The organism is Tatumella sp. UCD-D_suzukii, assembly GCF_000611875.2.
Taxonomy (GTDB): domain Bacteria; phylum Pseudomonadota; class Gammaproteobacteria; order Enterobacterales; family Enterobacteriaceae; genus Tatumella; species Tatumella ptyseos.
In genome coordinates, this window is sequence record NZ_JFJX01000054.1 from 1 (window position 1) to 57671 (window position 57671).

A 57671-nucleotide genomic window follows, 5' to 3' on the forward strand; every position below is an offset into this window, starting at 1 on the left:
TTTTCCATTCACACAGCTTTCTTAAAATGCTCCCTATTGCCCTTCGCCGCTCTCCATAAAAGACCTGCCTTCGGTACTTAGGTGCGAAAACTATGTGATATTTACAGTTCCATCGGGTATGCGCTAAGCTCTTTTCGTCCCTCATTGGGACCCCCTTTTGATTTCCTGTTGAACCTTTGCAGTTGCCAGACCGCAAGGTGTTTTAACAAATCAAAAGGGGTTTTTATATACGGCCCAAAGCTGAAAGCTTTACGGAACCCCCAGCCTAGCTGGGGGTTTTCTGGATACAACAAAAAAAAACCTCACCCGTCAGGTGAGGCTTTCTGAGACATCAGTACGGCGACGGCTTAGTCATCCAGGAAGCTGCGCAGAACTTCTGAGCGGCTTGGGTGACGCAGTTTACGCAGTGCTTTCGCTTCGATCTGACGGATACGTTCACGGGTAACATCAAACTGTTTACCCACTTCTTCCAGGGTATGGTCAGTGTTCATATCAATACCGAAACGCATACGCAGAACTTTTGCTTCACGGGCAGTCAGTCCGGCCAGAACATCATGGGTTGCTGAACGCAGGCTCTCAGAGGTTGCAGAGTCCAGTGGCAGTTCCAGCGTGGTATCTTCGATAAAGTCGCCCAGATGTGAATCTTCATCATCCCCGATCGGTGTTTCCATCGAAATCGGCTCTTTAGCGATTTTTAATACCTTACGGATCTTATCTTCCGGCATCAGCATACGCTCAGCCAGTTCTTCCGGAGAAGGCTCACGACCCATTTCCTGCAACATCTGACGCGAAATACGGTTCAGTTTGTTGATGGTTTCAATCATGTGCACCGGAATACGGATAGTCCTTGCCTGGTCTGCAATCGAACGGGTGATTGCCTGACGGATCCACCAGGTTGCATAGGTAGAGAATTTATAACCGCGACGGTATTCAAACTTATCAACGGCTTTCATCAGACCGATGTTACCTTCCTGAATCAGATCCAGGAACTGCAGACCACGGTTGGTGTATTTCTTAGCAATGGAGATCACCAGACGCAGGTTCGCTTCAACCATCTCTTTTTTCGCACGGCGGGCTTTCGCTTCACCGATGGACATACGACGGTTAATGTCTTTTACCTGCTCAATCGTCAGGCCGGTCTCTTCTTCAATCTGTGCCAGTTTCTGCAGGCCACGGGAAACATCTTCCTGAACTTCCTGCAGTTTTTCGGACCATGGTTTCTTCAGGGCCAGAGCCGCTTTGAACCAGGTATCGTTCGTCTCGTTACCGGTGAATAACGTGATGAAGTTCTTCTTCGGCATCTTGCAGATTTCAACACACAGTCGCATGATGGCGCGTTCCTGACCACGGACACGATCCATCATTTCGCGCATATTGTTGACCAGATAATCAAACTGTTTAGGCACTAAGCGGAACTGCTTAAAGACCTCTGACAGGTTCTGGATTTCGACAATAGCGTCAGCATGGCTGCGGCTTTTGCTTTTGATGACGTTACGGGTGACTTCATACTGAGCACGTAATTCAGTAAATTTCTCGCGCGCCAGTTCAGGATCGATAGAGTTATCGTCATCTGAATTGTCGTCGTCGTCTTCTTCGTCTTCATCATCGTCACGATCTTCTTCTGAAAGTTCAGACCCGACGTGTGTTGCTGTCGGTGCCAGATCTTCTTCAGCATTCGGATCGACAAACCCGGTAATGATATCGGAAAGACGGGTTTCACCGGCTTCAACTTTGTCGTACTGCTCAAGCAGGTAGGTGATTGCTTCCGGATATTCTGCGACGGAGCACTGAACCTGGTTAATACCATCTTCAATGCGCTTAGCAATGTCGATTTCGCCTTCACGGGTCAGCAGTTCTACTGTCCCCATCTCGCGCATATACATGCGGACCGGGTCTGTCGTCCGGCCAATTTCGGATTCTACGCTGGATAATACCTGCGCAGCGGCTTCTGCTGCATCTTCATCAGTATCCGAACTGTTTTCATTCAGCATCAGATCATCAGCATCCGGGGCTTCTTCCACCACCTGGATGCCCATGTCGTTGATCATCTGAATGATGTCTTCAATCTGATCGGAGTCGACAATATCTTCCGGCAGATGGTCATTGACCTCAGCATAGGTCAGATAGCCTTGCTCCTTACCACGGGTGACAAGTAGCTTCAGCTGTGACTGCGGGTTTTGCTCCATAAGACGGTATCCACACTTCTGTTAATGAGATTGGTGTTGGCCGGGGCTAACCGGCAATAACAGTAAAGGCGTTCAATAGCTGCGGCCTTCATCGCAGCAATGGGCATCTGCCCTCAGTAATCGGCAATTAAGCCGCGAGTAATCTTTTTGTCATCTTTCAGGTTTCAGTATAGAAGAACCTGGCAGAGTCTGTGGTCTCTGATGATTTTTTCATCAGTATTTACATTCGTAATCGCACACCCGCGTGCAGCGAATGTGCTAATGACTATTTTTTCGCTAATGCGGTCAGCAGCGACTGTAGTTCCCGCCGTTCTTCACTGTTCAGTCCGCGGGTACGATCATAGGCAATTAACTGCTCAAGGCGTTGTTCCAGTGCCGAGTCATAGAGACTTGCCAGTGAATCGCTGAAGACGGCTTCAACTTCTTCATCCACTATCATGTGGTTCCAGATAGCCAGAGTTTCAAGGGACTGGCCGGTTTTTGTATCGCGATAGCTTTCCAGCAACTGAGCGGTTGTCATACCCGGTTGCTCATTGCAACGTTGTACCAGTTCAGCGAACAGGGGGAGGCCGGCAATGCCTGTCTCCATCAATCCGTCAAGTGAGGGTACCTGCGCGGCAAGTTCAGGATGCTGCAATAGCAGGGCAACCAGTACCCGCATGGTCGTCTTTTTCATCACCGGGCCCGCAGGGGCGGCTTTATTCTCAGCCTGTGCCGGTAACAGCTTCTCCAGCTGCCGGTCATCCAGAATACCCAGTTTATTCCCTAGTACCTGACGCAGATAAATTCGCAAGGTTTCGCCAGGGATTTGACTAATCAGCGGCAGTGCCAGTGTGCTCAGTCTCGCTTTCCCTTCACGGCTGCTTAAATTGGTCTGCGGCAGTAAACTTTCAAATAAAAAGTCTGACAACGGCACGGCCTGAACCATACGCTGCTCAAAAGCCTGTTTACCTTCTTTACGTACCAGTGTATCCGGGTCTTCCCCGTCCGGCAGGAACATAAAGCGCAGCTCCCGTCCGTCGGTCATATAGGGCAGGGCGGTTTCTAAGGCCCGCCATGCTGCATCCCGGCCCGCCCGGTCTCCGTCGTAGCAACAGATCACGGTATCGGTATTTCTGAATAATAACTGGATATGTTCGCTGGTGGTTGAGGTACCTAACGAGGCAACGGCATAATCGATGCCAAACTGTGCCAGCGCAACCACATCCATATACCCTTCAACGACCAGCAGCTTTTCTGGCTGCGGATGCTGACGGGTGACTTCATAAAGGCCGTATAACTGGCGTCCTTTATGGAAAATCGGTGTTTCAGGTGAGTTCAGGTATTTAGGGGTATCATTCCCCAGCACCCGTCCCCCGAAACCAATGACTCTGCCGCGTTTGTCGCGGATAGGGAACATGATCCTGTCACGGAAACGGTCGTAACTCCGGCCATTATCATTGGTGATGAGCATTCCGGCCTCAGTCAGGGAGTGTTTATCCTCCAGCTGTTTTCCGAAACGCTTCAGGGCATTGTCCCAGCCCGGCGGAGCATAACCTATTGAAAAATGGTCGATGACCTGCTGGCTTAACCCCCGGCTTTGAATATACTGGCGTGCGGGTTCGGCCTGTTGTCCGGTGAGCGATGTCTGATAGAAGCTGTTCAGGCCATCCATCAGTTGATAAAGACTCTGACGCTGATGGCGTTCCAGGGGGCTATCGCCGCTGCCACTTTCATAAGGGACTTCCAGTCCGTTCATGGTGGCGAGTTCTTCGATGGTTTCCACGAATTCCAGACGGTCGAAATTCATCAGAAAGTCGATAGCATTACCATGGGCACCACAGCCAAAACAGTGGTAAAACTGTTTGTCGCCGTTAACGGTAAAGGACGGTGTTTTTTCGTTATGGAAAGGGCAACAGGCGTGATAATTTTTGCCTTGCTTTTTTAACTTTACACGGGCATCGATCAGATCCACGATATCTGTGCGCGCAAGCAAGTCATTGATAAATATACGCGGTATTTTCCCAGCCATAGACTCCGGATCTTTAGCTCATAAACGGCAACAAGCCGCGCTTCCTTTCGGAAAGCACGGCCTTTCACTTAACTCAGTCTGCGCATAACACGCAAGGGAGCGGACTCCCTAAGAAATTAGTACAGACGAGTACGGCGTGCGTTTTCGCGAGCCAGTTTCTTGGCATGACGCTTAACAGCAGATGCTTTAGCGCGTTTGCGTTCAGTCGTTGGTTTTTCATAAAACTCACGACGACGCACTTCAGCCAGAACGCCTGCTTTTTCGCATGAACGTTTGAAGCGACGCAGTGCAACGTCGAAAGGCTCGTTTTCACGTACTTTGATTACCGGCATGTAACTCTCACCTCGATAAAATTCGGTTTTTGCAGCTGGCTGCAGCGCCAGCTTATTTCAAAATGGTGCAGTATTTTACTCCAGCGTAGGCTGACTTGTAAAGCACCATGAACAATTTCAAACCAACGAGCACTCTGCGCTGCGGCTGCCGGTTTTTTCAGACCGCGAAGTATAGCCTATTCTTTGGCCGGTAAAAAATGTTTTTAATGAAATCGTGCAGCGTAGGTCTGAATTACCACCTGTGGTACACTCCTGCAGCGAAATCAGAGGTGAGTGTGATGCGAGTTTTGGGTATAGAAACGTCTTGCGATGAAACCGGAATTGCAATTTATGACGATGAATCCGGTCTGCTGGCTAACCAGTTGTATAGTCAGGTAAGTTTACATGCGGATTACGGCGGTGTTGTGCCGGAACTGGCCTCACGGGACCATGTGCGTAAAACCGTGCCCTTAATCCAGGCGGCCCTGGCAGAAGCAGGCCTGACCCCGAAAGATATTGATGCGGTCGCTTATACCGCCGGTCCCGGACTGGTCGGCGCTCTGATGGTCGGGGCGACGGTCGGACGTTCGCTGGCGTTTGCCTGGCAGGTTCCGGCTATCCCGGTTCATCACATGGAAGGCCATCTGCTGGCTCCTATGCTGGAAGATAACCCACCGGAATTTCCGTTCGTTGCGTTACTGGTTTCCGGGGGACATACCCAGCTTATCAGTGTGACCGGCATCGGTGAGTATCAGTTACTGGGCGAGTCCATTGATGATGCTGCCGGTGAAGCGTTTGATAAAACGGCGAAGCTGCTGGGCCTGGATTATCCGGGCGGACCGCTGTTATCTAAAATGGCGATGCAGGGCGTGGCCGGTCGTTTTACCTTTCCGCGGCCGATGACGGATCGCCCCGGACTGGATTTCAGCTTTTCCGGTCTGAAAACCTTCGCGGCGAATACCATTCGTAACAATGACGATGATGAACAGACGCGTGCGGACATTGCCAGAGCCTTTGAGGATGCCGTGGTTGATACGCTGATGATTAAGTGCAAAAGAGCGCTGCAGCAGACCGGCTTCCGGCGGCTGGTGATTGCCGGCGGAGTCAGCGCCAATCGTACTTTACGGACACGTATGGCGGAGATGATGCAGCAGCTGGGGGGCGAGGTATTCTATGCCCGTCCGGCTTTCTGTACCGATAATGGTGCCATGATCGCCTATGCCGGGATGGTGCGTTTTAAAGGCGGAACCGAAAGTGATTTGGGGATAACGGTCCGTCCCCGCTGGCCATTATCAGAACTGCCCCCGCTGAACGATTAAAAAACGGTCAGCCGTTCTGAGGGCGGGTATGCCCGGAGGTCAGGGCTGAGTTATTCTGACTTCCGGCGTTTGCCTCTGCGTTTCCAGAGTCTGGGTTCCAGGCCGCGCCACAGGCGCTGAATATTATCATGGTGGCGCAGCAGGATAAGACAGGACAGCATGGATACCGGAAAGGTGAACTGCGGTTTAAACCACCACACATAGAAAGGTGCAATCAGCGCACTGATAATCGCTCCCAGCGACGAGTACCCGCTGAGCAGGACGGTCAGCAGCCATGTCCCCATCATCAGCCCCGTCAGATCCCAGCCAATAGGTGCGATTGCACCCAGCGCGGTGGCAACGCCTTTACCGCCCCGAAAATGAAAAAATAACGGATAGATGTGTCCCAGACAGGCTGCGATGGCCGTGAGACCTAAAAAGAACGGGGATACGTGCAGGGCATAGGCCAGCCAGACCGGTAACATTCCTTTTAAAACATCAAATAGCAATACCGCGACCGCAGCGAGTTTGCCGCCGAAGCGCAGAATATTCGTCGCACCCGGATTACCGGAACCTTGTGTCCTGGGGTCAGGGTATCCGCATATTTTACACAGCAGTATTGCTCCGGAAACGGAGCCACAAAGATAGGCAAAAAGGATCATTCCTGCGGCAATTACTGTCATAATACCCTCTATACCCTGTCCGTTATCCTGGTCGCTGACAGAGGATAATACGCATAAAGTGTCGGAAGTGGTATCGGTTCACGGCAAAAATACAGAGAGTGTCACTATGGATATAGTTTTTATTGAGCAACTGACGGTATTCACTACCATTGGTGCTTACGACTGGGAACAGACGATTCAGCAAAAACTGTTGCTGGATATTGAAATGGCCTGGGATAACCGTAAAGCCGCAGCCAGCGATGATGTTGCCGACTGCCTGAGCTATGCGGATGTTTCTGAAGCGGTGCTTCACCACTTGCAGGGACAGCGTTTTGCCCTGGTAGAGCGGGTGGCGGAAGAAATTGCCGGGTTACTGATGCAGCGTTTCGGGCTGGAAGGGGTAAGGATCAAAGTGAGTAAACCTGGTGCGGTAGCGCAGGCGACTCAGGTCGGTGTCCGTATTGAACGGGGTAATATTCCGAAATAAAAGGTAATACTCTTGCGGTGATTGCCATCTTAATGAAACCCAACCACATTACCAATGTCATAAGTCCGGTTCATTTATTACGTTACGGAATTTTCAGACATTCCGCAGCCGTGGTAACCGGACCCTGGCAGTTGTATACCGTCTGAAAATCAGACGGTGATGGGGAGTTTTTAAGGGCAGAATAAAAAAGAGGGTAGTCCCGGATGGCAGATATGCATCACCTGTTTGTTGCCGCTATTTTAGGCATAGTGGAAGGGTTAACAGAGTTTTTACCGGTGTCATCGACGGGTCATATGATCATCGTCGGTCACTTGCTGGGTTTTGAAGATAAAACCGCCGAAACGTTTGAAGTGGTGATCCAGCTGGGGTCAATTCTGGCCGTGGTCGTCATGTTCTGGCGGCGACTGTTTGGTCTGATAGGTATCCGTTTTGGTCAGGTTCCCCATGAAGGTGAAGGTCAGGGGCATCTGACGCTGATCCATATTTTACTGGGGATGATCCCTGCGGTAGTTATCGGCCTGCTCCTGCACGACAGAATTAAAGCGTTATTTACGCCGATGAATGTCATGTATGCGCTGGTCGCCGGGGGGGTGTTACTGATTCTGGCCGAAAAACTGAAGCCGGCACAACCGAAAGCCGTCGGTCTGGATGATATCACCTACCGGCAGGCTTTTATGATCGGTCTGTTTCAATGTCTTGCGCTCTGGCCGGGTTTCTCGCGGTCAGGCGCAACCATTTCCGGGGGAATGCTGACGGGAGTCAGTCGCTTTGCCGCCTCAGAGTTTTCTTTCCTGCTGGCGGTTCCGATGATGATGGGGGCAACCGCGCTGGACTTATATAAAAGCATGGGCTTCCTGACGGTCAGTGACATACCGATGTTTGCTACCGGATTTATTATGGCATTTATCGTCGCTCTGGTGGCGATCAAAACCTTCCTCGGCGTGATCAAACGGATGTCGTTTATCCCGTTTGCGATTTACCGTTTTATCCTGGCGGCGATCGTGTTTGCGATTTTCAGCTAATCCGGCAATGACGCGGGTGCCGGGCCACAGAGAGTGTGGCCTGGCATCTTTTAACTATTCGCCTGGCGGCTGACAGTACGGGATTAACGCCTCCGTCCGTTTCTTTGTCAGTTCCTGACGTATCTCCGGCCCTTTAAATCCTGCCTGAACAATCGCCGCGACCGGTACGGCGGCGGCAATCTCATACATCTTTCTGACAAAAGCCCCCTGGGGGTAAGGATTAGCGGTTAATCCTGCCCGGCCGCGGGCATCGGCTTCACTGGCGAGCGTCAGTTGCAGAATACGTTCGGGTTTTCGCCAGCCGTCGATACTGTCAAACAAACCGATAATCTTCTCTGCCGGCTGGCGCTCAATCGTGTGCAGTACGTCATGAAACTCAGTGATCAGTAACGCAAGATCCCGGTAATGGTTCGGGACTTTCAGGCGCTGGCACAGGGCGGTGATCAGTGGCAGTCCAGCCACGCCATGACCCGGGTGTGACGGCCAGAGGGCCGGCGGGGTCAGGGCTTTCCCGGCGTCGTGAAACAGCGCGGCGAAACGCACGGCGGGATCATCGGTGAGTGACGCCGCCATTGCCAGCGTCATCAGGCTGTGGATGCCGGTATCGATCTCAGGATGCCATTTGGCCGGCGCGGGGACGCCGAACAGATTATCCAGCTCAGGGAACAATACCTGCAGAGCACCACAGTCACGCAGCACCTGAAAATAGACCTCCGGAGCGGGTCCGCTGAGCACCTTTTCGGTTTCTTTCCACACCCTTTCCGGGGTCAGGTGTGCCAGTTCACCGCTGGCGGATAATTGTTGCATCAGGGAAAGGGTTTCGGGGGCGATGGTAAACCCCTGCGCCGAGAAACGGGCGGCAAAACGGGCAACTCTCAGAACCCGTAACGGGTCATCGATAAAGGCGGGGGAAACATGACGCAGCAGACGCTGGTTCAGATCCTGCCGGCCCAGCCAGGGGTCGATAATTTGCCCGTCGCTGTCCTGGGCCATCGCATTGATGGTCAGGTCCCGTCGTTGCAAATCGTCTTCCAGCGTGACATCCGGGGAAAAGCGGGTGGTGAAACCGGTATAGCCATGGCCGGCCTTACGTTCGGTGCGTGCCAGTGCATATTCTTCATGGCTGACCGGGTGCAGAAATACCGGGAAATCGCGTCCGGCCTGTTGATATCCCTGTGACAGAAGCGTGTCGGGGGTTGCTCCGACCACCACCCAATCCCGATCTTTCACCGGTAACCCCAGCAGGGCATCACGGACGGCACCGCCGACCAGATATGTTTTCACGGCATAACTCCTTTATCACCCACGTATACCTGCCAGAGTATACATGACTATGACAATTCAGAAATTATCTGCCGGAAATCCTCTGCCGGGGCAGTCGTGTCCCCGGCAGAGATCAGTCTGTCGCGGCTAGCGCATCCAGCGGTCACTGTTTTTGCGACGCGGGATCATATGAGGCAGCAACAGACCGATCAGCAGACCGATCCCCAGCACCCCGCCGCCATACATAAACCACTGCATAATGATGGCGCGTTGCTTATCATCCAACTGAACGTTCGCGGCACTGACTTTTTTCTGTGCGACGATCAGCTGATTTTTCAGATCCTGGTTTTCCTGCTTCAGCGTATTGATAGCCGTATCACTGCCGGCCACTTTCTTTTGCATATCAGCCGTACGCTGATTCCAGCTGTTATCGATATTTGCCAGTTTATCGGTCAGATCTTTCACTTGTTGCTGCAGTTGCGGTACCTGGGTACGCAGGCTGGGGGTATCACTCAGTTGTGACAGCGGGATCCAGTTAGTCCGACCCTGGCCATCACGAATTTCGGCGTAGTGGGTGTTCTGATCCGTCTGTAACAAGGTGACCTGGTCTCCGGCATTCAGCTTGCCGACCAGACGGTATTGATCCCCGGGGCCACTGCGGACCCAGGTGGACAGCTCATCAGAAATATAGCGGGTGGTGTCTGCATGGACGACCGGCGCAATACCGGTGAAAGCCAGCAGAAAAATACCTGTACGAGTAATTTTATTCATTCGACGTCGTTTTTGCATATTATAGGGGTCAGTTCAATGCCACAGTCTGGCGAGGGGCCGTAGAGATATAAATGAGAACTTTCCTGTTCTCGGCGATGGTAAAGCCTAACAAATCCAGGACATTGAGTCTTTAGTCGATTACTCTGGTTAAGGAGTAATTCTCCGGTTAATTGATAGCAATTGTGATACTCAGAGATCCTATGACCATAGAAACAGAATTAAAGTTCATTGCCAGTAAAGAAGCCGTGACCCGTCTGGCAGAACGCCTGAATAGCTGCCCGGGCCAGCATTTCGAACCCCGCGCGTTGGCAAACATCTATTTTGAAACGTCTGACAACCAGCTGCGTCGCTGGGATATGGGGTTACGCATCCGTGGCGTTGATAACCACTATGAGATGACGCTGAAAACCCGCGGACAGACGATCGGCGGCTTGCATCAGCGTCCGGAATATAATGTCAGCTTAACCTCGAATGCTCTGGATATCCGTTTATTGCCTGCAGATGTCTGGCCGGAAGGCACGGATGTTGAGGCATTGCAGCAACAATTGCACCCGCTGTTTCAGACCGACTTTGCCCGGGAAATCTGGCTTATCACCTATGCCGGCAGTGAAATCGAAGTAGCGTTCGATCAGGGTGCGGTGATAGCCGGTGAACTACAGGTGCCATTATTTGAAGTCGAACTGGAACTGAAACAGGGAACCCGTCACGATTTAATGGCTTTTGCTTTTGAACTGATCCGTGACGGTGGGCTGCGTCCTGGCAGCCTGAGTAAAGCTGCACGCGGTTATCATCTGGCTCAGGGCAATCCGCAGAAAGATGTCCATCCGTTCCCGCGTCTGCAGTCGGATAAGAAACTGAACTGCGAGCAGGGCTTACAGGCGATGCTCTCCACCTTACTGGCGGAGTGGCAGTACCATGAAGAACTCTGGCTGAACGGTGATCGCAAGGCGGCAGCCCGGGTACAGGAAATTCTGCTGGCGATCCGTGAAGTGTTTACATTATTCGGTGGCATGCTTCCGCGCAAAGCCAGCGGGCAGTTGCGCGAACAGTTGCTGGCACTGGAACAGGCGATGACGGGTGACATTGCGGCTGAAACGCTCTGTTTCTCTGCCGTTTCTGCAGAAACTCAGCTGACACTGACTCACTGGTTAATCGAACAACCGTGGAAAGCTCTGCTGGAAGAGAAACACCGTAAAAAAATGGAAGGTTCGTTTAAACGCTTCTGTGATGTGATGCTGGGGCGGGTTTTCGCTGAATTAAAACAGATCACCAGTGGAGTTAATCAGGTGTCTGAATATCAGGACAGGGCTCTGAAAATTCATAAGCAGTTACTGGCTGTCTGCCTGCTCTGCGGTGCCTACCCGCTGTCGGCGGTCGATGAGTGGCTGGCACCCTGGTGGCTGGCACTGAAAAAAATTAATGAACAGCAGTACGACGATCTCCCCTGGACCTTACGTTCGCTTCACCGGCAGGCCCCTTTCTGGCTGAACGGTAACGAGGCGGCCAGAAACAGAGAATAATCGCTGCAGACTACAGGCAGCCCTTCAACAGAACTCACAGGAAAAGTGTATGTTGCCGTTACCTTCGTTGTTGCAGGATCTGGCCGGTAAAGCGGCCGCTACCCTGGCTCCGCCGCTATCACCGGATACCCTGCCGGCGGCCGCGCTGGCATTCAGTGACTTTATCTGCGAAAGCTTACAACAGCACCCCGGCTGGTGGCAGCAGATACAGCAACAGCCGCCTCAGGCGGAGGAATGGCAACAGTATTCGTCGTGGCTAAGCACCGCGTTACAGCCGGCTGACAGTGAAGCTGCGGTGATGCAGATATTGCGAGAGTTCCGGCGGCATATTCTGGTACGTATTGCCTGGATGCAGACACTTTCTCTGGCCGGTACGGAACAAAGCCTGCGTCAGTTGAGTGAGCTGGCGGAGGTCCTGATCGTGGCGGCCCGCGACTGGACCTACCGCCAGTGTTGTCTGGAATGGGGAACCCCCTGTAATGTCGAAGGAAAACCCCAGACCCTGTATATTCTGGGAATGGGCAAGCTGGGCGGCGGCGAGCTGAATTTCTCGTCAGATATCGATCTGATTTTTACCTGGCCTGAAAACGGGACGACCCGCGGGGGCCGACGGGAACTCGACAACACGCAGTTTTTTACCCGCATGGGTCAGCGTCTGATCAAACTACTGGATCAGCAAACCCCCGACGGCTTTGTGTATCGGGTCGATATGCGTCTGAGGCCTTTCGGCGACAGCGGACCTTTAGTCATGAGTTTTGCGGCCATGGAAGACTACTACCAGGAGCAGGGACGTGACTGGGAACGGTATGCCATGGTCAAAGCGCGGATCATGGGGGCCGCGGACGATGAAGGGTATCAGGAGCTGCAGCAGATGCTGCGTCCGTTTATCTACCGGCGTTATATTGATTTCAGTGTGATCCAGTCGTTACGCACGATGAAAAGCATGATAGCCCGTGAGGTCCGCCGTCGCGGGCTGACGGATAATATTAAGCTGGGCGCCGGAGGGATCCGTGAGTGTGAGTTTATTGTTCAGGTCTTTCAGCTGATCCGTGGCGGACGTGAGCGTTCTCTTCAGCAGCGTTCCTGGCTTGCCGCACTGGAGGCTATTGCTACGCTCCATCTGTTACCGGCAGAGGAGGCTGAGCAGTTACGGACGGCCTACCTCTGGCTGCGCCGGCTGGAAAACCTGTTGCAAAGCATCGGTGATCAGCAGACGCAGACATTGCCTTCGGATCCCCTGCAGCAGGAAAGACTGGCCTGGGCGATGGGAACTGACGGCTGGATGCAGCTTCGTACGGCACTGGCACAGCATATGTCGCGGGTGCGGGCCATCTTTGATGCACTGATCGGCGAAGACATTCCCGATGCGCCCGGGCAACATGCGCCGGGTGATTATAATGAATTATGGCTGGGTGATTACACCGGCGAAGAACTTAGCCCGTTGACACCGGCACTGGATGAAGAGCAGCGCCGGCAATTACTGCACCACTTACACCACTTCCGTCACGATGCTAACCGCCGTACCATCGGCCCCCGGGGCCGCCTGGCGCTGGACCAGCTGATGCCGCGTCTGCTGGCAGAACTCTGCCCTCGTCCGCAGGCGGATACCGTGTTGCAGCGACTGCTCCCCCTGCTGACGGGAGTGCTGACACGAAGCACGTATCTCGAGCTGCTGACGGAACATCCCGGTGCACTGTCTCACCTGATCCGGTTATGTGCAGCGTCTCCGATGGTGGCCGATCAGCTGGCCCGTTATCCGTTATTACTGGATGAATTGCTGGACCCGGCGACACTTTACCAGCCGACGGCCACGGATGCTTATCGTGATGAATTACGTCAGTATCTGATGCGCATACCGGTGGATGATGAAGAACAGCAACTGGAAGCACTGCGCCAGTTTAAGCAGACTCAGCAGTTGCGTATTGCCGCCGCCGATATTGCCGGGGCATTACCGGTAATGAAAGTCAGTGATCACCTGAGCTGGCTTGCTGAAGCGATCCTTGAAACTGTGGTGCAACAGGCCTGGAATGTGATGGTTCAGCGCTATGGCCGGCCTTCGCACCTCAGTGATATGCAGCAGCGGGGATTTGCGGTGGTCGGTTACGGAAAACTTGGCGGACTTGAACTGGGTTACAGCTCTGATCTGGATCTGGTTTTTCTGCATGACTGTCCTGAGGATGCCTTTACCGATGGCGGGCGCAGCATTGATGGCCGTCAGTTCTATCTGCGGCTGGCCCAGAAAATTATGCATTTATTCAGCACCCGCACTGCGTCGGGCATTTTGTATGAAGTGGATGCCCGTCTGCGTCCGTCAGGCGCGGCCGGTATGCTGGTCAGTACGTTCAGTGCTTACCGGCAATATCAGCTGGAAGAGGCCTGGACATGGGAGCATCAGGCGCTTGTCCGTGCCCGTATCGTTTATGGTGATCCCGGGCTTGCGACCTGTTTCGATGAAATTCGCCGGGAAGTCCTCTGTCAGTCACGCATGTTGCCGGCTCTGCAGAAAGACGTGCGGGAAATGCGTGAAAAAATGCGTCAGCATCTCGGCAGTAAGGTCAGACACCGCTGGGATATTAAGACAGATCAGGGCGGGATCACGGATATCGAATTTATTGCCCAGTATCTGGTGCTGGGACAGGCGGCAAGTCAGCCGGCGCTGGCCCGCTGGTCGGATAATATCCGTATCTTTGAAGCTATGGCACATCACGGCGTGATGCCTGCTGAGGAGGCAGAGCAGTTAAGCGCTGCTTACGTCTCACTCCGGGAGGCGCTGCATCATCTCGCACTGCAATCCCTGCCCGCGACGGTGGATGAAGATGCCTATCTGCCGCAGAGGAAAAGGGTGCAACAGAGCTGGCAGCACTGGCTTGAACAGCCGACGTAACCCTTTTAATACCCTGAGTGGCTGGCAACTTTTTTTCGTCTATGTTGCCTTAACTTCGGGGTATTTTGCTGGCTGATGTGTCAGGCCAGCGCTTTAGGTCTTGCAGATAGCAAACACTGAAGGGTGTTTGTGGTATTATCGGCAAAAATTTTTGGTCTGGTTAATTGCTGTCTGGAGTCGTTTGAATGAAAGTAACGCTGCCTGATTTTGGCCGTGCGGGTGTACTGGTAATTGGTGACGTGATGCTGGATCGTTACTGGTATGGGCCGACACAACGCATATCTCCTGAAGCGCCGGTGCCCGTGGTTAAAGTGGAAACCGTGGAAGAGCGGCCTGGCGGCGCGGCAAACGTCGCAATGAATATCGCAGCCCTCGGGACGGCTTCACGCATTATTGGTCTGACCGGGGAAGACGAAGCGGCTGACACATTATGCCGGACACTCGAAGAGGTGCAGGTCGGGTGTGATTTTGTCCGCCTCAGTACCCATCCGACCATTACCAAATTACGGATCCTGTCGCGTAACCAGCAACTCATCCGTCTGGACTTTGAAGAAGGCTTCGGGGACATTGACCCGGAACCTATCCATCAGCGTATGAAAGCCTCTGTCGATCAGGTCGGTGCGGTGGTGCTTTCTGATTATGCCAAAGGGGCGTTGTCTGACGTACAAACGCTGATCCGTCTTGCCCGCGAGGCCGGAGTCCCGGTACTGATCGACCCGAAAGGGACTGATTTTGAACGTTATCGTGGCGCAACGTTACTGACACCGAACCTGTCAGAGTTTGAAGCCGTGGTTGGCAAATGCCGTGATGAAGCCGAAATTATCGGCCGCGGTATGACTCTGATGGAAAAATATGAACTGTCTGCGCTGCTGGTGACCCGTTCCGAACACGGCATGACCTTATTGCAGCCAGGCAAAGCACCGGTACATTTACCGACTCTGGCGCAGGAAGTTTACGATGTCACCGGGGCCGGTGATACGGTGATTGGTGTGCTGGCAGCCTCACTGGCGGCCGGATGCAGTCTGGAAGATGCCTGTTTCCTGGCCAACGCCGCGGCAGGGGTGGTTGTCGGTAAGCTGGGTACCTCGACGGTCAGTCCGGTAGAGCTGGAAAATGCCATTCATGCCCGTCCGGAAAGCGGATTCGGGGTGATGGATGAACAGCAGCTGAAACAGGCAGTCGCGCAGGCCCGTGCCCGCGGAGAGAAGGTCGTCATGACCAACGGTTGTTTCGATATTCTGCATGCCGGGCATGTTTCTTATCTGGCTCATGCCCGTAAGCTGGGTGACAGGCTGATTGTGGCCGTGAACAGTGATGCTTCTACCCGTCGTCTGAAAGGCGAAAGCCGTCCGGTGAATGCGCTGATGAACCGTATGATTGTGCTGGGCGCTCTGGAAGCCGTAGACTGGGTTGTTGCATTTGAAGAAGATACCCCTCAGCGACTGATCAGCGAAATATTACCGGATTTGCTGGTCAAAGGTGGCGATTACCGGCCGGAAGAGGTTGCCGGAGGCGAAGAGGTGATTGCCAATGGCGGTGAGGTTCGCATTCTGAATTTTGAAGATGGTATTTCTACCACGAATATCATTAACACCATTAAAAGCCGTCAGTCCTGAGTTTTAACGGGCAGTTGACGGACTGAAAAACGGGAGCCTCTGGCTCCCGTTCTTTTATTCTGCTGCAGACGGTTTGTGGTCTTCTGCGTCAGCATCAGCCACGACTACAGGAACGTCGGGGGTACTCTGACTTTCCAGAGCGGCCAGACGTTGCTCCAGTGCAGTCAGTTTTTCACGGGTACGGAGCAGAACCTGAGTCTGAATATCGAACTCTTCGCGGTTCACTAAATCCATCCGGCCCAGTTGCGCCTGCAATACCTGACGAATTTTCTTTTCGACATCATCGCCCAGAGTACGGATCCCCTGCGGCATCGCGTCATGCACCTGGCGGGCAAGTTGTTCAATTTTCTTCGTATCTATCATGACTGTTTCCTGTAATGTACGCCCGAAAGCGGTTTCGGCACCGCCGGTGGCTGTCCCGGATAAGATTAAGTGTAATGCTTCAACGGTCAACGGGAAACCATAAATTAAAAGCAATAAATGTTAATAGCTTTTGCCTTTCGCCTGATTGCCGTTTTTTCGGATTGGGGATATAGTGGATCTGCTTATTCTCAGGGCGGGGCGAAATTCCCCACCGGCGGTAAATCAGTGTCTACTGAAAGCCCGCGAGCGCTTCAGCCAATGGCGGAAGGTCAGCAGATCCGGTGTAATTCCGGGGCCGACGGTTAAAGTCCGGATGGGAGAGGGTAACGATAATCCAATGGCCCCGGGTGGGTCCATGCCGTTATTTTTTATGTCTTGCTGACATTCCTCCTAAGCTGCCCTGATTCTGGTAACGTTGATAATCAAAGGATTTTTACCATGAATCAGACTCTTCTTTCTGAATTTGGCACGTCTGAACAACGTGTAGAGCGTGCACTGGCTGCACTCCGGGAACATCGCGGCGTCATGGTGCTGGATGACGAAAACCGGGAAAATGAAGCGGATATGATCTTCGCCGCAGAAACAATGAGCGTGCCACAGATGGCGCTGACCATTCGTCACGGCAGCGGTATTGTCTGCCTGTGTCTGACCGAAGAACGCCGCCGTCACCTGGCGTTACCGATGATGGTGGATAATAATACCAGCGCTTACGGTACCGGGTTCACCGTGACTATCGAAGCTGCTCAGGGGGTTACCACCGGCGTTTCGGCACAGGATCGTATTACGACAGTCCGTGCGGCTATCGCCGATGATGCTCAGCCTTCAGACCTGAACCGTCCCGGCCATGTGTTTCCGCTGCGCGCCCGTGAAGGGGGAGTTCTTACCCGTGGCGGCCATACGGAAGCGACTATCGATCTGGTCCGTCTCGCAGGCTTTAAACCGATGGGTGTGCTGTGTGAGCTGACCAACGATGACGGTACCATGGCCCGTGCACCGGAAGCCATTCTGTTTGCAAAACAACATAATATGCCGGTTGTCACTATCGAAGATCTGATTGCCTGGCGTCAGGTGCACGATAACCGTCAGGCGGTTTAATTCCGCGACGAACTCCCTCAAAAGCTGACATTTTGTCAGCTTTTTTTATGGCTCACGGCGGGTGGGCCATTCTTCCTTATTCAAATTCATTGAAAATGATCATCACCGTTATCCGGGTGTAATCCGTGATGGAAAGCGTATCGTGTCATGCATTAGCCATCTGAATTGCGGAGTAAATATATGACAGCCTCACGTATGCCAGCGGTGTTTCTCGGCCATGGCAGCCCGATGAATGTACTGGAAGAAAACCGTTATACCGAATGCTGGCGCGAGCTGGGGGAACGGTTACCCCGACCTGACGCCATTCTTGCGGTGTCTGCCCACTGGTATACCCGCGGCACCGCGGTGACGGCGATGGCACAGCCACGCACTATTCATGATTTCGGGGGCTTTCCGCAGGCGCTGTTTGATACGCAGTACAATGCTCCGGGCGCGCCGGCACTGGCCAGAAAAGTGGCCGACTTATTGTCACCGGTCCCGGTAGCGCTTGATCAGCAGTGGGGGCTGGATCATGGGTCATGGGGAGTGCTGATTAAAATGTACCCGGATGCTTCTATTCCGGTGGTGCAGCTCAGTATTGATGGTACGCAACCGGCCAGCTATCACTTTGCTCTCGGACAGAAACTGGCAGCGCTGCGTGAGCAGGGGATCATGATTGTTTCCAGCGGAAACGTGGTCCATAACCTGCAAAAGGCTCACTGGAAAGGCGGTAATGAAGTGTACCCGTGGGCAGGATCCTTTAATCATTTTGTCCGGGAAAACCTGAACTGGCAGGGCGAGCCGTCTCAGCATCCGCTGGTGAATTTTATGCAGCATGAAGGCGCGGCGTTATCTAACCCGACGCCTGAACACTATCTGCCATTACTTTATATTCTGGGCGCATTTCAGCCGGGTGATAAGATCTCTGTTCCGGTCGACGGTATCGAAATGGGATCTCTGAGTATGCTGTCGGTGCTGATGGAATAACGTTACGGTGGCGGGGATCGCCGGGATCCCCGCCGGTTGCCTCTCTCCGGTCAGCTTATCCGGTGAAATAGTGCGGGTAAAAGCGTGAGAGATCTTGCGTGATCATTTGCTTATCTTCCCGCAGTCCGATACCTGCCGGCGCATCATCTATCAGCCAGCTACCAATCACGGTGTAATTGCCGTCAAATACCGGGAGCGGATGAAATTGCTGAATAATATAGCCTTCTTCGCCGTACGGGCCATCGGCACGGGCAACTTCGCCCCGGGTATCCATAATACGGATATTGGCTCCCTCGCGTGAAAATAAGGGCTTGATAACATATGTCTCCGGCAACGGCGGATTATCTTCAGCAAACCACGCCGGTAACAGATTCGGGTGGCCGGGAAACATCTCCCATAACAGGGGCAGGATGGCTTTATTCGAGATAATGCTTTTCCAGGCCGGTTCCAGCCAGCGAACCCCGGCATCGGCCAGTTTCATGGAAAAGGATTCCCTGAACATATGTTCCCAGGGATAGAGCTTGAACAGATTACTGATCACTCTGTCGCCGGTATCGGTGAACTGACCTTTTTCACCCAGCCCGATATCATCAATGTACAGAAAATCATTATCGACACCGGCCGCGCTGGCACAGTCCTGCAGATACTGTACTGTTGCCCGGTCTTCGGCGGTATCACGACAGCAACTCAGGTGCAGCAGTTGTATGCCGGAATGTTGTTGTAACTGACGGAAACGCTCGATCAGTTTTTCCTGCAGACTGTTAAACTGATCACTGCCGGCGGGCAGATGCCCGGCCGCCACCTGATCCTCCAGCCAGATCCACTGGAAAAAAGCGGCTTCATACAGTGAGGTCGGTGTATCGGCATTATTTTCCAGCAGTTTAGCATCGCCTTCGCCTCCCCAGGCCAGATCCAGCCGGGAATAAAGTGACGGTTGCCGGTTTTTCCAGGCATCGGCGACAAACGGGCGGACATGTGCCGGAATGCGGAATTTATCCAGCAGTGCTTCACTGTGGATCACTCTGTCGACGGCCTGCAGACACATCTGATGCAGTTCTGCCGTCACTTCTTCCAGATAGTCAACCTGTGGCAGCGTGAAGCGGTAACAGGCTTCTTCACTCCAGTAAGGTTCGCCATACAGAGTATGGAAACGGAAGCCATATTCTTCGGCTTTCCTGCGCCAGTCAGGGCGCTCGGTGATCAGTTGTCGTTGCATTCCAGGCATCAGCCTCCGAAGGTTCTGCCGCTGCGGGCAGCGGGTGCAGCGCTATGACGCTGCATGGGCATCTGACGCGCCACGGACTCTCCGAAACCGCCACGGGTAATAGTGGTGGTGGTTGCCGGTTTCGGTGCCATGGCGGTTTTCGGCACGGTCGCACTTCGTCCGCCCGTTGCCGGACCGTAGCTCCGGCCGGAGGCATCCACAAATTGTCCCCGGGCTGGGCTTGCCGCATTACGCGGGCTGAACAGCGGCTGGGCCATCCCCCCACCCATCATGCGCCCCATCATGTAGCCCGCCATCAGTGGCATCCAGGGGCTGCTGCTGTGTTGAGGTTCAGTCCCTGCGGCAGCCGGTACCTGCTGGCACTGATTTTCACCGAACTCGGCGACACAGTCTTCGCGGGTAGCATATTTCGGGGCAGTACGGGCGGCTTCTTTGACGGCGCTGTTATAAGCGCTGGTACATTGTGCGGACTGCCCGGGATTTGACTGACTGCACTGGTCAGCATTCATGTACATTGAGACTTTCTCGTCTTTTTGTTCGCAGCCACTGACCATAAATACTGCGGAAAAAGCCATCGCCACCGGCGTCAGATGGCGAGGCTGCCAGCCTTTTCGAAAGGCAGCATGACGTATATTTTTTGTCCGTTTCATTTTATTTTTCCTGAGCCCAGAGATCAGGGCTAAGAATAGGGGATGGCTGGTCGAAAATGAAGCAGAAGCAGGGAGCGCACGGGGATCTTTACGTTGTTATACGTTTCGCCGGGGAACGGAGTTGTCCCCGGCGGATCAGGGCTAGTGGCGGAAAGGGTTACCACTGCGTTGTGATGTGACGTTCTGACGTGCTGCGGCCGGTGTCACTGCAGCATTACCTTGTGCGGAGGTGTCGCCATCTGCCGCAGCATCCTGTTGCGGATTTTCAGGCGCAACGGTATCCGGTGAAGTAGATACGTCTTTACCCAGCTGAGCATTCAGTGTGGCCAGGTCCTGTTCATTCAGGGTTCCCAGTGCATACTTGATATTCAGCTGATTAATCAGATAACTGTAGCGTGCATCTGACAGTTGCTGTCTTGCGTTGTACAGGGTAGTGGTGGCATCCAGTACATCGACGATAGTACGGGTACCCACCTGGTAGCCTGCTTCCATCGCATCCAGCGAGCTTTTGGCAGAAACGACGGCCTGTTTGTACGCATTAATGCTGCTGATGGAGGCATTCACGTTATTAAACGAGGAACGTACGGTCTGGACCGCGGAGCGATGTGCACTTTCCAGTTTTTCGCTGGCGCTGACAAAGCTGTATTCTGCCTGCTTCACTTCTGAGGAGACGGCACCGCCGCTGTACAACGGAATAGAAAGGCTGAGGCCGACCTGAGTTGTTCCGGCAATCGAGTCCTGAGTGGACGACGTGGTATGTGCACGGTAGCCATCATACTTACTGTTAGACATTCCGGTAGATGCCGTCAGGCCCAGCGTAGGCATATGACCGGTTTCAGCATATTTAATCTGTTCACGGGCCAGATCCTGCGATAAGCGCGCCGACAATAAGGTCAGGTTGTGATTATCCGCTTGTTTCAGCAATGCATTCACGGCTTCCGGTTTCTCGGTCCGGAAACGGGACATATCCAGCGAGGCCAGCGAGTAATAGTCATTCCCTGTGACCTGACGTAAGGCTTCAACCATATTATCAAGATTATTACGGGCAGTGACTTCATTCGCTAATACACTGTCATATTGTGCACGGGCGTTCTGTACATCAGTAATCGCGACCAGGCCGACATTGAAACGCTGAGTTGTTTGATCCAATTCGCGATAAATGGATTGTTTCTGCGCTTCAGTATAAGAAAGCGTATCAATAGCCTTTAACACATTGAAATAGGCTGTTGCCGTATTCAGGATCAGATCCTGTTGTGCAACCTGATAAGTAACATCCTGAATACCGGCGGTTTTTTCCTGTAACGTCAGCGCACGCCATTTAGACATATCAAAAATAGTCTGTGTCAGCTGTAATGAGGCACTGCCGGTGTTGGAGCGAACACCGCTGTTATCACGATAGCCACTGTTGAAAGTGTAATCGCCACCCAGACCTAACTGAGGTAACAGAGGGCTGCGTGATTCATTGATTTTTTCGAATGCGGCATCACGATCGGCAGCAGCACTGCGCAAGTCAGGGTTAGAGGTACGGGCTTGCTGGTAAACCTGGAGAAGATCTTCTGCCTGGCTAAGCTGTGTGAAGCCGGCAAGGCTCATGCCAATAATAATGGGGAGCAATTTTTTCATTTGCATTCCTTGTATTGCAGCGAAATTGCATAAATAGTGCTATCGGGTGCCAAAAAATAATCAGCGATTCTATCAGAGTAAGATGGCATGTTAAGTTGGCTTAACGTGCCATCCGGGTTGGATAGCGCGAAATAAGGGCCAAATATGTACCTGCAACGGGGTGTAACATTTGCAGTATATAACGTTATACCGGGTTGTCATTATAGGTTATCAGGAGTAACGCTATGGCGGAGATAAAAAAATCGCCCCTGACTTTCGGGCATCACGATGTAGAAATTATGACACGGGAAAGCCGGTATAAAGGTTTTTTTTCTTTGATTAGCTACCGTTTTCGGCATCGTTTATTTTCCGGCGGGATGAGCCCGGTGATTGAACGTGAAGTTCTGGAGCGGGGACACGCCGTCGCGGTGCTGCCTTATGACCCTATCCGTGACCAGGTTGTGCTGATAGAACAGATACGGATCCCGGCCTATGATACCAGTGAAACCCCGTGGCTCCTTGAGATAGTGGCGGGTATGATAGGTAAGGATGAATCTGATGAGCAGGTGGCACGGCGCGAGGCAAAAGAAGAAACCGGTTTAACCCTGGGCCGGCTGAAACCTGTGATCAATTATTTGTCGAGCCCCGGCGGGAGCAGTGAGCGGATCACTGTGCTGGCCGGAGAGGCTGATGCTTCGAAGGCTCAAGGAACTCACGGGCTGGCAGAGGAAAACGAGGATATTCTCGTCAGGGTGGTGAGCAGGGAGCAGGCTTATCAATGGGTAGAAAAGGGGATTATCGATAATGCAGCCACAGTGATTGCCCTGCAGTGGCTTGAGCTGCATCACAGACGACTGAAAGAAGAATGGAAGGCCACATGACACAACGCTACACTCCCGATTTCCCTGAAATGATGCGTCTTAACGAGACGAACTATGCGCAACTGCGCCGGCTGTTGCCCCGGGAGGAGCGGGAAGGGGAGAGCATAACGTATCAGATTAACAGTGCACGTTATCGCCTGACTATTGAAGAATCCACGCGCTACACCACCCGCATTAATCTTTGTCAGACCGCGCCTGCCGTCAGCTACTGGAGTCTGCCTGCGATGTCTGTCAGGCTTTATCATGATGCACGTGTTGCGGAAGTGTGTTCAACACAACAGATCTATCGTTTTAAAGCGCGCTATGATTATCCGAATAACAAATTGCATCAGCGTGATGAAAAACATCAGATTAATCAGTTCCTGGCCGAATGGCTCCGTTACTGCCTGCTGCAAGGTACGATGGCCGAAGCGATGTGTTAACCCCGGGCCCTTTCCCGATAATCGTGTGCTCACAAAGGATATCTCTTGGATAGTGTGCTAACCCCCCGGATCGCCGACAATGCACAGATACGTGTGCTGCAATTAACAGATACCCATCTGTTTCAGGGCAGGCACGAATCTCTGCTGGGCGTGAATACCTGGGCAGGCTTCCAGGCGGTGTTAGATGCTATCCTTGAGCAACAGGATCATTTTGATTTGATCATCGCTACCGGTGATCTGGCTCAGGACCATTCGGTACAGGCATACCGGAATTTTGCGGAAGGTATTTCCCGTCTCCCCGCCCCCTGTGTCTGGTTACCGGGGAACCATGATTTTCAGCCAGCCATGTATGATACGCTGGCCAGTGCCGGTATCAGTCAGTGCAGGCATGTACTGCTGGGTGATGACTGGCAGATGTTGCTGCTGGACAGTCAGGTGTATGGTGTCCCCCATGGCATGCTGTGTGACTTTCAGCTGGAATGGCTTGAAACGACACTTTCCCGCTCACCGGAACGTGATACGATCATCCTGCTGCATCATCATCCGGTACCTTCCGGATGCCGCTGGCTGGACCAGCATAGCCTGCGTAATTCTCACCAGCTGGATGCCGTACTGCAGGGCTATCCCCGTGTCAGGGCGCTGATTTGCGGGCATATCCACCAGGAAATGGATGAGGATTGGCAGGGCCGTCGGGTACTCTCTTCGCCTTCCACCTGTGTCCAGTTTAAACCCCATTGCAGCGGTTTTACTATTGATGCCCTGCCACCGGGCTGGCGCTGGTTAACTCTGAAACCGGGCGGAGAAATAGAGACTGCCGTTTGTCGTCTCAACACGACCGATTTCCTGCCCGATCTGGAATCTGAAGGATATTAATCCATGTCTGTTTTGCTTTATCTGCATGGTTTTAACAGTTCCCCCCGTTCTGTGAAAGCCACCCTGCTACAGCAATGGGTGCAACAACATTACCCGCAAGTCACCATGATCACGCCACAGTTACCGGATTATCCCGATGACGCCGCCAGGATGCTGGATGCACTGGTCCCGGAATTTGCCGGAGAGCCTGCGGGCATTGTGGGGTCGTCTCTCGGCGGGTATTATGCCACCTGGCTGTCACAGCGTTTTATGCTGCCTGCGGTGGTGATAAACCCTGCGACCCGGCCTTTTGAACTGCTGCAACACTATCTTGGCGATAACCGGAACCCGTACACGGGCCGGGAATATGTGTTAGAGTCTCGCCATATCCATGACCTGAAGGCAATGCAGGTCGACCCCCTGGTTGCACCGGATCTTTTATGGCTGTTATTACAGACCGGCGATGAAGTGCTTGATTACCGGCAGGCGCTGACCTGTTACTCAGCCTGCCGCCAGACAGTCGAGGAAGGGGGAGACCATGCCTTCCGCGGTTTTGAACGCTATTTTCCACAGTTGATTGATTTCCTGGGATTAGCCTGCGACTGACCATGCAGCGCGAACCAACCTAATTCAGAAAAAACGAAAAGAGAACAATGACCCAATCAAGTTATAACGCGGATGCTATTGAGGTACTGACCGGGCTTGAGCCTGTCCGTCGGCGACCAGGCATGTATACGGATACTGCGCGTCCTAACCATCTTGGCCAGGAAGTCATTGATAACAGTATCGATGAAGCGCTGGCCGGGCATGCAAAACGTGTTGAAGTGATTTTGCATGCGGATCAGTCGCTGGAAGTGATTGATGATGGCCGGGGAATGCCGGTCGATATCCACCCGGAAGAAGGGGTGCCGGCGATTGAATTAATTTTCTGTCGCTTACATGCCGGGGGTAAGTTCTCTAATAAAAACTACCAGTTTTCGGGCGGCTTACACGGGGTAGGTATATCGGTTGTGAATGCGCTATCGACCCGTGTTGAAGTTTCAGTTCGCCGTAACGGTGAAGTCTTCGCAATGGCCTTTGAAAACGGTGAGAAAGTTGAAGATTTACAGGTGGTTGGCACCGTCGGCCGCCGTAACAGCGGGACACGGGTTCACTTCTGGCCGGATGCGTCATTTTTTGACAGCCCGCGCTTTTCCGTCACCCGGCTAACCCATTTACTGAAAGCAAAAGCGGTTCTCTGCCCCGGCGTGGAGATTATTTTTCGGGATAAAGCGGCGAATACCGAGCAGCGCTGGCGCTATGAAGACGGCCTGACAGACTATCTGAAAGAGGCCGTTGATGGCCTGATCACCTTGCCGGAACAACCGTTTGTCGGGACTTTTTCCGGCGATACGGAAGCCGTGGACTGGGCATTGCTCTGGTTACCGGAAGGCGGAGAGTTACTGACCGAAAGTTACGTTAACCTGATCCCGACAATGCAGGGAGGCACGCACGTTAACGGATTGCGTCAGGGGTTGCTGGATGCGATGCGTAACTTCTGTGAGTACCGCAATATTCTGCCGCGGGGTGTCAAACTGTCCGCCGAAGATATCTGGGATCGCTGTGCCTATGTGTTATCGGTCAAAATGCAGGACCCGCAGTTTGCCGGTCAGACAAAAGAACGTCTTTCTTCGCGCCAGTCAGCGGCCTTTGTTTCGGCAATTGTTAAAGATGCCTTCAGCCTGTGGCTGAACCAGAATGTTCAGCAGGCGGAACAACTGGCAGAAATGGCCATCAGTAGTGCCCAGCGCCGTATGCGTGCTGCCAAAAAAGTGGTGCGTAAAAAAATCACCAGCGGCCCGGCGCTGCCAGGCAAGCTTGCAGATTGTACGGCCCAGGATCTGAACAAAACCGAACTGTTTCTGGTGGAAGGGGATTCCGCGGGGGGGTCCGCTAAACAGGCCCGGGATCGCGAATATCAGGCGATTATGCCGCTGAAAGGGAAGATCCTGAATACCTGGGAAGTCTCTTCCGATGAAGTGCTGGCCTCACAGGAAGTTCATGATATTTCTGTGGCGATTGGTATGGATCCGGACAGCGAAGATTTGAGCCTGCTGCGCTATGGAAAAATTTGTATCCTTGCGGATGCGGACTCCGACGGACTGCATATTGCCACCTTACTGTGTGCCTTATTCGTCCGTCACTTTCCGGCACTGGTCCGGGGCGGCCATGTTTATGTCGCGATGCCGCCATTGTACCGTATTGATTTAGGGAAAGAAGTTTACTATGCCCTGGATGAAGACGAAAAAGCCGGTGTTCTGGAGCAACTGAAACGCAAGAAAGGGAAAGTGAATGTTCAGCGCTTCAAAGGGTTAGGTGAGATGAACCCGATGCAACTGCGTGAAACGACACTGGATCCTAACACCCGTCGACTGGTTCAGCTGTCTGTTGATGAGAATGATCGGGATGAAACCCTGAAAATCATGGATATGCTGCTGGCGAAAAAACGTTCTGAAGACCGTCGTAACTGGTTGCAGGAACGGGGTGATAAAGCGGATATCGAAGTCTGAGTCCCGGCCAGGCAGGCAGGTGTCTGCCTGGCGTTAAACTGCGGTGAAATCCCCCGTTATCTGTGGCGATTACAGTTCGGTTAATCGTCGTGCTGAGCGGTTGGGATCCGGCGCCAGAGAGATAAGCACGACGGAGAAAAGAATGAGCAGAGAGCCTGTCCATTCGGGCAAGCCAAAAGGAACGCCCAGCAGTATGACCGACAGGAAAGCACTGCTCAATGGCTCCGCACAGCTCAGAATACTGGCATTCTGGCTTCCGGTCAGATAAGCCCCCTTCAGAAACAGACTGAAAGTCAGCGCGGTCCCTATCAGGATCAGATAACCCAGAGCCAATCCGCCGGAAATGCCCAGCATACGCAGGTCCAGACCCGGCAGATAAAACGGTACCAGGGCGACACCGGCAATCAGCATACTTATCCCCGTGACAGACAATGTGCCGAACCGGCGTATTAATTCTGAGGAATACCCGGCGTTAAATGCCGCCGCGCAGGCGGAGATCAATCCCCAAATCAGACCTGAAGCAGAAAGCTGTAAGGATGTCAGATGGCCCTTTGTTGCCATTAATAATGTTCCTGCCAGTGAGGCCAGTACAGCAATACAAATCATCATTCCCGGCAATTTCCGGCGGGTAACGACGGTGTACAGGACCAGCACGACAGGGGCCAGAAACTGTAATACGGTCGCGGTCGCGGCGTTGGTCTTCTCTATAGTGATCAGGAAGGAGAGCTGTATCATCAGCGTCCCGAACACACTGAAAATAATCAGCCTGATCACCGTCGACCTTTCACGAAACATTTTCCCCGGCTGGCTGCCCTGTAGCAGACCGAGTGCTGTCAGGATCAGACCGGAAAACAGTAGCCGGATCATGGTGACAGCGCCGGGGCTCAGAGCATAAGACCGGAAAAGATACTGGGCACTGACCCCGGAGCTTCCCCACAGTGTCGCGGCCAGCAGTACCAGATAAACTCCCTGACGAGATGTATTCATTAATTTCAGACAAACCATGGCGATAAAACGTATAGAAACCATTTTTTGACGTCAGTGTCACGTGAGCGTCAGCCGTTCTGATAAATACAGAATTTGGTTCTGCGTATCCGGATTCTGTTAAACAATTATTGTCCTGATGGCGAGCCAGGGACAGTCTGCGATCACCGCTCCGGCTATTTTTTCTCAGGGATTGTCTGTCTTTCCGGGGCTGCTGTGAGTTTTGTCGGATACGCTAGCAGGACGGAAATTCACGGGCAAAGAAATCGATAAAGGCACGTAACTTAGGTCCTGTATGACGGTTATCCGGCCAGACAATATTTACCGTGCGGGTGGATGTTTCACTGCCGGCTAAACGGATAAGTTTTCCTTCCGCGACGGCTTCCCGGCAAATATATTCGGGCAGATACGCAAGTCCGGCCCCCGCAAGGCATAACTGATGGATGAGCGGCACCGAGTTGAACGCGGATGCCTGTCTGACTTCCCGCGGGTCGAACGGGATCGCGCCATCCCATCGTTCAATCCGGCCAGTGGAAGGATAACGGTAAAACAGAAAACGATTCGCATTCAGCTTTTCTGCAGGCGCGTAGGCCGGGGAATGGAAAACAGCCATGGATAATGTGCCGATACTTCTGGCATATAATCGCGAATCATGACTTTCGCCAAAACGTATCACCGCATCAAAGCCATCTTTAATAATATCGCTGTGATCATCACTGACATCGACGTCGAGCTCAGTCTGAGGCCAGGCCTGCATAAATTTTGCCAGCAGTCGGCTGAACAGACCATCGATATTCGGTACGCTGATTTTCAGTTTTCCCCGGTAATTCTGTTTAAGATCACTGAAGGCACTTATGGCATTATCAAATTCACTGACGATAGTCGTGGCATAATGTAAAAGAAGTTCACCTTCCTCCGTCAGAGAAATATGCCGGGTACTGCGCCGGAACAGCAGAATATTATGACGGTGTTCAATTTTCTGAATCACTTTGCCCACGGCGGAAGGCGTCATACCGAGTGCACTGGCCGCTTTGGCAAAGCTCTGGCTGTTCGCTGCCTGAATAAAAACAGATAAATCCTTCACAGAATACATGTACGCTCCGGGTCTGATTACGGAATAATATTCCATTCACTGTATCCGGATTGTAAGTTAAACACTTCGCAGACAGAAGATATGATGACCCGGTAGACAGGAAGATCTTAAATCATGATGTCCTGTGATCCCGGACGACAGCGACGTAATATCAGTTACGCAGTCCGATAACCCTAATGATTAACGGAGAATAGCAATGGCAACACTTTTCCCTCATTCAGGCCAGAGTTTTACCTTAACGATGGATAATGGTCTGCAGATTATTAACAGTTATCATGCCGAGAACGATCTTATTCGTGTGGAGTTTTTATCGGGCGACTTAACCGGGACCGTGATGGAAATTCCTTTCCAGTGGCGTGAACTGGCGGATGGCAGCTTTCTGCTGAGCTGGCAGGAGTCAGATAATAATACCGTCGTGCATTGCGATAATTTTAAAACCGGTATTTCTTATGCTTATTACACCACTATGACCGGGGATTTTTATGTGATGGAAGGAAAAATCCGACCTACCGGCGGGGAGTAAAGGGAAGCATTTAGCAGGTATATTGTGCGGGCTCTCTGGTCATCGCGGGCCTGCTGATGGCAAACTCGGCACAATAAGTCACAATGGCAGCCTGTCAGGTCTCTCCGGCCGGTGATAAGGCTGGGAACCTGCCGGGAAAATAATTGATGAAAGTTACTCTTGAGGATATGCGGATCTGGATAGCTGTCGTGGACAGTGGCTCCATCACGGCCGCCGCCTCACAGTTGGATATGACATCGTCGACAGTCAGCAGAACACTGAGCCGCCTGGAACGTAAACTTGAAACCGCCCTGATGTTGCGTACTACCCGCAGAATGGCACTGACGCCGGAAGGAACATTATTTCTGCAGCGAGCCCGGGAAATTCTGGCTGCCATGGCGTCTGCCGAAGATGAGCTGGCGATCCGCCGGGAAACCCCGGCAGGCAGATTACGCATCAACACCGCCCCTTCATTTATGCAGCATGTCATTGTGCCGTTTATTGGCGGATTTATTGAACAATACCCGCAGATTGAACCTGAACTGGCCACTGACGATTTACCTATTGATCTGCTTGAGCAGCAAACGGATATCGCTATCCGGATGGGGGTATTGCAGGACTCAGGGATCCATGCACGGTTGCTGGGGTACAGCCCGTTACGTTTATTTGCCAGCCCGGACTATCTCCGCCGCTATGGTACGCCGCGTCACAGTGATGAACTCAGTCAGCACCGGACACTGGGATTTTCCCAGCCGGCGGTACACAATCACTGGCCGGTGATGAATGCGCAGAATGAACTTTTACAGGTCACTCCCACGTTACGGGCTTCAAGCGGGGAAACTATCCTGCAGCTTGCCATTGCCGGGCAAGGTATCGCCAGGCTCTCTGATTTTGCTTCTGCATCTGCACTGCGTCAGGGGCTGCTGGTACCGGTACTGGAACAGGTTCTGCACCCGATGCAGCTTCCGGTGCATGCCGTGTATTACCGGAATACCTCTCTGACGGCACGGGTACGCTGCTTTCTTGATTATCTGCAACAGACCGTGCATCAGCACGGTCTGTTAGTGAACCGGTAGTGGTCAGTTAAATACTTTCTGTAAGTGCTGCTGATATTGCGAGATATAGAACGGCACTTGCGGATCTTTAATCACATCATTGCAGATAAAGGTCGGTAACGGGCTCATACCCAGGAACTGACAGGCTTTATGGGAATGCAGATACACGCCATCGACCCCGACACCTTCAAAGAACTGCTGCGGATCGGTAAAGGCTTCCAGCGGAGCATTCCATGTCAGAGATAACATATATTTTTTACCCTGCAGCAGGCCCCCTGAACCGTATTTTTTGGTGCTGTCTTCGCGGCTGCGTCCGTCACTGGCATACAAACGGCCATGACCATAGGTAAAAACTTCATCGATATATTTTTTAACGGTCCAGGGTTCACCCATCCACCAACCCGGCATCTGGAAAATGACCACATCATGGCTGACGAATTTATCGATCTCTGCCTCGATATCGTAGCCCTGATCGATACGCGTGACGGAGACCTGATGCCCAAGACTGCGAAGTTCTGCGGCACCTTCTTCACTCAGGGTGTGGTTTAATCGTCCGGCGGAGTGACCGAAAGTGGTCCCTCCATCAATAATCAGTATCTGGCTCATCGCTGTTTCCTCATTAAGTATTTTTACGCATTATGATCTCTGAAGATGAGTAAAAAAAACCTGCAGTGAGCAGAAGAATGTTGCTGCCGATGCAATAATCGCTCAGTGCCCGGGGTATCAGATAGCCGTTGCAGGCTGTGATCTCTGACCGGGGCCCGGGAAGAAAACATACGGGCAGGAAGGCCACTTTTTTGAACATCGGGAATGGCCGGGGCTGAGTACATTGTGCAGGCCGGGAGCGGTTGCCGGGAAAACACCCGTTATTTTCTGCAGTCAGCGACACTGACAGCGATAATATTGACCCGGGGATCGCGGAACGGGTGACGGATCTGAGTATGGCGGAGGGACTGAGCGTATCATTATCCCCCGTCCGGGAAATAAAAAGGCAGAACAAGCATCGTCATCGGCCGGGTATCGCTCTCAGGTCGGAGATACCGCGAGAGCATACCGGCGGGGCAGGCGGTGTTGGTCACGCTATTTTCAGCCACTCACCGGTTGGTCATAAAAAATCTTCCGGTGCTGCGTCCTCTTCGTCCCTGTGACTAAGCCCTGTGAATAATGTACTATCCCCGCCAGATAACCGCCAAAGACTGGTGTCTGGCTGGCCGCGAAGTGAGGATTGATTAAGATGAGCGACATGACCCGGGACGGAACTGAACGTCTCGCATTGCATAAATTTACGGAAAACGCGTACCTGAACTACTCCATGTACGTCATCATGGACAGGGCACTGCCCTATATCGGTGACGGACTGAAGCCTGTTCAGCGACGTATCATCTATGCAATGTCTGAGCTGGGGTTAAATGCCAGTGCAAAATTTAAAAAATCAGCGCGTACAGTCGGGGATGTTTTAGGTAAATATCATCCGCACGGTGACAGTGCCTGTTATGAAGCGATGGTGCTGATGGCACAGCCGTTTTCCTACCGTTATCCGCTGGTGGACGGTCAGGGGAACTGGGGGGCACCGGATGATCCTAAGTCATTTGCAGCCATGCGTTATACCGAATCACGCTTATCGAAATATGCTGAAATCCTGCTCAGTGAACTGGGGCAGGGGACGGTCGACTATGTCCCTAACTTTGACGGTACGCTGGAAGAGCCGAAAATGCTGCCCGCCCGGTTACCGAATATTCTGCTGAACGGGACGACCGGTATCGCGGTGGGTATGGCCACTGATATTCCGCCACATAACCTGCGTGAAGTTGCGAATGCCGCTATTGCACTGATTGAACGCCCCTCCACAACGCTGGATGAGCTGCTGGACATTGTTCAGGGCCCGGATTTCCCGACCGATGCGGAAATTATTACCCCGCGCAGCGAGATCCGTAAAATTTATGCCAACGGACGCGGTAGCGTCAGACAACGCGCTGTCTGGAAAAAAGAAGACGGCGAAATCATTATCTCTGCGCTGCCTCATCAGGTATCCGGGGCCCGGGTGCTGGAACAGATTGCGACACAGATGCGTAATAAGAAGCTGCCGATGGTGGAGGATTTACGTGATGAGTCAGATCATGAAAATCCGACCCGGCTGGTGGTTGTCCCTCGTTCTAACCGTATCGATGCAGAGCAGGTGATGAACCATCTGTTCGCCACCACGGATCTTGAAAAAAGTTATCGTATTAACCTCAATATGATAGGCCTGGACAACCGTCCGGCGGTGAAAGATCTGCGGGAAATCCTGAGTGAATGGCTGGTTTACCGTCGTGAAACCGTCCGTAAACGTCTGAACTTCCGGCTGGATAAAATCCTGCGCCGGTTAAATATTCTGGCCGGTTTACTGGTTGCGTTCCTGAATATCGACGAAGTGATCGATATTATCCGTACAGAAGATGCCCCCAAACCGGTACTGATGTCGCGTTTTGAGCTGAATGATATTCAGGCAGAAGCCATTCTCGAGTTAAAGTTACGCCACCTGGCAAAACTCGAAGAGATAAAAATTCGTGGAGAGCAGGAAGCGCTGGAGAAAGAGCGTGATGAGCTCCAGGCCTTACTGGCGTCAGAACGTAAGATGAATACGTTACTGAAAAAAGAACTCCAGGCCGACAGTAAAACCTATGGCGATGATCGTCGCTCTCCGTTGTGTGAACGTTCTGAAGCGAAGGCTATCAGCGAGACCGACCTGGTGCCTTCAGAGCCGGTGACTATTGTCCTCTCCCGGATGGGGTGGGTCAGAAGTGCAAAAGGTCATGATATTGATCCGGCCGGGCTGAATTATAAATCCGGTGACAGTTACCTGGCTTCCGCGCGGGGTAAAAGTAATCTCCCTGTCTCCTTTATCGATTCCAGCGGACGAAGCTATACCCTTGACCCGAACACCTTACCTTCCGCGCGAGGTCAGGGAGAACCCCTCACCGGGAAACTGACGTTGCCGCCGGGGGCGACCATGGAACACGTACTGATGGAGGCTGACGATCAGCGTTTACTGATGGCCTCGGATGCCGGTTATGGCTTTATCTGTACCTTCAGTGACCTGCAGTCGCGTAACCGTGCCGGTAAAGCCTTACTCTCTCTGCCGGCCAATGGCAAAGTAATGACCCCTCTGGCCGTCCATCATGATGATGATATGCTGCTGGCGATTTCTGCGGCAGGACGGATGCTGATGTTCCCGGTGACTGATCTGCCAGCATTGTCTAAAGGTAAGGGCAATAAAATTATCTCTATCCCGGCGGCTGAAGCGGCCGAAGGGAAAGATACTCTGGCCTGGTTACTCCTGCTGCCGCCAGGAAGTGTGGTGACGTTACATGTCGGTAAACGCAAACTGACTCTGCGTGAAGAGGATTTACAAAAATTCAGAACCGAACGTGGTCGTCGCGGTACGCTGTTACCTCGCGGGTTACAACGGATTGATCGGGTGGAAGTGGATGCGCCGTCACGGGCAGAGGCCTGGACTAAGGATGACAGCGAGTCTTCTGAGAATTAACCGATTGATATTTCTGCCGGCAGATTCTGCGAACTGAAAAAAAAACGTTATACTTGCCGGCTGAAAAGTATATCAGGGTAACCACAGCGATGACCTACGGCCAGCGTTGTGATATTCAGGCCTGTCTTCAGGATGCTCCGGAGCAGGCCACTATTAAGAGGTTGTTATGCTGTTAGTTCTGCGCGCCCTTTTCGTTTTTGTTTATTCGGTTATCGTCTGTGTAGGCGGATGTCTGTGGTGTTGCTTCTCTCCCCGCAACCCTCGCCATGTGGCGACTTTTGCCCATGCGTTTGGCTGGCTGCACAATATTTTTGGTCTGCGGATCGAGTCCCGAAAACCGGAAGGGGCTGAAAAAATCGGTAATGCTATCTATATTGCTAACCACCAGAATAATTATGACATGATCACCGCGGCCAATATGGTCCAGCCGCCGACAGTTACCGTCGGCAAAAAAAGCCTGGTATGGGTCCCTTTTTTCGGACCGCTTTACTGGCTGACCGGTAATTTGCTGATCGATCGCAATAATAAAAGTAAAGCCCACGACACCATCAGTGATGTGGTCGAACAATTTAAGAAAAAAGAGATCTCTTTCTGGATGTTCCCGGAAGGAACCCGTAGCCGTGGCCGTGGTCTGCTGCCGTTCAAAACCGGGGCATTTCATGCTGCTATCGCCGCCGGCGTTCCGGTCATCCCGGTGGTTGTTTCAGATACCCATGATAAAATTAAGTTTAATCGCTGGAATAATGGTCTGGTGATTGTTGAAATGCTGCCACCTGTCGATATCAAACAGTTTGAAGGTCAGTCCGCCAGGAAGCTGGCGACTCACTGCCGTGAATTAATGGCGGCAAGACTGGAAGAGCTGAATGCAGAGGTTGCCCGTCGTAGTCAGGAAGAAAAAAGATAATCTGACCGCTGGCTGAAGTGGTCAGAAAAAATGTGGGTCGTTTGTCGTGGGGCGTTAATAAGTATAAGGTCAGAAGCATTATGTCTTTTAGCAGGCGTCAGTTCCTTCAGTTATCCGCTGCAGCCGTCGCGGGTACGACATTATTACCGCAGGTAGCACAGGCCGAGGAACGCGGAGAGAATCCCTTACCGGTACCGCCTTTGCTGGAATCCCGGCGCGGACAACCACTATTTCTTACCCTTCAGTCGAGTCACTGGGCCTTCAGTGGCGGGAATAAAGCGCCGGTATGGGGCTTTAACGGCCGTTATCTGGGGCCGACCGTACGAGTAAAAAATGGTGATGATGTTAAGCTGATTTACAGTAACCGCTTGCAGGAGGCGGTTTCTATGACGATCAGTGGATTACAGGTACCTGGCGCGTTGAATGGCGGGGCTCCCCGGCAGATTTCGCCGAACGTTGACTGGGCACCGGTACTGCCGGTCCGCCAGCCTGCGGCGACCTGTTGGTATCATGCCGATACGCCACATCTTATGGCTCCCCATGTATACAATGGCCTGGCGGGCATGTGGCTGATTGAAGATGACAACAGTAAATCTCTGGCATTACCCAAACATTATGGTCTTGATGATTTTCCGCTGATCATTCAGGACAAACGACTGGATAATTTCGGGTCACCGGAATACGACAGTCACGCGAAAGAAGGCTTTTACGGCGATGTTCTGTTGGTGAACGGCGTGCAGAAGCCCTATGTGAATGTATCGCGCGGCTGGGTCAGGTTACGTCTGCTGAATGCTTCCAATGCCCGTCGTTATCAGCTGCAACTCAGTGATAACCGGCCTTTTACCGTGATTGCGGGTGATCAGGGCTTTCTGCCCGCGCCGGTCATGGTACAGCAATTGGCGCTGGCCCCGGGGGAACGCCGGGAAGTGCTGGTCGATCTTTCGCAAGGCAATGATGTTTCAATCACTGCCGGTACCGCGGCGACCTTTGTTGAACGTATCAAGGGTATCTTCCAGCCATCCTCTATTCTGACCTCGACGCTGGTGCTGACATTGCGTCCGACCGGTTTATTGCCTCTGGTGACTAATGATTTGCCGACACAACTGAACGGTCCGGCTCAGCAGAGTAGCGTCACCGGCAGCCGCCAGATCCGTCTGGATGATTCTCCGCCCGGCATCAATGGTAGTGCCTGGGATATGATGCGTATTGATACGGTGGTGACTCAGGGAACGACTGAACGCTGGACGGTGCAGGCTAATCATCCGCAACCTTTCCATATTCAGGGCGCGGTATTTCTTATCAGCAGTATTAACGGTGCGCCGCCGATGGCAGAAGATCGGGGCTGGAAAGATACGGTCTGGGTGGACGGTACCGTGGAATTACTGGTCACTTTCCCGCACAGTTCCTCTGAGCATTTTCCGTTTGTTTATTACAGCCAGAATCTTGAACTGGCTGACCGCGGCGTGGCCGGTCAGCTTATGGTTCAGCAGGCGATTAACTGATCCTGATGCTTCCTGAAATGACCGGCGGGATAGCCGCCGGTCAGCGTATTACACTTTATTAAAACTCTCGGGTTCCGGACCCAGGCGTTTTCCTGCATCCAGCGCAGCCAGCTCGCTCAGCTCACTTTTATCCAGACTGAAATCGAAGACGTCAAAGTTCTCATCGATCCGTTTCGGGGTCACTGATTTGGGGATCACGACCAGCCCGCTATCAATATGCCAGCGGATAACAATCTGTGCTGGCGATTTTCCGTATTTTTGAGCCAGGCGAAGGATCAGCGGTTGGTCAAAGACACCTTCACCGCCTTGTGCCAGCGGGCTCCATGATTCTGTGCGAATATGATGCAAATCATTCCAGGCATGCAACGGACGTTGCTGGAACAGGGGATGCAGCTCAATCTGATTAATCGCCGGGGTCACACCGGTTTCGCGGATAAGCTGTTCCAGGTGGGCCTGCTGAAAATTACAGACACCGATACTGCGCGTCAGCCCTTGCTTCTGTAACTCAATCAGTTGTTTCCAGGCATCAACAAAATTGTCATTCTGCGGACAGGGCCAGTGGATAAGGTAGAGATCCACATAAGAAAGTTGCAGCTTTTGCAGGCTGGTTTCCAGTGCCTCGCGGGCCTGTAACTGATCTGAATTCCAGAGTTTGGTGGTAATAAACAGATCTTCCCGGGGCAGGTCACTCTGCTGCAGAGCCTGACCGACACCTTCTTCGTTCTGATAGACGGATGCGGTATCGATAGAGCGGTATCCTGTCTTCAGGGCATGGATAACGGCATGGCGCGTCTGTTCAATGCTGGCTTGCCAGACGCCTAATCCCAGTTGAGGCATAAGACAATCGTCATTGAGTCTGACAAAGGGTTGTCCGGACATACTGTTCTCCTCCGTGGTATTTGGGTATTGCATGATTACGGTGGCACGGGGTTGAGTGTAGCTTGTTATTGCCGTCTTTACCGGGCAGGGCGGTCACTCTCAGATAATACCGGGTATGATGTTGCGGGCCGGAGGAAAAGGGGGCCTGCCTGTACCGAACAGGCCCTCAATCAACAGCGATACCGGGAAGTTATCCGGCGTTGTGATAGCGTTTTTTCAGGATAAGGATCAGTGACCCGAGAAGGCCACTGACCAGTAGCAGTAGCGGGATTAACATCAGGACGGTCATCACCTGGTCTTCATGTCGCCGGATCAGCGGCACATGACTGATCCCGTAGCCGAGAGTCACCAGGATCACCACCCACAGCAGGCCACTCAGCCAGTTAAACACCTGAAATCGGGTATTGCTCAGTCCCGAAATGCCCGCCATGGTCGGCAGCAGGGTGCGGACAAAGGCCAGAAAACGGCCAATCAGCAGTGCCGCAAGGCCATGCTGCTGAAACATCTCCCCGGCCCGCTGATGATAACGGGGCGGCAGATGTTTCAGCCAGCCCTGCACCAGCGGGGAATTCCCGAGCCATCGCCCCTGAAGATACCCCATCCAGCATCCCAGGCTGGCTGCTGTGGTGAGGAGCACCAGCGCAGGAATAAAGTGCATCACGCCTCTGGCAATCAGAGCGCCGGCCAGTAACAGTAAGCTGTCACCTGGCAGGAAGGCTGCAGGCAATAAGCCGTTTTCCAGAAACAGCAGGGTAAACATTACCGCATAGACAATCCATACACTCTGAGGATCCGCAAGAACGGCAAAATCCTGATGCCAGAGAGCCAGGACTACCTCATTTAAAGCACTCATCAGTCGTCTCGTTATAAAATCATTACCGCAGAGCCGCCGCAATAACTGCCCGTCAGGGCGGTTAAAGCCGCATCACCCTCTCATTTGTTTGCAGGCCAGTGCATTATCCCCGATGACGTGCCAGACGTTCAAAACCCGCCGCCAGGTCGGCAATCAGGTCATCGACATTCTCCAGCCCGATATGCAGACGTACCAGAGTGCCGGGCAACAGTGCTTCTCCCTGAGGACGGATGGCTGCAATTTCTTTCGGCTGGTTAGTGAGGATCAGCGATTCAAATCCGCCCCATGAATAGGCCATGCTGAAGTGGCTGAAATTATCCAGGAAATCGGCCAGCGCTTCTTGAGAGAGTTGTTCCCGTAATACAAATGAGAACAGACCGCTGCTGCCGGTGAAATCGCGTTTCCAGAAGCGGTGGCCCGGTGACTGCGCCAGCGCCGGATGATTGACACGCCAGACTTCTTCACGTTCTGCCAGCCATTCGGCGACTTTCAGACTACTTTCTTCATGCTGTCGCAGACGGACGGACAGGGTACGCAGGCCCCGTGAGGTCATATAGGCCGTATCTGCATCCACCATCTGCCCCATCAGATAAGAATTTTCACGCAGGGTCGGGTAACAGCGCTCATTTGCTACCGCTGTACCGATCATCCCGTCGGAGTGACCTATCAGGTATTTAGTGCCTGCCTGGATTGAGATATCAATTCCGAAATCCAGTGCATTAAACAGTACACCGGCCGCCCAGGTATTATCCATCATAATAATGGCGTCCGGAGCTTTCCTGCGGACTGCGGCCACAATGGCCGGAATATCCTGCACTTCCATAGTGATGGAGGCCGGAGATTCAAGGAAAACGATACGGGTGTTCGGCTGGACCCATTGCTCAATTTCACTGCCGGAGGTATGAGGAAAGTAGGTGGTGGCGACGTTAAGCTTACGCAGGATAGTGTTACAGAAGTCGCGGGTGGGTTCATACACGGAACCGCACATCAGAACGTGGTCGCCGCTTTCAGCGAACGCCAGAATGGCGTTGGTCACGGCGGCAGCGCCACAAGGATAAAGGGCACACCCTGCACCATTTTCCAGCTCACACATCGCTTCCTGAAGTGCAAAGTGAGTCAGGGTGCCGCGACGCCCGTAAAAAAGCTCACCTTGTGTGCGGCCCGCCGTCGCTCGTTTTTTTTCGGCAACAGTCTCAAAAACCAGCGATGATGCCCGCTGAATGACGCTGTTTACCGCGCCTGCGGTATAGCGTTTGCCTCTGCCTGCGCTGATCAGTGTCGTTTCCAGCTTTTTATCTGAAGTGTTATTAGTCATTTTTCTCTGCTCTGCCAGTATAACCCTGAGTGACACGTTAACATGAAAAGGTGCCCGGGCCAGTGATCACGAGAAAAATTCACCTGATCGTTTCCTGTCACAGAATAAGGGGTTCTGATGACAGCATAATGACGGCGGCAGAGGCCTCCCGTGGGGGGGCAGGCACTTCAGGATGTAAATACTAATGATAACCACTATCAATTAAGCTGTGATTTGGTATGATCGGTGATATTGCAGGTTGTTAAACGGTTATATGGAGTCGCACACGTGGTAGCCAATGATCTTATGCAGACGGATCTTTCCGTTTGGGGCATGTATCAGCATGCCGATATTGTTGTAAAAATTGTCATGATTGGTCTGTTACTCGCATCAGTGGTGACCTGGGCGATATTCTTCGGTAAGTTTACTGAACTGAGTGCAGCCAAACGCCGGCTCAGAGCAGAACAAAAGGCGCTAAAAGAGGTACGGACTCTGCAACAGGCCGTGGATGTCTCTGCGACGTTCCCGGCCAGTAGTCATAGCCGGGCACTGATTGCGGAAGCGCTGGACGAACGGGATCTCTCTGCCGGAAGTCATGAACCGGAAGGGATTAAAGAACGCACCGGTTTCCGGCTGGAACGTAAGGTCGCCTCAGTTGGCCGTTTTGCCTCACGCGGTAACGGTTTTCTGGCCACTATCGGCTCTGTTGCTCCGTTTATCGGGCTGTTCGGTACGGTCTGGGGCATAATGAACAGCTTTATCGGGATAGCTAAAACGCAGACCACCAACCTGGCGGTGGTCGCACCGGGCATTGCAGAAGCTCTTCTGGCAACGGCTATCGGCCTGGTGGCGGCGATCCCGGCAGTCGTTATCTATAACTTTTTCGCCCGGATGATTGCCGGTTATAAAGCGTCTCTGAGTGATACCGCGGCGCAGGTACTGCTGCTGCAGAGCCGTGACCTCGATCTGAATCAGGGTGCGGTGAACAGTACTCCGGCGCGTACCTCTGCCCAACAACTGCGGGTGAGTTAATCGTTATGGCAATGCGTCTGAATGAAGATGTGGAAAACGATGGCGAAATGAGTGAGATCAACGTGACGCCCTTTATCGACGTCATGCTGGTATTACTGATTATTTTTATGGTAGCGGCCCCGTTATCGACGGTAGATGTTAAGGTCAATCTCCCGGCCTCTACCAGTAAGCCTGCACCACGCCCTGAAAAGCCGGTCTATCTGAGTATCAAAGCAGATAAATCGCTGTATGTCGGCAATGAGCCGGTCTCTGCCGGACAACTGATGGCGTCCATTGATGCACTGACCAGTGGTAACAAAGATACCACCATCTTTTTCCAGGCAGACAAAGATGTGGATTACGCGACCCTGATGAGCGTTATGGATGAATTGCGCGCGGGCGGGTATCTGAAAGTCGGGCTGATGGGGCTGGAATCCGCGGCCCATTGATTGCCGGTTATGTGTCCAGTGAGTGAAGGGCTTCTCTGAAAAGGGAGGCCTTTTTTATACAGTCAGTTCTTATTGTTATTGGTGGTAAATTGTTACATGCGACCGCCATTGCAGGCACATTCCTTCCGATAAGTTTACCTGACGTTTGCCACCTGCTGATCAGCACACTGTGTATCGGTGACCTGGTCAGACGTTATCCGTTGAAACAGAAATCGGTGACACTGAACGTGTGTGAATAAGTGTTCTTTGACGCTGTCTGCTGTGATCTGTCAGCGCAGGAGGCTATGGAATAAATGTTCCCGTCACCCCCGTTTTATACTCCCTGCATTGTATGCGGATATTTTTGGCGTCCGGAATCAATTAAGATTTGTTAATGCCAGATTGTATGACGTACTATGATTAATTAGCAGACTTTTTTTACAGGGCGTCAGCGTGCAACAGTTCTTGCCGTACTTGTCTGCGCTGGCGCAGTGCCGGATTGATTCAATCACTTAATAAGTCATGACATTCTCTTTCGCAACGATGATTTTCATTGTGCCAGGGAGTTGTTCTGTTTTTCACTGCTATTTTTAGTCAATACCTTCGTTTATCAACCTGTGACAAAAGGAATCATTATGCTCGATGTATCCTGGGATAAGTGGCTGGTCCTTATATCCCTGCTCATCGCCTTTATCGCCTCTTTTACTGCATTGGATACAGCAGGGCGTGTCGCCAGTTCGCAGGGATGGAAAGCCAGGTTCTGGCTGGCGGGTGGCGGAACAGCTATGGGTATTGGTGTCTGGTCGATGCACTTTATCGGCATGCTCGCCATGAAATTTCCGATGCCAATGCATTACAGTATCGGTTATACCGGAGTTTCTTTGCTGCTGGTGATTGTGGCATCAATCGTCGCTCTGCAACAGGTGGTCAGCCAGCAACATCTGGGCTGGGAACGATTCACCCGTGGTGCATTATTGTTAGGCAGCGGGATTGTGGGGATGCATTATCTTGGAATGTATGCCTTGCTGATTGACCCGGGGATCGTCTGGGATCGGGGTATGGTGATCCTGTCCATCGTCATTGCCTATGTTGCGTCCGGCGTTGCCCTCTGGCTGGCTTTTGAATTGCGCAAAGGGGAAAGCGGGATTGTACTGCGTCGTCTGCAGGCATCTCTGGTGATGGGATTCGCGATTGCCGGTATGCACTACGTGGGGATGGATGCAGCAAGTTTTAAGTCCGGGTCCCATATGTACGGGCACGGTATCAATTCGCCAGCGCTGGCTATTTGGGTGTTTTTGTTTACCCTCAGTATCCTTGGCTGCAGTCTGCTGGTATCGATGATTGATTCGCAGATAAAAACGACACGACTGGCAAAGAAATTACATCAGGCCAACCGTGAGTTACATAAGCTGGCGATGCATGACCCCTTGACCTTATTGCCCAACCGCGCTTATCTGGAAGAACAACTGGACCACTACATTCAGGGTGCATCCTCAGGGTCGGCGTTTGCCCTGATGTTCCTCGACCTGGATGGCTTTAAGATGATCAATGATGCTTACGGGCATCATATCGGTGACCGGTTACTGATTATGGTGACCGAGCGGTTAAAGAATATTCTTGATTCTGACCATGTGCTGGCGCGTGTCGGGGGGGATGAGTTTGTGTTACTCACACCGTCTACCTCGGCAGAAATGGCAGAACGAATCGCTGCCGGAATGGTGAAGGCTATCGAAAAGCCGTTTCATATTTCGGACTATGAGCTGATGGTGTCAATCAGTATCGGGATTGCCCTCTATCCGCCACACGGGTCCGAAGGCCGGGATATGATGTTCAATGCTGATGTCGCCATGTACCACACCAAGAATAATGGCCGTAATGGTTTCAGCGTCTACCGTCCGGACATGAACCCGATGGGTAAAAGTCAGGTCCAGTTGAAAAATGAACTGTGGCGGGCGTTGTACCATAATGAGTTACGTCTGTTCTATCAGCCGAAGAACGATGCCGGAAGTGGTCAGATTATCGGTTACGAAGCACTGGTACGCTGGCAGCATCCTGTGCGTGGTTTATTATCTCCGGATAAATTCCTGCCGGTGGCAGAAAAAAGCGGCATGATCATTCAGGTGGGCGAATGGGTGCTGAATGAAGCCTGTCGTCAGCTGGCTATCTGGCACGCTCAGGGCAATACAGAATTATCCGTATCCGTGAATCTGTCAGCACTGCAGTTTGAACAGGAAATGCTGGCCCAGGTGGTACTGAATGCATTAACTACCAATAATGTACCGCCGGAAAAAATGATTCTGGAGATCACCGAAACCACGGCCATGCGTTCGCCTAAGGAAACTATCCGGATACTGAACATTCTGAAAGAACACGGTATTCAGGTTTCTATCGATGATTTCGGCACCGGCTATTCCAGTCTGCTGTACCTGCAAAGTATCCCGGCCAGCGAACTGAAGATTGACCGTGCGTTTGTGCGTGAAATTAATAATAACCATACCGATACCCGGTTATTAGCTATGATCATTGAACTGGCGAAGAATATGAATCTGAATATTGTCGCTGAAGGCGTCGAGACCGAGGAGCAGCAGCGTCAGCTGACGGAACTGGGCTGTAATATCCTGCAGGGCTTTTATTTCAGTCGTCCGGTTCCGCCGGAACAACTGGTACTGCCGGAAGTGATGGCTAAACCCCATACACAGGTCAAACTGGATTTGGTACCGGATACCGGTTCCCGGAAAATCAGCGCCTGACGAGAGCTTAAAGGCCCGTGCGGGGACCGACCGACCCGCATAAGGTGGATGTCACTGTTATTAATCATTCACCGCGGTTTTTCGCATAAAAAGCCCTCCCCGAAAAACGGGGAGGGCTTTTTTAATATGCCGGGAACCCGCAGCCGGGCCATGAGGAAACGGCTTCCGGGGTTTATCTGCAAATGTGTCATTTTTCAGAACGCCTGGCACAAAGGGGACGCAGGCCGTTATTCCGCGGCTATTTCGGCAATCATTTCGATTTCCACCGCCATCCCCAGCGGTAACTCTGTGGCCGAGACGGCACTCCTGGCATGTTTGCCTTTGTCACCAAACACCTCGACGATAAAATCTGAAGCACCATTGATGACCAGATGCTGCTGATCAAACCCCGGAGCACTACGAACCCATGCCAGCAGTTTGACGAATCTTTTGATTCTGTTTAACGACCCCAGTTCGTTTTTCAGCACGCTGAGCGCATTAATCGCAGCCAGCCGTGCCGCCTGATATCCCTCGTCAGGCGTTATGTCGTGGCCTACCGAACCTTTCCAGACCACAGTACCGTCTGACAGCGGCCCCTGCCCGGAGACAAACGCGAGTGAACCACTGATGACCACCGGGACAAAGTTAGCCGGGGGGGAGGTAACGACGGGAAGAGTCATACCCATTGCTTCGATTTTCTGATCCGGAGTTAGCATATCGTTTTCCTGAACGCGGAGAGTAAGTGATACCAGGGGGTACCGCTGAGCGTTTCATCATAAAATCTTTTCCGGATTTACTCTCATACTGAAAACTGATATCCGTAATGATACCCCGCGGATTAACGGGCCGTCGCGGGGCCGTGACAGCAGTAACATTCCCCCGGGCTGCCGTGACCGGCGAACCTGTGACAAATCGCGGACGGCAGGAGACAGGGTTAACACTGCAGTGCCTGAAACCGGAAGGATCCCGGGTAAGGCTCAGACGTTCACTGCCAGTGCTGGCATACGAATTGCTTTACTTTCTATGAACCGCAGAACCCCGGTACGGAAGGGGATCCCATCGAACAAAGGGCCGCGGACCGTGAACTCCGGATACCGGAGACACGCGATGACTCTTAGTACCGAACCGGTACTGCTTTTACAGGTAAATTCTATGACGTATGACGTATTTGTTTTAGGTGCAGGGATGGTGGGTACCGGCTGCGCGCACTATTTACAGGAAAGCGGAAAAACCGTCGCCCTGGTCGATAAAGGTGCACCCGGCATGCAGACCTCTCATGGTAATGCAGGCATCATTCAGCGGGAGGCTATTCAGCCGTATGCGTTTCCCCGCCAGTTATCGGTGATCCTTACTGCGGCGGCTAACCGGCGAACGGATATACGTTACCAGCTGCCCGCGGTACCTTCGTTTATCAGGCCGCTCCGCCAGTATTACCACTATTCGGCTCCTGCCAGGTATGCCGGCATCGCACGCGAGTATGCCTCACTGATCTCCCTCTCCCTCGAAACGCATAATGAGTTAATTCATAAAGCGGGTGCAGAGGCACTGACGGGAACTCACCAGTGGCTTGCACTGTCACGTACCGACCGGCACCTGGAAGAAAGTTACCTGTCTGCAGATTTGCTGGCAGAGCAGGGGGTCAGCCACACAAAATTATCGGCAGAGGATTTGAAACTCAGAGAACCGGATATCAGTCCTCTGTTTCCCGGGGCTGTTATGTGGACGTCTCCCAGGACGATTCGTGATCCGTCAGCATTAGTGCAGTCGTATGTGGATCTTTTTCTGAGTGGCGGCGGAACCTTTATTTCCGCAGATGCGCAAACCCTGAGCCGGACCCGTGACGGTTTGTGGGAGATCAGAAATGACCAGGGGGATGTCAGCCAGGCACGCCAGGTGGTGGTGGCTCTGGGGCCATGGAGTACATTACTGACCGCTAAGTTCGGATATCAGCCCCCGTTATTTTCTAAGCGCGGTTATCACCGGCATTATAAAACACAATCCGGTAAGCAACTGAATAACTGGGTACTGGATGCGGAAAAAGGATTTCTGCTGGCGCCGATGAACCGCGGTATCCGGCTGACGACCGGTGCTGAACTTGCAAGGCTTGATGATCCGCAAACGCCCCGTCAGCTGGAACAACTGGAGCCTGTTGCCCGGCAGGACTTTCCGCTGGGAGAACGGGCGGATGATGAGACATGGTCAGGCAGCCGGCCATGTTTCCCGGATATGAAGCCGGTTATCGGTGAAGTGCCTGGTGTCAGTCATATGTGGTGTGCTTTCGGTCACGGGCATCAGGGGTTCACCCTGGGACCTGCCACCGGCATGCTGCTGGCGCAGATGATGACCGGTCAGAAAACCGCTATCGAAATGCAGCCTTTCCGTCCGGGAAGGTGGACGTAGCAGCTTTCTGCGGTATGCAGATGGCCGGCCTCCGGAAATTGCACGGAGAAGGACCCATAAAAAGAACGGCGGGGAGTGGCCCGCCGTCAGTCAGTCAGACACCTTTGTTGTGCACTTCACTGTCCATTCTTGCCAGGTCTTTATCCAGCAGGAAGGCACCATTTGAGCTGTTTTCCAGCATGCCCAGTTTATCCAGTACGGTTTTGAAGATTTTTTCTTCTTCGTGCTGCTCAGCCACATACCACTGCAGGAAGTTGAACGTAGAATAGTCGTGAGTCGTCATCGCCGCGTGAGCCAGCTCATTAATTTTGCCGGTAATCAGTTGCTCATGTTCGTAAGTCTGTGCAAAAACGTCAGAGAGTGATTCAAAAGTGACCGGGGGTGCTTCGATGCTGCCAAGTACCGGCAGAGCACCGGTATCGCTCAGGTAATCGAACAGACGCTGCATATGTTCCATTTCTTCACGGGAATGCTTTTTCAGGAACGATGCTGCACCTTCAAAGCCTTTATCCGCACACCAGGCGCTCATCTGGAGGTACAGGTTGGCTGAATAAAACTCAAGGTTCAGCTGGTCGTTCAGGCGGGAGATCATATCGGCACTTAACATAGGGATAACCTTTTAAACAGAGGTAATACGTTGTGTATTTATGGTGTGCAATTATGCATCAATATGGGCTGCTTGTGAAGTGAGCGTTTGTGTTTTTATCTTTATTTATCATGCTCTTAGTAATGTGAATTATTCAGTTAATGTAATGCAAGTCTTTCTCATTTTCATCTTTGTCCGGCAGGCATTTTGTTAAGAAAAAAGTGTTTTTTGCTATCAGGCAGCGCTGAGTATGAAATATCGCGGGGCACGCATTTAAGAAAGCTGTCGGCTGAATACCGAAATGTCCTGAAATAAGGTAGAATATGCATCCGGAGAATGCCGTCATGTGCACTCCGCAGATAATTACGTGATGTTGACTGATGCAGGTGGGGTTCAGGCCAGGCAGTAACATCCGTTGGAGCCGCCGGAGAAACATTTTCCCGGTACGATGATTTTTACGGAAATACACCCCTGTATTGTTTTTCCGCCAACAATGAAGAACCTGTTGATGTCTACAGCACTTTTTTTAGACGAAGTGGCTCGTCGCCGTACCTTTGCGATTATTTCGCATCCGGATGCCGGTAAAACCACCATCACCGAAAAAGTCCTATTATTCGGACAGGCTATCCAGACTGCGGGTTCAGTTAAAGGCCGTGGGTCCAGCCAGCACGCAAAATCTGACTGGATGGATATGGAAAAGCAACGCGGGATCTCCATTACCACCTCGGTAATGCAGTTTCCGTACCGCGATAAGCTGGTGAACCTGCTGGATACGCCGGGGCACGAAGACTTCTCGGAAGATACTTATCGTACTCTGACCGCGGTGGACTGTTGTCTGATGGTGATCGACGCGGCGAAAGGTGTCGAAGACCGTACCCGTAAGCTGATGGAAGTAACACGCTTGCGTGATACTCCTATCCTGACGTTTATGAATAAACTCGACCGTGATATCCGTGATCCGATGGAAGTCATGGACGAAGTCGAAAGTGAACTGAAAATTGCCTGTGCGCCGATCACCTGGCCAATTGGCTGCGGTAAGTTATTCAAAGGGGTGTACCACCTGTATAAAGATGAAACTTATCTTTATCAGACCGGACAAGGCCATACGATCCAGGAAGTCCGTACGATTAAAGGGCTGGATAACCCGCAACTCGATGTGGAAATCGGGGAAGAACTGGCCTCTCAGCTGCGTGATGAGCTGGAGTTGGTACAGGGGGCCTCTCATGAATTTGATCAGGAAGCTTTCCTGCAGGGACAACTGACGCCGGTCTTTTTCGGTACCGCACTGGGTAACTTCGGTGTGGATCATATGCTGGATGGTCTGGTCAGTTGGGCGCCAGCTCCTATGCCACGTCAGACAGACAGTCGTGAGGTGGTTTCCGGAGAAGAGAAATTCAGCGGGTTTGTTTTTAAAATTCAGGCCAATATGGACCCGAAACACCGCGACCGTGTGGCCTTTATGCGCGTTGTGTCCGGTAAATATGAAAAAGGCATGAAGATGTATCAGGTGCGTACCGGCAAAGATGTCGTTATCTCTGATGCGCTGACCTTTATGGCCGGTGACCGTGCACACGTCGAAGAGGCTTATCCGGGCGATATTATCGGCCTGCATAACCATGGCACCATTCAGATCGGTGATTCGTTCACCCAGGGCGAAAAAATGAAGTTTACCGGTATTCCGAACTTCGCCCCGGAACTGTTCCGTCGTATCCGGCTGCGTGACCCTCTGAAACAGAAACAGTTGCTGAAAGGGCTGGTACAGCTTTCAGAAGAAGGTGCCGTCCAGGTGTTCCGCCCGGTCTCAAACAATGATCTGATCGTGGGTGCCGTCGGTGTGCTGCAGTTTGATGTGGTGGTTGCCCGACTAAAAAGCGAATATAACGTTGAAGCTATCTACGAATCGGTAAACGTTTCAACGGCGCGCTGGGTTGAATGCAGCGATGTGAAGAAGTTTGATGAATTCCAGCGTAAGAACGAAGTTAACCTGGCGCTGGATGGCGGGGATAATCTGACCTATATCGCACCGACGATGGTTAACCTGAACATTACTCAGGAACGTTATCCGGATGTTGTCTTCCGGAAGACACGCGAACACTAACCGGTTGTTGTTTCCATGAAACCGGCCTCTGGCCGGTTTTTTTAAGATATTCCCGCGTTCTGATTCAGGATTTTCCTGCTTCTGCCAGCCTGTATATATTGCTTATTATCACTTTCTTTTGGCAGTGAGGGCTTCCCGTCTTTGCTTTGCAGCAGTCTGTTTCCGGACTCAGCAGATTCCTAAAAATCTGCACAACAATAAAACTCAACTATTATTAAAGAGATGTGACCGATGCCCGTACCGGGAATGACCGGATACGACATTCAGCGACAGGCAGACGTCACTATCATGCAGGATATTATTAATGAAAAAAATCAACCAGCTGAAAAAGCTGTTACTTATTTCCGCACTTTGCAGTCTGCATGTCTACGCCGGCGGGCCGTCGACAGAGAACTCCCCGACACAGGGGAAATCGGTGATGCGAAGTGTAGACAACTTTATGGATGACAGTGCCATCACCGCGAAAGTAAAAACTGCGCTGGTCGATGATAAAGAGATTAATAGTACCGATCTTTCACTGTCGACAACCCGGGGTGTGGTCACCGTGGATGGCTTTGTGACATCGCACCAGCAGATTGAACGGGTGGATCACCTGGTCAGAAGCATCAGCGGGGTGAAGCAGGTGATTAACCATCTGCATTTAAAATCAGCAGAACAGACAAACCTGAAGAGTTATGCCAGTGATACCGCGACAACCAGTGAGATTGTGGCCCGCCTGATGGCGGATAAGCAAGTCTCATCGAGGCATATCTCTGTGACGACCACCCGCGGTATGGTCCTGCTGACCGGTAATGTCAGTAGTCGTGAGCAAAAAAACAGGGCCGCTGAGGTCGTACGGAAGGTTTCCGGGGTCAAAGCGGTCAGAAACGAATTATCTGTCAGCAAATGACCTGAGCTATCGACGCAGGCTGCAGGGAAATTGAAGATAAATACGCGTTCTGAGTGGTTGTCAGAACAAATTATAAGATGAGTCTGTTAATGAAGGTAAGGAGATTACTATGTTTCGTTGGGGAATTATCTTTCTGGTGATTGCATTAATTGCAGCGGCGCTGGGCTTTGGCGGACTGGCAGGCACTGCTGCCTGGGCTGCTAAAATTGTATTTATTGTCGGTATCATCCTGTTCCTTATCAGCCTGTTTACCGGCCGGAGAAAGTTATAACGTTGTCCTGAAGTCTCTCACTCTACTGCCGGAAGGGATGCCGGCAGCGTCCCCGCCTGATACACTTCTCCGTACAGTCTGACGGCTACCCTGTTTGTTACAGCGTTTTCTGCCGCCGGCACTTTATTATGCTGCCCGGGAGAATGTTGTGCGTTTTATTGATACCCACTGTCACTTTGATTTTCCGCCATTTGCTGAGCATGAGGCTGAGGAGCTGACCCGTGCCCGTCACGCCGGGGTACAGGGGATAGTCATTCCTGCGGTGACGGCTTCCCGGTTTAGCCAGATTATCTCTCTCTGTGAACGTTTTCCTTCCCTCTGGTATGCCCCCGGGCTGCATCCGTTATGGATTGCAGAACATACTGCGGAAGATGTCGATTGCCTGCAGCAGTGTCTGCAGCAGGGGGGGGATAAGCTGGTGGCGTTGGGGGAGGCCGGGCTGGATTTTTATACGGAGGAGCTGGCCGCACAGGCAGATAAACAGCGCTCTCTGTTACAGAGCCAGCTGACATTGGCACGGCGCTATGACCTCCCGGTGATCCTCCATTCCAGACGTTCTCATGACCCGCTGACCGCTTTACTGCGGAAGGCTGACCTGCCTGCCGGCGGGGTGATCCACGGTTTTTCGGGGAGCCTGCAACAGGCCAGCGCATTCGTTCGTCTGGGGTTTGCTATCGGCGTCGGCGGTACGATCACCTATCCCCGGGCCCGTAAGACCCGTGAAACTATAGCTTCTCTGCCCCTCAGTGCACTGGTGCTGGAAACCGATGCTCCGGATATGCCGGTCCACGGATCCCAGGGGCAGCCAAACCGGCCTGAACATGTGGTCACTATTCTGCAGGCTCTCGCGGAACTCCGTCCGGAACCCCCGGAACAGTTGGCTGAAACCCTATGGCAGAACTCTTTGCGGCTATTCCCCCGGTTACACGTACACGCATCCGATGCGGGTTAAAGTTATTTTGTTATTTTTATAACATTTACCCTTCCGGCCCCTGACGGTTTTTCCCGAATTTTACGGCCTTATTTGCGATTTTTTCCTCTGTTAGTTCGGTGGGATGGATTATTTGATCCGTCACGCAGTCCTTACGGCGATTAATTGTTAGAATTATGACAAATAGTGGTGCGTCTTTTCCTGCACCGGATACCGGCTCTTTGCAGAGGAATAAAGAATGACTGATATGACAACGATCGCCCGCCGGGCCCTCGGATTGATGGATCTCACCACGCTGAATGATGATGATACTGATGAAAAAATTATCGCTCTGTGCCGGCAGGCAAATTCAGCCGCCGGACAGACGGCCGCCATTTGTATCTATCCGCGGTTTGTTCCGCTGGCCCGGAAAGTCCTGCGTGAGCAGGGGACTCCCGGCATCCGCATCGCCACCGTGACCAACTTTCCGCACGGTAATGATGACATCGATATCGCGGTGGCAGAAACCCGGGCAGCCATTGCCTATGGTGCGGATGAAGTCGATGTGGTTTTCCCCTGGAAAGCATTGAAGCGCGGAGACACACAGCGGGGAGCCGAACTGGTCAGCGCCTGTAAAAAGCACTGCGGAGAAGCCAATGTGCTGCTGAAGGTGATTATTGAATCCGGGGAATTACAGGATCCTGCGCTGATCCGTCAGGCCTCGGAAATTGCCATCGATGCGGGGGCTGATTTTATTAAAACTTCCACCGGAAAAGTGGCCGTCAATGCCACCCCTGAAGCCGCCAGAATTATGCTGGAAGTGATCCGTGATAAAGGTGTATCAGCGAGCGTCGGTTTTAAACCTGCCGGCGGCGTGCGTACCACCCGGGATGCCGCCGATTATCTGGCGATGGCTGCCGGGATCCTCGGAGACGACTGGGCCGATGCCCGCCACTTCCGCTTCGGAGCCTCCGGGTTACTGAACAGCTTACTGAAAAGCTGTGGTGTGGACACCGAAACACCGGCCGCCGGTTACTGACACGGCATACCTCAGAAAAGTGATATTACTGCCGCGGCACGTCATTCGTAAAGCCCGACGATGCCGGTATCAGGGAGTCAGGACTCTTCAGCACAGCGGGGAAGCACCATGTTTTTGCCACAGGAAATTATCCGTAAAAAACGTAACGGTCACAGTCTGACAGACCAGGAAATCAGGGCTTTTATTCAGGGGATCACGGACGGTAGCGTCGCCGGGGAACAGATTGCTGCGCTGGCGATGGCTATCTGGTTTCGGGATATGACGCTGCCGGAGCGCGTAGCCCTGACCCTGGCAATGCGGGATTCCGGTACCGTACTGAACTGGCAGGATCTGCATCTTAACGGACCTGTACTGGATAAACATTCCACCGGCGGTGTCGGGGACGTCACTTCTCTGATGCTCGGCCCGATGGTCGCAGCCTGTGGTGGGTATGTTCCGATGATTTCCGGGCGTGGCCTGGGACACACCGGAGGGACTCTGGATAAACTGGAAGCCATCCCCGGGTTGAATATTTTTCCCGACAACGATCGTTTTCGTCAAATCATTCGCGAAAATGGTGTGGCAATCATCGGTCAGACCCGCACCCTGGCACCGGCAGATCAGCGTTTTTATGCTACCCGGGACGTGACCGCAACCGTGGATTCTGTTCCGCTGATCACGGCATCCATTCTGGCGAAAAAACTGGCTGAAGGGCTGGATGCGCTGGTGATGGATGTCAAAGCCGGCAGCGGGGCATTTATGCCGGATTTTGACAGCTCGGAGCAACTGGCCCGATCCATTGTCGATGTGGCAAACGGTGCCGGCTGCCGGACGACGGCGTTACTGACCGATATGAGTCAGGTACTGGCCTCTTCGGCCGGTAATGCGCTTGAAGTCCGTGAGGCGGTACGCTTTCTGACCGGCGAGTACCGCCATCCCCGGTTACTGGAAGTGACCATGGCCCTGAGCAGTGAAATGCTGATCAGTGGCGGATTGGCCGGCAACGATCAGCAGGCGCGGGCCCGGTTGCAGCAGGTACTGGATAATGGCCGGGCCGCTGAGGTGTTCGCTCAGATGGTCGCGGCTCAGGGCGGCCCGGCCGACTTTGTCGAACAGTATGCGCGTTATTTAACGGCTGCGCCGGTGATTAAACCGGTATTTGCCAGGGAGCCAGGGGTTATCAGTGCAATGGATACCCGGGAGATCGGGATGACTATTGTCCGGATGGGCGGCGGCCGTCAGCGGGCCGGTGAAAGTATCGATTACCGGGTCGGTATCAGTGATATTGTCGCCGCGGGCCAGCCGGTGGATACGCACCGCCCTCTGGCAATGGTGCATGCGGCCGATGAGCAGAGCTGGCAACAGGCGGCAGAGAGCCTGCAAGCCGCCATTTCGGTTACGCACCAACCGCCAAAAGAAATCCCTTTAATTTATCGCAGAATTTGCTGAATGGTTGCATACTGTTCTGATCAGTTTTTTTCTCATGACATGAACGCACAGGAGGCGAGCATGAAACGTGCATTTATTATGGTGCTGGATTCCTTCGGGATCGGAGCCAGCAAAGATGCAGAGAAATTCGGTGATGTCGGCTCAGACACGCTGGGCCATATTGCTCAGGCTTGCTACGAGGGTAAGGCTAATCAGGGCAGACAAGGTCCGCTGCATTTACCGAATCTGACGGCGCTGGGTCTGGCGAAAGCCGCAGAGATATCGACAGGTAAAATTCCTGCGGGGATGGATGCCGATGCCACTATTCTCGGGGCTTATGCCAGTGCGGCTGAACTTTCCTCCGGGAAAGATACGCCGTCCGGGCATTGGGAGATCGCAGGAGTACCGGTGCTGTTTGACTGGGGATATTTCAGTGACACTGAAAACAGTTTCCCGCAGGCGCTACTGGACACGCTGGTCGAACAGGCCGGGCTGCCGGGTTACCTGGGGAACTGCCATTCTTCAGGTACGGTGATCCTCGATAAGCTGGGCGAGGAGCATATGCGTACCGGTAAGCCTATCTTTTATACCTCCGCGGACTCGGTCTTCCAGATAGCCTGCCATGAAGAGACGTTCGGTGTAGAGCGGTTGTATGAACTCTGCGAAATCGCCCGTAAGATCCTGACCGAGGGTGGCTATAACATCGGCCGTGTTATTGCCCGTCCGTTTATCGGAGCCAAAGCCGGTGAATTTGTCCGTACCGGTAACCGCCATGACCTCGCGGTCGAACCGCCTTCTGCCACCATGTTACAAAAACTGGTGGAAGAGAAAGGAGGAGAGGTAATTTCGGTCGGTAAGATTGCCGATATTTATGCCCAGCAAGGGATCACCCGTAAGGTTAAAGCGACCGGACTGGATGCGCTTTTTGATGCCACACTGGCAGAGATGAAACAGGCTCCGGATAATTCGATTGTCTTCACTAATTTTGTAGACTTCGATTCCAGCTGGGGACACCGCCGTGATGTCGCCGGATATGCCGGGGGGCTGGAATTATTTGACCGCCGTCTGCCGGAATTAATGGCGCTGGTGGGGGAAGGGGATATTTTGATCCTGACCGCAGACCATGGCTGTGACCCGACCTGGTCTGGCACGGATCATACCCGTGAGCATATCCCTGTATTGATCTACGGACCCGGGGTTAAACCCGGCCCGCTGGGACAGCGTGAGACCTTTGCCGATATCGGGCAGACAATCGCGACCTATTTTGGTCTTTCAGCTATGGATTACGGGCGTAACATGCTGTAAAAAAGTCTCCTGTTTCTCATTTGCTGGCAGTCATGCCGGCAAATGACACGATTAAAAGGAAAAATAACATGGCAACACCTCATATTAATGCTGAAGCTGGTGATTTTGCAGACGTTGTTCTGATGCCGGGCGACCCTCTGCGTGCGAAATATATTGCTGAAACTTTCCTGCAGGATGCCCGTGAAGTGAATAACGTTCGCGGCATGCTGGGTTATACCGGGACCTATAAAGGCCGCCGTATTTCAGTCATGGGACACGGTATGGGGATCCCTTCCTGCTCTATCTACGCGAAAGAGCTGATCACCGAGTTTGGCGTCAAAACCATTATTCGTGTGGGTTCCTGCGGTGCGGTACGTTCTGACGTTAACCTGCGTGATGTGGTTATTGGTATGGGCGCCTGTACGGATTCTAAAGTGAACCGTATGCGCTTCAAGGATCATGACTTTGCCGCGATTGCTGATTTCGATCTGGTTCGTAACGCAGTGGATGCAGCGAAAGCGCTGGGTATTGATGCCCGTGTCGGTAACCTGTTCTCTGCCGATCTGTTTTATACTCCGGACCCGCAAATGTTTGACGTCATGGAAAAATACGGCATTCTGGGTGTGGAAATGGAAGCGGCCGGTATCTACGGTGTGGCCGCTGAGTTCGGTGCTAAGGCTCTGGCTATCTGTACCGTTTCAGATCATATCCGCTCCGGCGAGCAGACGACGGCCGAAGAACGTCAGCTGACTTTCAATGATATGATCAACATCGCGCTGGAGTCTGTTCTGCTCGGTGACAAGGCTTAAGATATCTCTTATTTAGCCTCAGCAACGCGAAGAGTGATTGCTTTTCGCGTTGTTCATTTCTTGTTACATTCTTCAACAAATGACACACTTTAATCTTTCCCGGATCAACTTGTCACTGGCACTGGCTGACTATCTCTCTATGATAGGCTGCTGGTGATAGCTCTCCCTGCAAACTATGTTATGTAATGAATCTGCGCAATTTCGAAATTGAAGAAAAACTATTTATCCGTCGTGCCATCACGGCGTTTGTTCTGGTAGCAGTATGCTTTGGCATCCTGGTATATAACCTCTATCGGCTGCAGATTTGTGAGCATAGTTATTACCAGACCCGATCAAACGATAATGATATCAAAATGATCCCGATCGCACCCACGCGGGGGATTATCTACGATCGCAATGGCACGGCGCTGGTACGCAATATCACTCAGTATGATCTGACGGTGATCCCGTACAAAGAAACCAATCTTAAAGCGACTATCCAGGCGCTGACGCCACTCATCGGCCTGACGCCGGAAGATGTGAGCGATTTCTGGCATCGTCTTAAACAGACCAGCCGTTATAAACCTATCATCATTAAAGATGAGCTGAGTGAAGAACAGATAGCGCGCTTTGCGGTGGATGAATATCGCTTCCCCGGGGTCAGCATCGACTCTTATCAGGATCGTCAGTACCCGTATGGCGCGGATTTGGCCCATGTCGTCGGTTATGTTTCTAAGATCAACGACAATGACTTCAAACGCCTGAATGCCGAAGGGATTGCTGAGAACTATGCGGCAGACCACAACATTGGTAAGCAGGGGATTGAAGGTTACTATGAATCCGTCCTTCACGGCCAGACCGGTTATCAGGAAGTAGAAGTCGATAACCATGGGCGCATCGTGCGCGTACTGAGTGAAAAGCCACCTGTTGCCGGAAAAAATGTCTGGCTGACACTCGATTTGCCGCTGCAGCAATATATTGAAAGTTTGCTGACGGGGCAGCGTGCTGCAGTGCTGGTGGAAGATCCCCATGATGGTTCTGTACTGGCGATGGTTTCGGCCCCCAGTTATGATCCTAACCCGTTCGTGAAGGGAATCAGCTATCAGGCCTATAAGAAGCTGCTGGATAATAAAGATCTGCCGCTGATTAACCGCGTGACCCAGGGGTTATACCCGCCGGCATCGACGGTGAAACCTTATATGGCGATGTCTGCGTTGCTGAACGGGGTTATCACTCCGCAAACGACGTTCTTCGGTGCTCCGACCTGGACACTGCCCGGGACTGACAGACGTTATCGTGACTGGAAGAAGACCGGTCACGGCATGCTGAATGTGACCAAAGCCATCGAGGAGTCGGCAGATACCTTCTTCTATCAGGTGGCTTATATGATGGGGATTGATCGTATTCATCATATGCTTAGCCAGTTTGGTTACGGTAAGCTGACCGGTATCGACTTGCATGAAGAGTATAAAGGTTTGCTACCGAGTCGTGAGTGGAAAGAGAAAGTCCATAAGAAAGTCTGGTATCAGGGGGATACTATCTCTGTCGGTATCGGGCAAGGATACTGGATAGCAACGCCTATTCAGATGGTGAAAGCCCTGGTGGCCTTACTGAATAACGGCCGCGTGATCACCCCGCATTTGTTATACAAAGAACAGCAGGGTAATGATGTTCAATTGTATCACCCGACCGAGGCCCAGCCGCAGATAGGTGACCCGAATTCGCCTTACTGGGCGCTGGTTCGCCGTGCCATGTTTGGTATGGCGAATGCACCTAACGGGACCGGCTATCGCTATTTCCATACGGCACCTTATGGTATAGCGGCGAAAAGTGGTACATCGCAGGTATTTAGTCTGAAGCAGAACCAGATCTATAACGCGAAGATGATCCCGATACGCTTACGTGACCATATCTTCTATACGGCATTTGCGCCGTTTAAGGATCCGAAAGTTGCCGTCGCATTAATCCTTGAGAACGGTGGCGTCAATGGTGTCACGGCAGCGCCGTTAATGCGTAAGATTCTGGACCATATTATGTTACCGGCAGACCAGGCGAATATGCCGGTCACCGATAAAGATAAGGGCAGCGTTCCTGCGGATATCCCGGGGATGGGAGATGCCGCACCCGGGTCGGTGACAACTGACCAGTAAGAGCCGGACAGACAGAGGCGCAAGGTGTTGCCTTTGTCTGTTGTTTTTACGGGAGTTGGGCTAAATTTCAGCGCATTGCTGTAAAAGTCAGCGGTCAGTTCATCTGAGACGAAAAGTGATTGACGGAAAAGCGCTATTACGGTTTAATGCGCCCCGTTGCCCGAATAGCTCAGTCGGTAGAGCAGGGGATTGAAAATCCCCGTGTCCTTGGTTCGATTCCGAGTTCGGGCACCAACCATTCAGAAGCGGACGCCCTACGGCGTCCGTTTTGCTTTGTATCCAGAAAACCCCCAGCTAGGCAGGGGGTTCCGTAAAGCTTTCAGCTTTGGGCCGTATATAAAAACCCCTTTTGATTTGTTAAAACACCTTGCGGTCTGGCAACTGCAAAGGTTCAACGGGAAATCAAAAGGGGGTCCCAATGAGGGACGAAAAGAGCTTAGCGCATACCCGATG

50 protein-coding genes, 1 tRNA gene, 1 pseudogene and 1 riboswitch (1 of these 53 running past the window's edge) are annotated in these 57671 nt (G+C 52.5%); of the genes and pseudogenes, 33 read left to right on the forward strand and 19 right to left on the reverse strand.

Annotated features, from left to right (window positions below; genetic code table 11):
- The 4 genes from CG67_RS17570 to rpsU form a co-directional block, all read right to left on the reverse strand.
- On the reverse strand, positions 1-145 hold a 145-nt coding region (locus CG67_RS17570; protein WP_200910039.1), incomplete at its 3' end, for a transposase.
- A gap of 202 nt (positions 146-347) precedes the next feature.
- On the reverse strand, positions 348-2186 hold the full coding sequence (gene rpoD, locus CG67_RS11970; RefSeq protein ID WP_025903182.1) for an RNA polymerase sigma factor RpoD: 1839 nt from the start codon (positions 2184-2186) through the stop codon (positions 348-350).
- Between the two features lie 265 nt (positions 2187-2451).
- On the reverse strand, positions 2452-4197 hold the full coding sequence (gene dnaG / locus CG67_RS11975; protein ID WP_025903183.1) for a DNA primase: 1746 nt from the start codon (positions 4195-4197) through the stop codon (positions 2452-2454).
- Between the two features lie 116 nt (positions 4198-4313).
- Positions 4314-4529, reverse strand: coding sequence for a 30S ribosomal protein S21 (gene rpsU, locus CG67_RS11980; protein ID WP_001144069.1), 216 nt, complete (start codon positions 4527-4529; stop codon positions 4314-4316).
- A 278-nt stretch (positions 4530-4807) separates the two neighbouring features.
- Between rpsU and tsaD the strand changes: the two genes are divergently transcribed.
- On the forward strand, positions 4808-5827 hold the full coding sequence (gene tsaD, locus CG67_RS11985; RefSeq protein ID WP_025903184.1) for a tRNA (adenosine(37)-N6)-threonylcarbamoyltransferase complex transferase subunit TsaD: 1020 nt from the start codon (positions 4808-4810) through the stop codon (positions 5825-5827).
- Between the two features lie 50 nt (positions 5828-5877).
- On the opposite strand, the gene plsY is transcribed toward tsaD, so the two are convergent.
- Positions 5878-6489, reverse strand: a complete 612-nt coding sequence (gene plsY / locus CG67_RS11990; RefSeq protein ID WP_025903185.1) for a glycerol-3-phosphate 1-O-acyltransferase PlsY — start codon at positions 6487-6489, stop codon at positions 5878-5880.
- Between the two features lie 106 nt (positions 6490-6595).
- On the opposite strand from plsY, the gene folB reads away from it, so the two are divergent.
- Positions 6596-6955 (forward strand): bifunctional dihydroneopterin aldolase/7,8-dihydroneopterin epimerase, encoded by a 360-nt coding sequence (gene folB / locus CG67_RS11995; protein ID WP_025903186.1) that lies wholly within the window; start codon positions 6596-6598, stop codon positions 6953-6955.
- Between the two features lie 203 nt (positions 6956-7158).
- Positions 7159-7977, forward strand: coding sequence for an undecaprenyl-diphosphate phosphatase (gene bacA, locus CG67_RS12000; RefSeq protein WP_025903187.1), 819 nt, complete (start codon positions 7159-7161; stop codon positions 7975-7977).
- A 54-nt stretch (positions 7978-8031) separates the two neighbouring features.
- On the opposite strand, the gene CG67_RS12005 is transcribed toward bacA, so the two are convergent.
- Both CG67_RS12005 and CG67_RS12010 read right to left on the reverse strand, forming a co-directional pair.
- Positions 8032-9261: a multifunctional CCA addition/repair protein gene (locus tag CG67_RS12005; protein ID WP_025903188.1), complete on the reverse strand. Its 1230-nt coding sequence runs from the start codon at positions 9259-9261 to the stop codon at positions 8032-8034.
- 126 nt (positions 9262-9387) lie between these two features.
- Complete coding sequence (locus CG67_RS12010; protein ID WP_025903189.1) at positions 9388-10011, reverse strand: TIGR04211 family SH3 domain-containing protein; 624 nt, start codon at positions 10009-10011, stop codon at positions 9388-9390.
- A 200-nt stretch (positions 10012-10211) separates the two neighbouring features.
- Between CG67_RS12010 and CG67_RS12015 the strand changes: the two genes are divergently transcribed.
- The 3 genes from CG67_RS12015 to hldE all read left to right on the forward strand — a co-directional run bounded on the left by CG67_RS12015 (position 10212) and on the right by hldE (position 16031).
- Positions 10212-11531, forward strand: coding sequence for an inorganic triphosphatase (locus CG67_RS12015; RefSeq protein ID WP_025903190.1), 1320 nt, complete (start codon positions 10212-10214; stop codon positions 11529-11531).
- Between the two features lie 49 nt (positions 11532-11580).
- Complete coding sequence (gene glnE / locus CG67_RS12020; RefSeq protein WP_025903191.1) at positions 11581-14415, forward strand: bifunctional [glutamate--ammonia ligase]-adenylyl-L-tyrosine phosphorylase/[glutamate--ammonia-ligase] adenylyltransferase; 2835 nt, start codon at positions 11581-11583, stop codon at positions 14413-14415.
- Between the two features lie 185 nt (positions 14416-14600).
- Positions 14601-16031 (forward strand): bifunctional D-glycero-beta-D-manno-heptose-7-phosphate kinase/D-glycero-beta-D-manno-heptose 1-phosphate adenylyltransferase HldE, encoded by a 1431-nt coding sequence (gene hldE / locus CG67_RS12025; RefSeq protein WP_025903192.1) that lies wholly within the window; start codon positions 14601-14603, stop codon positions 16029-16031.
- Between the two features lie 54 nt (positions 16032-16085).
- On the opposite strand, the gene CG67_RS12030 is transcribed toward hldE, so the two are convergent.
- A complete protein-coding gene (locus CG67_RS12030; RefSeq protein WP_025903193.1) occupies positions 16086-16394 on the reverse strand; it encodes an accessory factor UbiK family protein in 309 nt (102 codons plus the stop codon).
- A 180-nt stretch (positions 16395-16574) separates the two neighbouring features.
- Positions 16575-16723: riboswitch (FMN riboswitch) on the forward strand.
- Positions 16724-16832: 109 nt separating this feature from the next.
- On the opposite strand from CG67_RS12030, the gene ribB reads away from it, so the two are divergent.
- Positions 16833-17489, forward strand: coding sequence for a 3,4-dihydroxy-2-butanone-4-phosphate synthase (gene ribB, locus CG67_RS12040; RefSeq protein WP_025903195.1), 657 nt, complete (start codon positions 16833-16835; stop codon positions 17487-17489).
- Positions 17490-17669: 180 nt separating this feature from the next.
- The gene (gene ygiD, locus CG67_RS12045) at positions 17670-18455 is read left to right on the forward strand and encodes a 4,5-DOPA dioxygenase extradiol (RefSeq protein WP_025903196.1); all 786 of its coding nucleotides are present in this window, start codon (positions 17670-17672) and stop codon (positions 18453-18455) included.
- A 55-nt stretch (positions 18456-18510) separates the two neighbouring features.
- Here the strand turns inward: ygiD and CG67_RS12050 are convergent, their stop codons facing one another.
- The 3 genes from CG67_RS12050 to tolC form a co-directional block, all read right to left on the reverse strand.
- A complete protein-coding gene (locus CG67_RS12050; RefSeq protein WP_025903197.1) occupies positions 18511-19671 on the reverse strand; it encodes a glutathionylspermidine synthase family protein in 1161 nt (386 codons plus the stop codon).
- A gap of 8 nt (positions 19672-19679) precedes the next feature.
- On the reverse strand, positions 19680-20330 hold the full coding sequence (locus tag CG67_RS12055; RefSeq protein WP_025903198.1) for a DUF1190 family protein: 651 nt from the start codon (positions 20328-20330) through the stop codon (positions 19680-19682).
- Positions 20331-20471: 141 nt separating this feature from the next.
- Entirely contained in the window at positions 20472-21953 is a 1482-nt protein-coding gene (gene tolC, locus CG67_RS12060; protein WP_025903199.1) for an outer membrane channel protein TolC, read from the reverse strand.
- Between the two features lie 224 nt (positions 21954-22177).
- On the opposite strand from tolC, the gene nudF reads away from it, so the two are divergent.
- Genes nudF through parE form a run of 5 tightly spaced genes read left to right on the forward strand, consistent with a single transcriptional unit; the run spans position 22178 to position 26636 of the window.
- On the forward strand, positions 22178-22813 hold the full coding sequence (gene nudF / locus CG67_RS12065) for an ADP-ribose diphosphatase (RefSeq protein ID WP_025903200.1): 636 nt from the start codon (positions 22178-22180) through the stop codon (positions 22811-22813).
- On the forward strand, positions 22810-23235 hold the full coding sequence (locus CG67_RS12070) for a DUF1249 family protein (RefSeq protein ID WP_025903201.1): 426 nt from the start codon (positions 22810-22812) through the stop codon (positions 23233-23235). Before nudF ends, CG67_RS12070 begins: the two co-directional genes overlap by 4 nt.
- 45 nt (positions 23236-23280) lie before the next feature.
- Positions 23281-24108, forward strand: a complete 828-nt coding sequence (gene cpdA / locus CG67_RS12075) for a 3',5'-cyclic-AMP phosphodiesterase (RefSeq protein WP_025903202.1) — start codon at positions 23281-23283, stop codon at positions 24106-24108.
- A 3-nt stretch (positions 24109-24111) separates the two neighbouring features.
- A complete protein-coding gene (gene yqiA, locus CG67_RS12080; protein WP_025903203.1) occupies positions 24112-24693 on the forward strand; it encodes an esterase YqiA in 582 nt (193 codons plus the stop codon).
- Between the two features lie 47 nt (positions 24694-24740).
- Positions 24741-26636 carry a DNA topoisomerase IV subunit B gene (gene parE / locus CG67_RS12085; protein ID WP_025903204.1) on the forward strand — a complete coding sequence of 632 codons (1896 nt, stop codon included), beginning with the start codon at positions 24741-24743 and terminating at the stop codon, positions 26634-26636.
- 69 nt (positions 26637-26705) lie between these two features.
- Here parE and CG67_RS12090 read toward each other — a convergent pair whose 3' ends face one another.
- On the reverse strand, positions 26706-27623 hold the full coding sequence (locus tag CG67_RS12090) for a DMT family transporter (RefSeq protein WP_025903205.1): 918 nt from the start codon (positions 27621-27623) through the stop codon (positions 26706-26708).
- A 232-nt stretch (positions 27624-27855) separates the two neighbouring features.
- Positions 27856-28713, reverse strand: coding sequence for a LysR family transcriptional regulator (locus CG67_RS12095; protein WP_025903206.1), 858 nt, complete (start codon positions 28711-28713; stop codon positions 27856-27858).
- 196 nt (positions 28714-28909) lie between these two features.
- Between CG67_RS12095 and CG67_RS12100 the strand changes: the two genes are divergently transcribed.
- Both CG67_RS12100 and CG67_RS12105 read left to right on the forward strand, forming a co-directional pair.
- Complete coding sequence (locus CG67_RS12100) at positions 28910-29236, forward strand: hypothetical protein (RefSeq protein ID WP_025903207.1); 327 nt, start codon at positions 28910-28912, stop codon at positions 29234-29236.
- 146 nt (positions 29237-29382) lie between these two features.
- Positions 29383-30291 carry a LysR family transcriptional regulator gene (locus tag CG67_RS12105; protein WP_025903208.1) on the forward strand — a complete coding sequence of 303 codons (909 nt, stop codon included), beginning with the start codon at positions 29383-29385 and terminating at the stop codon, positions 30289-30291.
- A gap of 3 nt (positions 30292-30294) precedes the next feature.
- Here CG67_RS12105 and CG67_RS12110 read toward each other — a convergent pair whose 3' ends face one another.
- On the reverse strand, positions 30295-30876 hold the full coding sequence (locus CG67_RS12110) for an NAD(P)H-dependent oxidoreductase (RefSeq protein WP_025903209.1): 582 nt from the start codon (positions 30874-30876) through the stop codon (positions 30295-30297).
- A gap of 628 nt (positions 30877-31504) precedes the next feature.
- Between CG67_RS12110 and parC the strand changes: the two genes are divergently transcribed.
- The 3 genes from parC (at position 31505) to ftsP (ending at position 36202) form a co-directional block, all read left to right on the forward strand.
- Positions 31505-33796 (forward strand): DNA topoisomerase IV subunit A, encoded by a 2292-nt coding sequence (parC, locus tag CG67_RS12120; RefSeq protein ID WP_025903211.1) that lies wholly within the window; start codon positions 31505-31507, stop codon positions 33794-33796.
- Positions 33797-33962: 166 nt separating this feature from the next.
- Positions 33963-34700, forward strand: a complete 738-nt coding sequence (locus tag CG67_RS12125; protein ID WP_025903212.1) for a 1-acylglycerol-3-phosphate O-acyltransferase — start codon at positions 33963-33965, stop codon at positions 34698-34700.
- Between the two features lie 80 nt (positions 34701-34780).
- Positions 34781-36202, forward strand: coding sequence for a cell division protein FtsP (gene ftsP, locus CG67_RS12130; protein WP_025903213.1), 1422 nt, complete (start codon positions 34781-34783; stop codon positions 36200-36202).
- A 48-nt stretch (positions 36203-36250) separates the two neighbouring features.
- Here ftsP and dkgA read toward each other — a convergent pair whose 3' ends face one another.
- The 3 genes from dkgA to metC all read right to left on the reverse strand — a co-directional run bounded on the left by dkgA (position 36251) and on the right by metC (position 39249).
- Entirely contained in the window at positions 36251-37081 is an 831-nt protein-coding gene (dkgA, locus tag CG67_RS12135; protein WP_025903214.1) for a 2,5-didehydrogluconate reductase DkgA, read from the reverse strand.
- Between the two features lie 190 nt (positions 37082-37271).
- Positions 37272-37934 (reverse strand): DedA family protein, encoded by a 663-nt coding sequence (locus tag CG67_RS12140; protein ID WP_025903215.1) that lies wholly within the window; start codon positions 37932-37934, stop codon positions 37272-37274.
- A 103-nt stretch (positions 37935-38037) separates the two neighbouring features.
- Entirely contained in the window at positions 38038-39249 is a 1212-nt protein-coding gene (metC, locus tag CG67_RS12145; protein ID WP_025903216.1) for a cystathionine beta-lyase, read from the reverse strand.
- A gap of 285 nt (positions 39250-39534) precedes the next feature.
- Between metC and exbB the strand changes: the two genes are divergently transcribed.
- The 3 genes from exbB to CG67_RS12160 all read left to right on the forward strand — a co-directional run bounded on the left by exbB (position 39535) and on the right by CG67_RS12160 (position 43417).
- Positions 39535-40260: a tol-pal system-associated acyl-CoA thioesterase gene (gene exbB, locus CG67_RS12150; protein WP_025903217.1), complete on the forward strand. Its 726-nt coding sequence runs from the start codon at positions 39535-39537 to the stop codon at positions 40258-40260.
- A gap of 5 nt (positions 40261-40265) precedes the next feature.
- Positions 40266-40688 (forward strand): TonB system transport protein ExbD, encoded by a 423-nt coding sequence (gene exbD / locus CG67_RS12155; RefSeq protein WP_025903218.1) that lies wholly within the window; start codon positions 40266-40268, stop codon positions 40686-40688.
- Between the two features lie 614 nt (positions 40689-41302).
- Positions 41303-43417, forward strand: coding sequence for a bifunctional diguanylate cyclase/phosphodiesterase (locus CG67_RS12160; protein WP_025903219.1), 2115 nt, complete (start codon positions 41303-41305; stop codon positions 43415-43417).
- Between the two features lie 227 nt (positions 43418-43644).
- On the opposite strand, the gene CG67_RS12165 is transcribed toward CG67_RS12160, so the two are convergent.
- The gene (locus tag CG67_RS12165) at positions 43645-44112 is read right to left on the reverse strand and encodes a RidA family protein (RefSeq protein WP_025903220.1); all 468 of its coding nucleotides are present in this window, start codon (positions 44110-44112) and stop codon (positions 43645-43647) included.
- 436 nt (positions 44113-44548) lie between these two features.
- Here CG67_RS12165 and CG67_RS12170 point away from each other — a divergent pair, with 436 nt between their 5' ends.
- Positions 44549-45796, forward strand: coding sequence for an FAD-binding oxidoreductase (locus tag CG67_RS12170; RefSeq protein ID WP_025903221.1), 1248 nt, complete (start codon positions 44549-44551; stop codon positions 45794-45796).
- A 94-nt stretch (positions 45797-45890) separates the two neighbouring features.
- Here CG67_RS12170 and ftnA read toward each other — a convergent pair whose 3' ends face one another.
- The gene (gene ftnA / locus CG67_RS12175; RefSeq protein WP_025903222.1) at positions 45891-46403 is read right to left on the reverse strand and encodes a non-heme ferritin; all 513 of its coding nucleotides are present in this window, start codon (positions 46401-46403) and stop codon (positions 45891-45893) included.
- A gap of 487 nt (positions 46404-46890) precedes the next feature.
- Here ftnA and prfC point away from each other — a divergent pair, with 487 nt between their 5' ends.
- From prfC to tnpA, 11 genes and pseudogenes are all read left to right on the forward strand, one after another.
- The gene (gene prfC, locus CG67_RS12185; protein WP_025903224.1) at positions 46891-48480 is read left to right on the forward strand and encodes a peptide chain release factor 3; all 1590 of its coding nucleotides are present in this window, start codon (positions 46891-46893) and stop codon (positions 48478-48480) included.
- Between the two features lie 304 nt (positions 48481-48784).
- On the forward strand, positions 48785-49369 hold the full coding sequence (osmY, locus tag CG67_RS12190; protein ID WP_025903225.1) for a molecular chaperone OsmY: 585 nt from the start codon (positions 48785-48787) through the stop codon (positions 49367-49369).
- Between the two features lie 109 nt (positions 49370-49478).
- A complete protein-coding gene (locus CG67_RS17585; RefSeq protein ID WP_071780103.1) occupies positions 49479-49640 on the forward strand; it encodes a DUF1328 domain-containing protein in 162 nt (53 codons plus the stop codon).
- 148 nt (positions 49641-49788) lie between these two features.
- Positions 49789-50592: a TatD family hydrolase gene (locus tag CG67_RS12195; RefSeq protein ID WP_025903226.1), complete on the forward strand. Its 804-nt coding sequence runs from the start codon at positions 49789-49791 to the stop codon at positions 50590-50592.
- Between the two features lie 217 nt (positions 50593-50809).
- Positions 50810-51589 (forward strand): deoxyribose-phosphate aldolase, encoded by a 780-nt coding sequence (deoC, locus tag CG67_RS12200; protein WP_025903227.1) that lies wholly within the window; start codon positions 50810-50812, stop codon positions 51587-51589.
- A 108-nt stretch (positions 51590-51697) separates the two neighbouring features.
- A complete protein-coding gene (gene deoA / locus CG67_RS12205; protein ID WP_025903228.1) occupies positions 51698-53017 on the forward strand; it encodes a thymidine phosphorylase in 1320 nt (439 codons plus the stop codon).
- Between the two features lie 60 nt (positions 53018-53077).
- Positions 53078-54301 carry a phosphopentomutase gene (gene deoB / locus CG67_RS12210; protein ID WP_025903229.1) on the forward strand — a complete coding sequence of 408 codons (1224 nt, stop codon included), beginning with the start codon at positions 53078-53080 and terminating at the stop codon, positions 54299-54301.
- A 68-nt stretch (positions 54302-54369) separates the two neighbouring features.
- Positions 54370-55089 carry a purine-nucleoside phosphorylase gene (gene deoD, locus CG67_RS12215; RefSeq protein ID WP_025903230.1) on the forward strand — a complete coding sequence of 240 codons (720 nt, stop codon included), beginning with the start codon at positions 54370-54372 and terminating at the stop codon, positions 55087-55089.
- A gap of 185 nt (positions 55090-55274) precedes the next feature.
- Entirely contained in the window at positions 55275-57218 is a 1944-nt protein-coding gene (mrdA, locus tag CG67_RS12220) for a penicillin-binding protein 2 (protein ID WP_025903231.1), read from the forward strand.
- Positions 57219-57376: 158 nt separating this feature from the next.
- Positions 57377-57452, forward strand: a tRNA-Phe gene (locus CG67_RS12225).
- Between the two features lie 184 nt (positions 57453-57636).
- Positions 57637-57671: pseudogene (gene tnpA / locus CG67_RS12230) on the forward strand (IS200/IS605 family transposase) (it continues 410 nt past the right edge of the window).

Excerpts from the sequence above, each read along its gene's own strand:
- rpoD (WP_025903182.1), bottom strand. The coding sequence starts at position 2,186 with ATGGAGCAAAACCCGCAGTCACAGCTGAAGCTACTTGTCACCCGTGGT.
- dnaG (WP_025903183.1), bottom strand. The coding sequence starts at position 4,197 with ATGGCTGGGAAAATACCGCGTATATTTATCAATGACTTGCTTGCGCGC.
- rpsU (WP_001144069.1), bottom strand. The coding sequence starts at position 4,529 with ATGCCGGTAATCAAAGTACGTGAAAACGAGCCTTTCGACGTTGCACTG.
- tsaD (WP_025903184.1), top strand. The coding sequence starts at position 4,808 with ATGCGAGTTTTGGGTATAGAAACGTCTTGCGATGAAACCGGAATTGCA.
- plsY (WP_025903185.1), bottom strand. The coding sequence starts at position 6,489 with ATGACAGTAATTGCCGCAGGAATGATCCTTTTTGCCTATCTTTGTGGC.
- folB (WP_025903186.1), top strand. The coding sequence starts at position 6,596 with ATGGATATAGTTTTTATTGAGCAACTGACGGTATTCACTACCATTGGT.
- bacA (WP_025903187.1), top strand. The coding sequence starts at position 7,159 with ATGGCAGATATGCATCACCTGTTTGTTGCCGCTATTTTAGGCATAGTG.
- CG67_RS12010 (WP_025903189.1), bottom strand. The coding sequence starts at position 10,011 with ATGAATAAAATTACTCGTACAGGTATTTTTCTGCTGGCTTTCACCGGT.
- CG67_RS12015 (WP_025903190.1), top strand. The coding sequence starts at position 10,212 with ATGACCATAGAAACAGAATTAAAGTTCATTGCCAGTAAAGAAGCCGTG.
- glnE (WP_025903191.1), top strand. The coding sequence starts at position 11,581 with ATGTTGCCGTTACCTTCGTTGTTGCAGGATCTGGCCGGTAAAGCGGCC.
- hldE (WP_025903192.1), top strand. The coding sequence starts at position 14,601 with ATGAAAGTAACGCTGCCTGATTTTGGCCGTGCGGGTGTACTGGTAATT.
- CG67_RS12030 (WP_025903193.1), bottom strand. The coding sequence starts at position 16,394 with ATGATAGATACGAAGAAAATTGAACAACTTGCCCGCCAGGTGCATGAC.
- ribB (WP_025903195.1), top strand. The coding sequence starts at position 16,833 with ATGAATCAGACTCTTCTTTCTGAATTTGGCACGTCTGAACAACGTGTA.
- ygiD (WP_025903196.1), top strand. The coding sequence starts at position 17,670 with ATGACAGCCTCACGTATGCCAGCGGTGTTTCTCGGCCATGGCAGCCCG.
- CG67_RS12050 (WP_025903197.1), bottom strand. The coding sequence starts at position 19,671 with ATGCAACGACAACTGATCACCGAGCGCCCTGACTGGCGCAGGAAAGCC.
- CG67_RS12055 (WP_025903198.1), bottom strand. The coding sequence starts at position 20,330 with ATGAAACGGACAAAAAATATACGTCATGCTGCCTTTCGAAAAGGCTGG.
- tolC (WP_025903199.1), bottom strand. The coding sequence starts at position 21,953 with ATGAAAAAATTGCTCCCCATTATTATTGGCATGAGCCTTGCCGGCTTC.
- nudF (WP_025903200.1), top strand. The coding sequence starts at position 22,178 with ATGGCGGAGATAAAAAAATCGCCCCTGACTTTCGGGCATCACGATGTA.
- CG67_RS12070 (WP_025903201.1), top strand. The coding sequence starts at position 22,810 with ATGACACAACGCTACACTCCCGATTTCCCTGAAATGATGCGTCTTAAC.
- yqiA (WP_025903203.1), top strand. The coding sequence starts at position 24,112 with ATGTCTGTTTTGCTTTATCTGCATGGTTTTAACAGTTCCCCCCGTTCT.
- parE (WP_025903204.1), top strand. The coding sequence starts at position 24,741 with ATGACCCAATCAAGTTATAACGCGGATGCTATTGAGGTACTGACCGGG.
- CG67_RS12090 (WP_025903205.1), bottom strand. The coding sequence starts at position 27,623 with ATGAATACATCTCGTCAGGGAGTTTATCTGGTACTGCTGGCCGCGACA.
- CG67_RS12095 (WP_025903206.1), bottom strand. The coding sequence starts at position 28,713 with ATGTATTCTGTGAAGGATTTATCTGTTTTTATTCAGGCAGCGAACAGC.
- CG67_RS12100 (WP_025903207.1), top strand. The coding sequence starts at position 28,910 with ATGGCAACACTTTTCCCTCATTCAGGCCAGAGTTTTACCTTAACGATG.
- CG67_RS12105 (WP_025903208.1), top strand. The coding sequence starts at position 29,383 with ATGAAAGTTACTCTTGAGGATATGCGGATCTGGATAGCTGTCGTGGAC.
- CG67_RS12110 (WP_025903209.1), bottom strand. The coding sequence starts at position 30,876 with ATGAGCCAGATACTGATTATTGATGGAGGGACCACTTTCGGTCACTCC.
- parC (WP_025903211.1), top strand. The coding sequence starts at position 31,505 with ATGAGCGACATGACCCGGGACGGAACTGAACGTCTCGCATTGCATAAA.
- CG67_RS12125 (WP_025903212.1), top strand. The coding sequence starts at position 33,963 with ATGCTGTTAGTTCTGCGCGCCCTTTTCGTTTTTGTTTATTCGGTTATC.
- ftsP (WP_025903213.1), top strand. The coding sequence starts at position 34,781 with ATGTCTTTTAGCAGGCGTCAGTTCCTTCAGTTATCCGCTGCAGCCGTC.
- dkgA (WP_025903214.1), bottom strand. The coding sequence starts at position 37,081 with ATGTCCGGACAACCCTTTGTCAGACTCAATGACGATTGTCTTATGCCT.
- CG67_RS12140 (WP_025903215.1), bottom strand. The coding sequence starts at position 37,934 with ATGAGTGCTTTAAATGAGGTAGTCCTGGCTCTCTGGCATCAGGATTTT.
- metC (WP_025903216.1), bottom strand. The coding sequence starts at position 39,249 with ATGACTAATAACACTTCAGATAAAAAGCTGGAAACGACACTGATCAGC.
- exbB (WP_025903217.1), top strand. The coding sequence starts at position 39,535 with ATGCAGACGGATCTTTCCGTTTGGGGCATGTATCAGCATGCCGATATT.
- exbD (WP_025903218.1), top strand. The coding sequence starts at position 40,266 with ATGGCAATGCGTCTGAATGAAGATGTGGAAAACGATGGCGAAATGAGT.
- CG67_RS12160 (WP_025903219.1), top strand. The coding sequence starts at position 41,303 with ATGCTCGATGTATCCTGGGATAAGTGGCTGGTCCTTATATCCCTGCTC.
- CG67_RS12165 (WP_025903220.1), bottom strand. The coding sequence starts at position 44,112 with ATGCTAACTCCGGATCAGAAAATCGAAGCAATGGGTATGACTCTTCCC.
- CG67_RS12170 (WP_025903221.1), top strand. The coding sequence starts at position 44,549 with ATGACGTATGACGTATTTGTTTTAGGTGCAGGGATGGTGGGTACCGGC.
- ftnA (WP_025903222.1), bottom strand. The coding sequence starts at position 46,403 with ATGTTAAGTGCCGATATGATCTCCCGCCTGAACGACCAGCTGAACCTT.
- prfC (WP_025903224.1), top strand. The coding sequence starts at position 46,891 with ATGTCTACAGCACTTTTTTTAGACGAAGTGGCTCGTCGCCGTACCTTT.
- osmY (WP_025903225.1), top strand. The coding sequence starts at position 48,785 with ATGAAAAAAATCAACCAGCTGAAAAAGCTGTTACTTATTTCCGCACTT.
- CG67_RS17585 (WP_071780103.1), top strand. The coding sequence starts at position 49,479 with ATGTTTCGTTGGGGAATTATCTTTCTGGTGATTGCATTAATTGCAGCG.
- deoC (WP_025903227.1), top strand. The coding sequence starts at position 50,810 with ATGACTGATATGACAACGATCGCCCGCCGGGCCCTCGGATTGATGGAT.
- deoA (WP_025903228.1), top strand. The coding sequence starts at position 51,698 with ATGTTTTTGCCACAGGAAATTATCCGTAAAAAACGTAACGGTCACAGT.
- deoB (WP_025903229.1), top strand. The coding sequence starts at position 53,078 with ATGAAACGTGCATTTATTATGGTGCTGGATTCCTTCGGGATCGGAGCC.
- deoD (WP_025903230.1), top strand. The coding sequence starts at position 54,370 with ATGGCAACACCTCATATTAATGCTGAAGCTGGTGATTTTGCAGACGTT.
- mrdA (WP_025903231.1), top strand. The coding sequence starts at position 55,275 with ATGAATCTGCGCAATTTCGAAATTGAAGAAAAACTATTTATCCGTCGT.